We start from the raw sequence: 57671 nt of genomic DNA on the forward strand, positions 1-57671 counted from the left end.
TACCTCTTCTCAATTAATCGTAGCTATCGTCTGTGCCACTCTGCGCGATCGCTGCCGTAAATGCCAGTTGAGCAAATTCTTACATTGCCAGCTTTCTGCGCTTTCCTATCCGTCGAACTCACGTTAAGTTAAGCCTCAAGTGAGCAAAACTATGCTTGAACTCTTAAATATCAAAATTGAAGTAGAAAGGTTGTCTAATATCTTGACCAAGGCTGAAGGCTGTCTTTGACCTCCCAGAACTGAGTGCAAGAATTGAGGACTTGAATCAATTAATTTCTCAAGCTATTTTCTGGGATAATTCTGTCACTTTCTATCAGACACTTCAAGAAATTGAATACCTCAACGCTACAAAGAAAAAATATCAGCGATCGCACTTCATTCTAGAAGATATCAAGGCTGCACTAGAACTACTAGAATTATCTGCTGATGAGGAATTGTTGCAAGAGGCGCAAAGCAACCTTACCCAACTCCAGCAAGAACTCGAAATAGTAGAAATACAACAATTACTGTCCAGTCCCTGCGACGAAAAGGGTGCATTCTTGGTAATTGCGGCTGAGGTTGGAGGTATAGATGCCGAAGACTGGGCAGCTATGTTATTGCGGCTATATCATCGTTGGGCAGTAAATCATAATCATAAAGTACATCTAGTGAAATCAGAGGGTGATTTAGGAGGGGTCAAACATACCACCCTAGAAATTACAGGGCGTTATGCTTATGGCTGACTAAAATCGGAACAAGGAACTCATGCAAGAATAGAGCGAATTTCTCCTGTTCATGGCAATGGCAGACGGCATACCTGCCTAGCCAGTGTAGAAGTCAGCCCTATTTTAGATGAGTCTATTGATTTTGAGATTCCAGAGAAGCATTTAGAAATTACTTTGCCCCGGCATCGGGGGAATGTTAACCGCCCAAAAACATGGGTGCGGTTGTTTCACATTCCTACTGGGATTAGTGTATTTTGTAATCAAGAGCGCAGTCAGATGCGAAACAAAGAGAAAGCCTTAGCTATTCTCAAGAGTAAACTGTTTGCGATCGCACTAGCCCAAGGTGTCCAGCTTGACAAAATTCAACCTCGGCAGATACAACCTCTATCCAACAAGCTCATTCGTGAATATATCTTGCATCCTTACACCAGGGTGAAAGATTTACGTACCAATCTAGAAACACCTGCTGCGGTAGAGGTTTTGAACGGTAAAATTGATTTGTTTATCAAAGCCTATCTGCAACAGTTAAATCATACTACTTCAGTGACCCAAGAAGCACTTGATAATTCCAAGTAATTTTTGTAACTTATATAAGTAGTACAGAAAAAATTTGCCCAACTACAGCTAAAATCAAGAAACATAAGTAGAATAAAGAGCAATTTTCCACTACTAGCGCTCTATCTCTCATTCAGCAAGCACTATGGAAGTTTTAGAACTCAAACGCGAAATCGAAACGTTGTCTGGCCGCCTGGGTAAAACCCAGGAGTATCTTTGACGTACCTGCACTGACAGCCAAAATTCAAGACCTCGAAAAAATATCAGCACAGCCAGAATTTTGGGGTGACCAAACCCAAGCCCAACAAACTCTGCAAGAACTCAACGACCTAAAAGCCCACCTCCAGCAATACGATCGCTGGCACGCCAATCTCGAAGATACTAAGGCAGTTGTTGAGTTGTTGGAGTTAGAAACTGATGAGGCACTACTCCAAGAAGCCGAATCTACCATCACCAAGCTGAATCGTGACCTGGATCAGTGGGAATTACAACAGTTACTTTCTGGCCCCTATGATGCAGAAGGTGCTGTACTGACGATTACTGCTGGTGCTGGTGGCACAGATGCTCAAGACTGGGCATTTATGCTGATGCGGATGTACACCCGTTGGGGTGAAGCTCATGGCTATAAGGTAACTTTAGCTGAAGAGTCGGAGGGTGATGAAGCCGGAATTAAATCGGCAACCCTAGAAATTACTGGTCGCTATGCCTATGGTTACTTGCGATCGGAGATGGGTACACATCGCTTAGTGCGGATTTCACCTTTTAATGCCAACGGTAAGCGACAAACCAGTTTTGCAGGGATAGAAGTGATGCCACAGATTGACAACTCTGTGCAATTGGATATTCCAGACAAGGATTTGGAAATCACCACAACTCGCTCTGGTGGTAAAGGTGGGCAGAATGTCAACAAAGTAGAAACGGCGGTACGGATTGTTCACCTTCCCACGGGTCTTGCCGTGCGCTGTACAGAGGAGCGATCGCAGCTGCAAAATAAAGAAAAAGCCCTAAATCGCCTCAAAGCCAAGCTGTTGGTCATCGCCAAGGAGCAACGCGCCCAAGAAATTGCCGAAATTCGTGGCGATATGGTGGAAGCCTCTTGGGGAAACCAAATCCGTAACTATGTGTTTCACCCTTATCAAATGGTGAAAGATTTGCGTACAAACACGGAAACAACAGCAATTGGTGATGTGATGAATGGCGAACTTGATACATTCATTCAAGCTTATCTGCGCCAAGAAAATAAATTAGTAGAAAGCACTTTTGCATAATTTGAGATTATTTACAAGTGCTAAGTAATTATTTTTAATATTACTTAGCACTTGTTCTTTATTTTTAGTGTTTCAGATTGGTGCGACGCCGATAGCGTTCGCGTAGCGTCTCGTAGAGAAGCGTTAGCGAGTCTTGCCTACGGCACGCTGCGCGAACGAGGGTCATAGCTCGTCGTAGACATCGCATAGCATTCCCTAGACCTCTTGCATAAATCACAAAATTTGAACCCCACCCCGACAATCGTCGCTTTGTCTCCCCTCCCCAAAGCATCGGGGAGGGGATTAAGGGGTGGGGTGTTAGGGACTTTTGCAAGATATCTCCTCTGATTGGGGCGTTTTCAGATAAATTCCTTAGCAATATACAGGCGATCGCCATTCTATGCCAGACCAACTGTTACAGTTATAAAAGAGTCTGTGGACAAATAACTATGAGCAACACTCCTTCAACAGAACCTCAACCTAGCTACGTAAAACTCGCCATGCGAAACATGGTGCGGAAGGGTGGAACTTCCCTGAAGCATTTTGCGTTGACTGCCGTAGGGCTTTTATCTCTCCTTGTTGGTCTTGCTTACCTAACTCACTAGCGAAAAACCGTAAACCTCAGACTAGGAGACTGTGTGCCCCTGAGCGTTGAACTATACGTAGAGGATGATTTTTACGAGTTGTCCCCGACAACATCTGTAAAAATTGATGACACTGATCCCCGAATTACTCCTGAAACTTGGGAAAATTGGTTTAATCACTGGTTGGAAATACTTCACCCTCAAATTCCGCCAGCGCCAAGCTATGAAATCGGGCTGCGTTTGACAGATGACTTGCAAATTCAAGAACTGAATGCCCAGTATCGTCAACAAAATAAGCCTACAGACGTTTTAGCCTTTGCTGCTTTGGAGGTGGATTTTCCTCAAAGCAAAGAGATGCTTGCTTCTGTACCATTATACTTAGGTGATATCATCGTGTCTGTAGATACAGCACAACGTCAAGCTCAACGGCAGGAACATAGCTTACCAACTGAGCTAGCCTGGTTAGCTAGTCACGGTTTATTGCACCTCTTGGGCTGGGATCATCCTGATGAAGAAAGTTTGGGGCGAATGTTAGAACAGCAAGTGAGATTGCTGAACGCAATAGGTATTGCTGTTGACATGGAATAGCAAGAGTTCATGTATTCTTTAATATTAATTTTGGGTAATACTTTTATAATACTTCTGTGGAAATTTGCTTAAAGATTGCCTCAAAATTAATTCCGCTATTAAAATCAGCAAATATTCCCACTGTAGCAACTCTGTTTTTGTGTTTTTAAGTGTATGTCCCAAAAAATTTCTCCATCACCAACGCCCACCTCGTTACAAACACTGGTGTCTAACGAACGGGAATTCTCCTGGAAAGTAGCCTCTAATTTATTTGTTAGTTTTAAATATGCCTGGGCTGGAATCAGCTATAGTTTTCAAACTCAACGTAATTTTCGCATCCACGTAAGTGTTTGCGCGTTGGCGATCGCTTTAAGCGTTTTTCTACATCTGCAAGCGGTAGAAATCGCGGTAATAGGTGTAACTAGTGGTTTAGTTTTGGCATTAGAGTTACTAAATACAGCGATCGAGTCCCTTGTGGACTTAACCGTTAAGCAGACATACCATGATTTGGCAAAAATTGCTAAAGATTGTGCGGCTGGTGCAGTGCTTGTTTCTGCTTTGGTAGCGGTGCTGGTAGCTGGTACGCTCCTGCTCCCTCCTCTGGTAAAGTTAATTATATCGGCTTTGTAGACGTAATTTGCGACGCCGATAGCCAAGCGGTAGCGAGTCTTCTCCCAAGGGGAGACGATGCCGCGCAACGAGCGTCATAGCCCAACCCAGGCATCGTCAACTGAGCCGATAAAAGGATCACACTCTGTCCGATCCCCTGGAGAACACATTATAAGCAATTGAAAAGTGGGGCGATGTCTACGACGGGCTACGCCTACGTGCCAAGCATCCTGGGTAAAGGGCTACTTGGTAATCTTTAGGCGTCCACGTCAGCGTTATTTTTACACCTAGCCAACAAATAGCATGAGATATTTGTCTATGCTTTTTGCAACTGATGAGTGGTAAAAACCAGGAGTGATGAGCTTTGATTATAGTTATCGACAATTACGACAGTTTTACATATAATTTAGTGCAGTATCTGGGAGAATTGGCAGCAGAATTCCCAGTGGCAGATGATATTAAAGTTTTTCGTAACGACAAAATATCCATAGATGAAATTCGGGCATTACAGCCGGAAGCTGTGGTTATTTCTCCTGGGCCTGGTCGCCCGGAAGATGCCGGTATTTCTTTAGAATTGATTGAACAGCTAGGACAAGAGTTGCCAATCTTGGGTGTTTGTTTAGGACATCAAAGCATCGGTCAAGTGTTCGGTGGTAAAATAATTCCTGCTCCAGAGTTGATGCATGGCAAAACCTCTCAGGTGTCTCACACTGGGGTGGGGGTTTTTCAAGGATTAGAAAATCCTTTAACCGCCACCAGGTATCATAGTTTGGTGATAGAACGTGAGACTTGCCCAGATGTGTTAGAAATCACCGCTTGGGTTGAAGATAACACCATTATGGGAGTGCGACACCGGAACTATCCTCACATTCAGGGCGTCCAGTTTCACCCAGAGAGTGTCCTGACATCTTCAGGAAAACAGTTATTGCGAAATTTTCTGGAACAGTTACAGTCAAGAGCATAATTAATGAAACGACGACAGTTGATGGGCTATGCTGGGGCGGGGTTGGTCACAGCTTTGGTTACTACCTTGGGTTCTGAATCTCAAGCTGACGCACAATCTAGCGGTTTATCAGTTCAGTGGTTGGGTCATACTTGCTTTCTTTTTACTGGTGGCGGTGCGAAAATTCTTGTCAATCCATTTCGGGCGGTCGGTTGTACTGCTGGGTATCGTCCACCAAAAGTTGCAGCAGATTTAGTACTGATTAGCAGTCAATTGCTGGATGAAGGTGCTGTGGACGTACTACCGGGAAATGCAAAACTCATCTATGAACCAGGAGTTTACGAGTTTAAAGGCATTAAGTTCCAAGGAATTGCCATAGACCACGATCGCAAAGGTGGTAAGCAGTTTGGCTCAAATACCACTTGGAGTTGGAAGCAAGGCGGAATTAATATCCTACACTTAGGCGGAGCTGCTGCACCCATTTCCATTGAGCAAAAAATCCTAATGGGGCGTCCCGATGTAGCATTTATTCCAGTGGGAGGCAGTGCAAAAGCCTACAATGCTGAGGAAGCAAAGCAGGCTGTTCAAATCTTAAATCCTAAGTTCGTGATTCCAACCCATTACCGCACACAAGCGGCTGATGCTGCTACATGTGATATTTCACCACTCGATAATTTTCTGACCTTGATGCAAGGTATGACAGTGCGGCGTAGCAATGGAGATAGTATTTCCATTAGCCCCAAAGATTTGCCGGAAAATAGCGTGATTCAGGTTTTAAGTTACAAATTTTGAGTTACAAGTTTTGAGGAGCAGAGGAGTAGGGGAAGCAGTGGAAGATTTCTAACTTCTAATATTATGTCCGCATAATTAGTTATGATTCCCACAGTCATTGCACCCCACCCCGACAATCGTCGCTTTGTCTCCCCTCCTGCTTGCGGGGAGGGGATTAAGGGGTGGGGTTCTTCGGGTTTAATAAGTAATCAAGCGGACATGATATAACTCCTGTACAGACGCGATTAATCGCGTCTCTACTCCTAACTCCTGTACAGACGCGATTAATCGCGTCTGTACTCCTAACTCCAGCTTTTAGAACGTATACCACTGTGGGCCAAGCTTATCTGCGTCGCTGATGGGAGTCTCAACTGCTGTCGTCTCATTTATAGTCCAAATGTTGTCTGCACCTGCTGTCTGATCGCGCCAGTAAATGTCAGTCTTACCATCGCCGTTGAAGTCGCCAAGGGATGGTGTCAAGGATGCGCTATTAGTCGGTAAGAAAGCTTCAGTAGCAACTGTTGTACCATCCATCAACCAAGCGGTGTTCTCACCAGTTGTGCCATTGTGCCAGAAGATATCGGTCTTGCCATCGCCGTTGAAATCGCCAATTTTAGAAGTCCAGGCTGAGTCAAGTGTCCCCAAAGTGCCTTCTGTGACTAAGATACCATTCATCGTCCAAACCTTGTTCTCACCTGTTTGAGCGTTTCTCCACAGAATGTCAGTGCTTAAATCACCGTTGAAATCACCAAGGCTAGCAGTCCAGGCGGCATCTTGTGATTGCAGCGCAAATTCAGTCTTTTGCGTACCATCCATAAACCAAGCGATGTTATCGCCAGTTGTCTGATTGCGCCAGAAAATGTCACTCTTGCCATTGCCGTCAAAATCAACAATCGTAGGAGTTAGTGCTGCGTCTGTAGTGTCTAGAACAGTTGCATTCAGAACGGTGGTGCCATCCATTTCCCAAATAGCGTTCTCACCAGTTGTGCCATTATGCCAGAAGATATCGGTTTTGCGATCGCCATTAAAATCGCCAATCTGAGGAGTCCAAGCTGGGTCAACGCTGGTTAGAGAAGCCGCATTAGCAACTTTTGTGCCATCTATTAACGCAATGCTATTCTCACCTGTTGTCTTATTGCGTAATAAGAAGTCGGTTTTGCCATCAGCATTGAAGTCAGCAATTTTGTAATCATAGGCAGTTATGTCGAAATTACCTAGAGAACCCTGTTCGAGAACTTTTGTTCCATCCATTAACCGAATGATAATCTCACCGGTTGTAGAATCGACCCAAACTTTATCCGTTTTGCCATCACCGTTAAAGTCAGGAGTAATCGCCGCACTAGTTAAGTAAGGATTAGGATTGGGATTTGCTGACGTTTTAACAGGCGCAGTCACGGGTTCACTTTCTAGTGCTAGTGAGGAACTCTTATTCCCAAACCCCAAATCATAATTTAAACTCTCAAAAGAATTTGTCAAGATTTGTGATTTTGCAAAAGAATCTGATGCCCATTTAGATGTATTCAAAGCTAAGGGTGAAGAATTTGTACTTCCAAGCATGGTGTATTTTTATTATTGGTTGTCATATTTTTTTAACTTTTTTTGGCAATCTATTTCTGTAACGAAATAACATTTACCCCGCTTTCAAGATTTCTTTATAACTATTTTTTCTTTATTAATGTCATTATTTGAAGATAAATGTCTGCTTTCTTTTAAACGATTATCATGAAATTTTCAATTTGTATACAAGCAATTGTCAAAGACATTTTGTGCTTTATGTATATGATAAAATATAGATATAAATTGATTAAATAATTTATTTTGTTTAATATTTAAAATGTTCAATTAAAACATACACCTTTAAGGAATTGTTATTCGGTTACATAAAAAATTTACACTATGTAATACTGCTGTGATTACATAGTGGTTTGTATAGCAAGTCTAAATTATTGATGAATAACTAGATCCCCGGCTTCTTAAAGAAGTCCGGGATCTGAGCTTTTCAAGATAATTGATTATTCTCGAATGATTTATAACTTGAGTGGAAACAAATATTGGTTAGAATAACTTAGATTAGCAACTATTAAGAGGCATGATCTGTGCATCCTCTAGTGGTAAAAAGTGTAAAATAACACAATACTTTCATAAATACATCAGCTATGCAAGCAGAATATCGGCAGCGTCGCAAGCAGTTAATGGCAAAAATTGGTGATGGCACAGCCATTTTTCGCAGTGCGCCAATGGCAGTGATGCACAACGATGTCGAGTATGTTTATCGCCAAGACAGTGATTTTTTTTACCTGACTGGTTTTAACGAACCACAGGCTGTTGCAGTGTTAGCGCCGCATCATTCAGAACATCGATTTGTGCTGTTTGTCCAACCGAAGGATCGCGAAAAGGAAGTATGGACTGGTTGTCTTTCAGGGGTAGATGCAGCCAAAGAAATTTATGGTGCTGATGAAGCGTACCCCATTAGCGAGTTAGATGAAAAGTTGCCACAGTATTTGGAAAAAGCCAGCCGAATTTATTATCACTTAGGACGCGATCGCGCCTTCAATGACCAAATCCTAGGACATTACCAAAGTTTACTGCGGACTTATCCTAAGCGCGGTACTGGCCCGATCGCCATTGAAGATACTGGCCCTGTCCTCAACAGCATGAGACTAATCAAAAGTGAAGCTGAGTTGGAATTGATGCGTCAAGCAGCTGCGATCGCTACTGAAGCACACAATTATGCACAAGAAATCGCCGCACCCGGACGTTATGAGTACGAAATACAGGCGGAGATGGAACGCATCTTTCGAGTGCGGGGTGGAATGGGGCCAGCTTATCCTTCGATTGTGGCTTCTGGTGTTAATGCTTGCGTACTGCACTACATTGAAAATAATCGTCAAATGCAGGATGGAGAATTACTGCTAATTGATGCCGGTTGTGCTTACGGTTATTACAACTCGGATATTACACGGACATTTCCCGTAGGTGGTAAATTTACGCCAGAACAAAAGACGTTGTATGAGATTGTATTGGAGGCGCAAAAACAAGCGATCACTCAAGTGCAACCAGGTAATCCCTTCAAATTAGTTCATGATACAGCAGTGCGCGTTCTCACGGAAGGTTTAGTTGAACTTGGCATCCTCAAAGGTGAAATTGATAAGTTAATTGAAGAAGAAAAATATAAGCCATATTATATGCACCGTACCAGTCATTGGTTAGGGTTAGATGTTCATGATGTGGGCGTTTACCAGCACGGTGAAGACAAACCGCAGATTTTACAACCAGGCCAAATTTTGACAGTGGAACCGGGATTATATATTGTGCCTGACACCAAACTAGCAGAAGATCAACCAGAGACTGATCCTCGATGGATTGGCATTGGTATTCGGATTGAGGATGACGTGTTAGTTACACCTGGTGGACATGAAGTGTTAACTGCGGGAGTTCCCAAGGCAGTAGATGAAGTGGAAAGATAAAAAAGGGGATGGTGTGTCCTAGTCTGTGATGTTTCAATTTAGGACTTACGCAAAAACCCTCTCAAACTCTCATTCCTCCGTGACGCGCCAGTTGCTTCAAGTCTCTTAACCGCAAGGGCGCACTGGCTTCTCTGCGCCGCGCCAGTTGCTTCAAGTCTCTTAACCGCAAGGGCGCACTGGCTTCTCTGTGGTTCGTTTTCCGTTACCCGTGCGTAAGTCCTACAATTGATGGGTAAGCAAGTTCGTAGTAAGGACTTTAGTCCTTATTTTCTAAGCACTAAAGTGCTTACTACAAACTTTTCATTACTAGCTTAGACATTGTACTAACTATCCCCAAGCTAAAATTGAGGGCAAGCCATCAGAGTTGTTGTCAGAATTCCTAAGATTTTGTCTATTTCTTTAATAAAGTAATCGTTCTTATCGATAAAGATGGTATTTTCACAAAGTTTGAGAAATTTCCAATCTGTTCCTGTTGTAACTACACCGTAAATGTCATTGATAATATTCCCTTGTTGCTGGTTAAACAATTGAGATGCAATCATTGTCGCAATACATTGTCCTAAACCAGATTTAATACTCTCATTTTTAGCTTCCACAATAGTCACGACAGGACTAGTAATATCATATTGTTCTGGTGAACAACTGAGAATAAAATCACAGCGTCCTTCTAAGCCTTTAGCAGCATCTACATTAAACTCTGAACCAGAAAATATACTAATTTGGTATTTAAAGAAGCGTTTAACTTCAATTAAAACAGGCATAATAATTAGTTCAGAACGAGCTTTTTCTGTATTTATTGCTGTCACCAATGGTAGATGCTCAGAGAAGATCAAATTTAGATATTCACTAGGTGAAACTGCTTGCACATCTGCAAATAAATCTTGATTTTCAACAAAGATTAATTTAAAGTCTGTTTTTACTTTGCTAAGATTAAAGGCGTTGTACGGCACTGTATCACCCCTCAATCACGCTTAACTCAATAGTATCATCTTGAGAGTAAAGTGCAGCGATGCCTACGGCGGCAAACTACGCAAGTTGCGATCGCGAAGAAAGTAAGTTTGATGATATCTCAAATTAAGAACAGCCCTCAACAAATTCAACTTCTGGTAGTTTACCTGAGCGAAACTGAGTGACACGCTTACCGTCAGTCTCGAATACCACACGATAGTTTTGGTCAGCACGGTCTTTCGGGATCAATGTCAAGTAGTGTCCGCCTTGGACGTATTTATGAGGCGTGACTTTAATTTGTCCTGGATAAAGGAACTTGATCCGTGTTTCGGTGTCGCCGATTTTTGCACCTTTTAAGGTAGTAATTTTGCCATCTCTCCACACATCTACCCTAGAAATGCGACCTTCTGTGACCATAAACCCAAGATTCTTAGGTTCCCATTCCGGCTTAACGTAGTAGCAATTATTATTAAGTGCATCGCCAATTAGCTTAGTAGTAGCAGCTTTTGCCGCTTGGGAAACAGTCATCCCAACTCGAACTTGTCCGACACCATTGATGAACAATTTCGATTGATTTGTCAGTTTTGTCTGTGCTATGACTGTGCCCACAGTTAGAGAAGAAAGAGCAAGCGTTACGATGCCAAAAGTCAATAATTTAGCTTTGCTATTCATTTTCTGTAAATAAAAAAGGGTAGATATTTATATACAATAGCCATATTGTCAATTTTGGATTTTCAAGCTGTTGACTTACGAAACTCAGCTACCATTCCAATCAAGCCAAGTAAGGCAATATAAAGAATTTATGCATTAAACTCCAAATTTTTGGACTGTAAATTAAGCGATGGCTACGCCCGCAGTTCGCGTAGCGTCTCATGGAGAAGGCATCGCCTGAGCAAAAATACCAAAATTTGGTTGGAATATCATTTTTTTCATAGTACAAACGTTCACCTTGAAAGGGCTAGTTATAAAACTATAAAATTCCACCTAAAAAAATGAGGATGGTATGCGCCATCCTCATTTTATTTTTTTGTTCTTTTACTCATTTCCAGATGGTAGCCTAGAAAAGAGTCAACTATTATAGTTGTGGTACGTACTGCTGCTTCTCAGGGACTTCAGCGTACTCAGCCACAATCTGGCGGAATTCTTCGCCGTCAATGGTTTCTTTCTCGATGAGCAAATCGACTAAGCGATCGCTGACAGTGCGATGGTCACGAATAATTTTCTTCGCATTTTCATAGCATTCTTCCACGATCGCTCGCACTTGTCCATCAATGCGAGAGGCGATAGATTCGGAATACTCAGATCGGGTTGTCCAGTCACGACCCAAGAATACTTCACCCTGCTGGCTTTCCAACGACAGTGGGCCTAAGTCGGACATCCCGAAACGAGTCACCATTTGCCGTGCCATTCCCGATAACTGCTGCAAGTCTCCACCAGCGCCAGTTGTGACTTCCGCAGCCCCAAAAATCACCTCTTCAGCAGCACGACCACCCAAAGCGCCAGTAATCCTTGCTCTCAACTGAGAACGAGAAATTAATCCTTGTTCTTCGTTGGGAGTAAACCAAGTTAAACCCTGCGCTTGTCCTCTTGGAATCAAGGTAACTTTCTGCACTGGGTCATGGTCTTTTAACAAAGTTCCCACTAAGGCGTGTCCAATTTCGTGGTATGCAATTAAGCGCTTGCTCTTGCTATCTACCAAAGGAGTGCCTTCCATCCCAGCGACTACCCGATCTACCGCATCATCAATTTCGCGGATGGTGATAGCTTCTTTACGTCTTCTAGCAGTCAGAATTGCTGCTTCGTTGAGTAAGTTAGCTAAGTCAGCACCAGTGAATCCAGGAGTGCGGCGAGCGATCGCATCCAAAGATACACTAGTATCTAATTTCTTGTTCCGCGCATGGACTTGTAAGATTTCCAAACGCCCTTTGATATCGGGTGCATCGACAGTTACTTGTCTGTCAAAGCGACCGGGACGCAACAAGGCTGAGTCTAGTACGTCGGGGCGGTTGGTGGCAGCAATAATAATGATGCCTGTGTTACCTTCAAACCCGTCCATTTCGGTGAGCAATTGGTTCAGGGTTTGCTCTCTCTCGTCGTTACCGCCGCCGATACCAGCACCACGTTGGCGTCCAACTGCGTCGATTTCATCGATGAAGATGATACAGGGCGCGTTGTCTTTGGCTTTCTTGAACAAATCGCGGACGCGGGATGCACCCACACCAACGAACATTTCTACAAATTCCGAACCGGAAATACTGAAGAAAGGTACGCCAGCTTCGCCAGCGATCGCTTTTGCTAGTAAAGTTTTACCAGTTCCAGGAGGCCCAACTAACAGCACTCCCTTGGGAATCCGTGCGCCTACAGCAGTAAATCTTTCTGGCTGCTTCAGGAAGGTGACGACTTCTTGCAGTTCTTCTTTAGCTTCTTCAATCCCGGCTACGTCGTCAAATTTAACCCCGGTTTTCGCCTCCATTTGGAAACGCGCTTTGGATTTGCCGAAGTTCATCGCTTGACCTGGCCCACCGGGGAGGTTGCTAGAACGCCGGAACAAAAAGAACAGCCCGGTAATCAATAAAACTGGAAATATGAGATTGCCCAACAATCCCCAAATTGCGCCATCATTCCGCATGGGGTGAGCATCAAAACTAATGTCTTTTTCTTTGAGCTTGCTAATTAACTCAGGAGCGTTAACAGGCAAATCCACACGCCACCTTTGGACACGATTTTCGATGTCTGGATCGCGGGCTTCTATAATTGCTGTCCTACCGCCTTCGTACAGATCCACGCTGGTGACGCGATCGCCATCCAAGTATTCTAGAAACCGACCATAAGTCATGCGGGTATTGGCTGCATTCTTACTCATGTCAGTAGGAGCGCCTGCAAAGGCCCCTTGCCAGAAGAAAAAACCAATTACCAAAGCAGGCAATGTCCAGAGTACTACGACTTTCCAAGAGAATTTCATCTTAATTTGCCTCTAGATGCCTATACAACTGATCAGCCTTAGCAACCGAATGTTCATCACTCTGTCACTTTAAGCTGTTAAACGGATGTTTATAAATCCATTTTGTGTAATTTGATCTCTTATATGCACTGCCATACAGCGATTGGCTCATTATGGCGATGCCAACAAGAATCTTAATCAAAGTTAACTTAATTTTAATACAGCTTGGATTAACCAGCAGAGAATTTGTAGAGAGCCATGAGAGAGAAGTTGGCTATTTAAGCAGCCGCTTGGCGTGTAATATAAAACACCACAAAGTAAACTACCTACGAATTTCCCTGGTGAGCGAGGTTATTTTCTTACGGCGTGCAACTTTTGAATTCTGAGATATGTCATAAAAAATACATCTTGTTAATCAGGATAAAGTTTTTTATTGCAACAGTTACATACTTCGTTGCTAGTAAAAAGAAAATTAATCAATGGAACTACAAAAATGACTTCCAAAAGTCTCAAACACTTGACTTTAGCCCTGGTTCTTCCTGTTATAAGTTTAGGGATATTAACTGCCTGCGTTCAAGGTAATAGACCCGTCCGAAAATTAAATTCCCGTAAAGATAGGATATAAAATTTCATTTTTATAAATCGTAATATTTACCATATATAGCTTTTGCGGATTGTATAGAATAATAAATTGTGTTGACGCTCAAAATTTGAAAATCATACTTTTTGTCTCTAAACTATCATTAACTATCTCAAAACCTGATTGCTACGTTGAGCGAAGACATATAAGCACCCTTTAAAATCCTTTTTAAATAAAATTAATTCAGTAAATATACGGTATAAGAGGAGAGGGTTTCGTGTACCCTTGTCCTCCCTTACCCCGTTCCCTATTTAACTTCTGTAATTTTTAGAGTGTAAGGAAGATACTTGTCTTTTTCGTAGGAACCAATCCAAATTTTGTAAGTTCCAGCCAGCCATTCACCAATAATGCCAGCATTTTTGCCTTCAAAATCGTCATTGCACCAAGTACCACCGGGCCCCTTGATAATCATGGTGGTGTCTTCAGGACTTTGCACTTGCAGCTTCAGGTAGTCAAATTTACTTGTTAGCGCTAATGTGTGGTCTGGTGTTTCATCAACAAATCCGGTGCAAGGGCCAGTGGCTGTTTCACTTCTCCCACCTACTTGACTGCCAGATATTGAACCACCACTCATCCCGCGAACTGTCAGGGGGTCTGGAGAAAACTGAGGGCCAATGGTGACATCTCCAAATATCGTTGGCGCTTCCTGAGCATCAACGGCAGCATTAACTGCCGATGTGATGAACAGCGTAACTATCATGAACGATAATCTCATCCCTCTATTGAGCGCTTTTGTCGGCATTGTAATTACGTTCGCTTCTAAGTGTTTTTGAAGACATGAATTTTACACACCAAGTTCCCAACGTGAGGAGAATTGACTACCTATTTTAGATTTGAAATTGGGGATAATTCATTAGTAGTTAGTCAATAATTTCTTGTTCTTATAGTTGCTCTATTACTCGATCAATCCAAAATTTCTGGGTGAAGGCGGGGAACAGGGAATGGGGAATGGGGAAGAGGACAAGGGGCAGGGAGCAGGGAGCAAAGGGGAAAGATAAGAGGTAATTTTTTATTCTCCCCCTTGCCCCCTGCCCCCTGCCCCCTGCTTCCCCTATTTCCCACTCCCCGCCCATCTAAAAATTGTTGTAATCGCTAACTAGCTTCCGTTATTGCCCTGCTCAAGCGCGACTTATCTAAACCAATCTGATTTAGTAGTAACCAAGATTGGATCAAGTCGGGGCCATGAACATCTCCAGTTAAGGCTGCTCTGAGCGATCGCATTACTAAGCCTTTTTTGACTTTTTGCTCTTTCACTACTTGTTTAATAATCTCCTGGGCGGCGGCTTCCGACAGTTGCGGCTGATTTTCTAAAGCTGTAACAATCCCCTCAAGGACAGCAGTAGAACCTTCTTGCTTGAGTTGTGTACTACCTTCGTCGCTAAATTCAATTATGTCGCTAAAAAACAGTTGGCTTTGAGGTACTGCATCTACTAAACGAGTCAAACTCTGGCTAATTAAAGTTACTAGCTGTTCTAACCAGGGGCGATCTCTTCCACCATCAAATTTATACCCAGCCGCTTGCCAATAGGGTATGAGTAAATCTGTGAGTTTATCTACTGGCGTCTTGTGGATATACTGACTGTTCAACCAATCCAGCTTGTCCCAGTCAAACTTTGCACCTGCTTTATTTACACGCTCAAAACCAAATTCTTTTGCTGCTTCTTCTAAGGTAAATATTTCTTGTGTCGAGTCTGGTGGCGACCAACCCAGCAATGTCATGTAATTTACTAAGCCTTCAGCAGTAAAACCCATTTTCTGAAAGTCAGAAATGGAAGTGACACCATCCCGCTTAGAAAGCTTGCGTCCTTCCATGTTCAAAATTAGCGGCGTGTGGGCAAACTCTGGAATTTTTGCACCCATTGCTTCATACAGTAAAATTTGCTTGGCAGTGTTGGCGATGTGGTCTTCTCCCCGAATGACATGGGTGATTTGCATATCGATGTCATCCACTACAACTACAAAGTTGTATAAAGGTTGACCGCTTCCTTCTTCTGAGGCGCGGGCGATGACCATATCACCACCTAAATCGCTACCTCGCCAAGACATCTTTCCCCTTACTAGGTCGTTCCAGACAATTTCCCGCCCATCTTCGATTTTGAAGCGAATCACAGAGGAGCGACCTTCTGCTTCAAATGCGGCGCGTTGTTCTGGTGTGAGGTTGCGGTGACGGTTATCATAACGAGGAGCTTCGCCTCTAGCTTTCTGAGCTTCTCTTAGAGTTTCTAGTTCTTCGGAAGTGGTGTAGCAGCGATAAGCTAATCCTTGATCTAGCAGTTTTTGCACTGCTTCCTTATAAAAATCCAGGCGTTGAGATTGGAAAAATGGCCCTTCATCCCAGTTAAGCCCAAGCCAACGCAATCCTTCAAGAATATTGTCGGTGTATTCGGGACGCGATCGCTCTAAATCTGTGTCTTCTATTCGCAGGATAAATTTCCCACCGTGGTGGCGGGCAAATAACCAGTTAAATACAGCCGTTCTAGCTGTACCAATATGTAAATTTCCGGTTGGACTCGGCGCAATACGGACTCTGACAGTCACAGTTAATTCTCTCTTTCGTAAAGCATGATAAATGTAGCTTATAATGAACTACCCCGCCCATCTAAGAAGAGTACGCGTGGTTTCTGACGCTTCATCTCAGACAGTTGCTTGAACCCACCGCAGTGAGTAGAAGTAGAGCTATCCGATCAACGTTTGTTGAGGCTAGTCCCCAGCCCCATTGCCACGCCAGGTGCTTCACTTGGGGAAACCCCAAGACCGCACTGGCTTCACTTGAGCATAACTTGTGCAGCAGCTAGGTCGCGGTCACAAGTGAATCCACAGGAGCAACTGTGAATTCGCTCAGATAATTCTTTTTTCTTTTGACTTCCGCATTGAGGACAAGTTTGGCTAGGTTTAACTTTTTGGGTTGGAACTTCCACAAATATTCCCCCTGCTTCAGCCAATTTGTACTCAATTGCCGATCTCAATGCACCCATCCCGACATCAAGTATGGAGCGATTAAGTCCAGTTTTTTGAGCTTTACGCAAGAACCCAATTTTTGGCTTTCGTACAAGAGCTTTGATATTGAGTTTTTCTGTGGCAACGAGGCTATTAGAGCTTACGATCTCTGCTGCTACTTTGTGAACCCAATCCTGTCTTTGTGCGCTAACTTTGCGTTGCAGGTTTGCTACTTTTCTATTGGCTTTTTTCCATCGGCTTGATGCTTTAATCTTCTTTTTAAAGTCCGGTTTGGTTTTGCGTCTTTTAGATTTGGAAGCAATCCTTATTTTGGACTGTGTTACAGCTTTAGGGCGGGGGTTCTCCACCACAGTCCCATCCGAGCAAGCAATGTATATAGCGTACAACTGTGTCAATTAACTTGCATTCCTATAGGCACTGTGTTTATAAGATAAACTTACATATAGTGTTTGTAACCAAATACAGAAAGAAAGTTATAAATTCAGATATACTGAAGCGACTCGAAGAGATATTTTCCCATCTATGCCAAAATCAAAAATGTGAGTTGATAGAGTTTGAGGGAGAGCCAGATCATGTTCACCTACTCATAGACTTTTCTCCCGATATTGCCCCATCAAAGTTAGTGAATACTTTAAAAACAATTTCCAGTCGGATGATTAGAAAAGAATTCTCCGAACACATCAACAAGTTCTGCTCGTTGCCCGTGTTTTGGACAGGTGCCTACTGCGTCATTTCCGCAGGAGGAGCGCCATTAGAAGTAATACAGCAATATATCCAAAACCAAGACGAGCCTGAGTAGTTAGGTAGCATAGAATCTGCCCGTCCCTAAAGATAGCCCATGATTACATGGACGAGGAATGCGGGACGGAAGAATGTTCAAACCCTGAATTCTGAGTCAATCCCTTTGGGAAATTCAAAATCCAAAATCACCGAAGTTCAGTTCAGTGATTCACTACTCATAAATTTAAAACGGGACTGACGGGGCTCGAACCCGCAACTTCCGCCGTGACAGGGCGGTGCTCTAACCAATTGAACTACAGTCCCTTGTTTGGCAACTTTGCTATTATCACTATTTTTTTTCTACTTGTCAAGCGTTTTGGAGTTGGAAATTAGGAATTCTTTTTGTCCCATCTCTCCAAGGTGCGGATTTTTCGTTAAAACCCTGATAATACAACCTGTGGCTGTGATTCCAGATGCTGCAATATCCGAGATTGCATTTGTTTATACTGCTGCTTTAATAGCTGTTTGCTCAACTGGGGCACAGAAGCTGGTGGTAGACTATGAATTTGTTGCGCCCAGTTTTTCAACATTTGGCGCTGAGTTGGCTCGATGCGACTGCTGAGAACGTTGGTGCAAGAATTTGGTGCTTCCAGAGTAAAGAAAATCAAAGGATAGTGTTCATTTTCAGCCAGCAAACTTACCAGCCTAAGATTTTGGGGATTTTGCATATCTAAGTAGCAGGGTAGCCACTTAGGAGCCAATTGCCGATTGTAGAGTAGAGTCACCCACAACAACATTGGATGAGGGGATGTCATAAAGATAAACTGGTTGTAACGGGTAGAAAGGGCATAGTTTTTGATTTCTTGTTTAGGCAACATTAACCATAGGGCTGTCATAGTTCCCTGTGCGGTGTCTAGAAGCTGGGGAAAAACAATTTCTTGAATTGGTTTATTTTGAGGCCACAAAAGTTTCTGACAGCTTTGTTCTACTGTAATTGGTAAACCTGAATCTAAAGGACGGCTAAGGATGGAGCTAGAGGCTAAAGTTGTAGGTATACTGGGACAATGAGACTCTTCCAAACTGTTTAAAACTTGCAAAATTTGAGCGATATTTTGGGGGCGATCGCTTGGTTTTTTCGCAAGACAAGACATGATTAAATTATTTAGCTTCTGAGGTATTTTAAGAGTAGGTTTAACATCTGCGATCGCTTTTGGTTGCTCAAAGTGATGTGCTTTATACCAAGCGCCAAAGTAATCAGTTTCTGGTTGCCAAGGTTTTTTGCCTGTGAGCATTTCAAACATCATCACACCCAGGCTATAAATATCAGAGCGACTATCTAATTTTTCCCCATCTAGCTGTTCTGGTGAACAGTAGGGTAAAGTGCCATTAAATCCCCTACTTGTACTAACTGTTGATGCATAATTTAAAAATCTAGCAATACCAAAGTCGAGAATTTTAACTAATTCACCCAATATCGGATCAGGAATAACTAAGATATTGGCAGGTTTGATATCTCTATGAACTAACGGAGAAATTTTGCCATCAATATTAATGCCTTGATGGGCGCACTGTAAGCCCAAACAAATTTGGCGGGAGAGAGTCAAAAACATAGGCAGTGGTAGCGGAATTAAATCCTTTAAACTCTTCCCACATAGATATTCCATAACATAATATGGTTTTCCTTTCTCATTCACACCATAATCATACGCCCGCACTATATGTAAGCTCTTTTGACTCAAAGCTGCACTCATTAAAGCTTCACGAGCAAAGTCTTGTTCCATCTTGTTATCTACAACAGTTTGAGTCAAAAATTTGATAGCAACTGGTATGCCTCCTAACAAAATATCATTTGCTAAAAAAACTTCACCCATACCACCGCTACCAATTAATTGCTTGAGTTGATAACGATTGGCAAGCAAGCCCGTACTACTTGGAGATGTAAATAAGCTCTTATTCACTTTATTCACCTCTGCTGCTGAGTCTATTTAAAGTTAACAATACACACATAAAAATATCATTAGGTAATGGTAGCAAGCATTTTGATTGCAAACTTTCAAGAACGTGATAAAAGTTTTAAAAACATCTCCAAAAATTTATCCATCCAATTTTTTAACCCTTCTGTCTCAGCTTTTTGATCTGCGGCTAACTTTCGTAAGATGTCTAACTTCAGCTTTTCATAATCTGCTTTTAGAAGATTTTTGGCTTGATTAGACAGAATTAATTCATTTGAAGGCTGACTCATGTCTAAGCAATCTATAAGTTGCTGGCGCTGGTTAGCTGTAAGGCTTAAAGTTGTTACATGAGCGCAACGAGTTGGATCTTCTATGGCAAAAAATAGTAGATGATAGTAACCTACTTCTGCTAAAGTACGTGCTATATTCTGGCCTTTATTATCTTTCAAATCCAGAAAATAAGGTAGCCACTTAGTCATAGAAGGTTGGGCGTCGTATAGTACTGTTACCCACAATAGCATTGGGTAAACATTCATTTGACTTATAAATTCAGTACCATGTATTTTATCCAAAAATCTTGTAATCTCTTGTTTGGGTAACATTGCCCAAAAAGTTGGTATAGCTCTTTCAGTCGTTTGTAGTAAATGGGGAAACCCAATTGGCGCAATTGGTTTATTTTTAGGCCAATTCTTCTGCAAGCACTCTTTTTCTGATAATAAAGTTACAGGTACTAATTGAACCGGACATGAAAGTTTAATAATGTCACTGTTGTTACTAGGAATACCATCATTAATCTGAACATTAACTTTTTTGAAATCTTCTAATATTTGGTTGATATTTTGAGGGCGATCGCTTACTTCTTTAGCTAAACAACTCATCACTATTTTTTCTAACACTTGCGGAATTTTGACTTGCGGATTCACTTCCTCAAGGGTAGGTGGAATTTGAAAACGATGCGCTTGATACCAAGTACCAAAAGAGTTACTTTTTGTCTGAATCTGAAATGGATGCTTTCCTGTCAGCATCTCAAACATTAGTACTCCCAAACTGTAAATATCAGAGCGCACATCTAGCAATTTGCGTCCTTCCATGTGTTCTGGAGAACAGTAAGGTAAACTGCCAATAAAAGAATCTGTCAGAGTCATTCCACTTCGCTCTGTTAAAAACTTGGCAATACCAAAATCTAGTATTTTAACAATTTCTCGTTGTTTATTATCTTCAGTAATGAATATATTTTCTGGTTTTATATCTCTATGAACAATAGGATAAATCTCTCCTTTGAGGCTGATACCTTGGTGGGCACATTGTAAACCTAAACAAATTTTATTACAAATCTCTAAAAAATTCGATATTGTTAATGGCTGAATTTTGAGAATTTGTTTGAGATTTTTTCCTTGGAGGTATTCCATTACATAAAATGGAGTTTTATCTTCAGTAACGCCGTAACTTAAAATGCGAACAATATGTTTACTTTTGCGACCCAATTGAGCGCCAATAAAAATCTCTCTGGCAAAGCGTTGGGACATGTGCTGGTTAGCCAAATTAAATGATAAGACTTTGACTGCGATCGGCATACCACCTTTAGCAGTATCTTCTGCTAAATAAACTCTACTCATGCCCCCTTTGCCAATCAAATCTCTGATTAAGTAGCGATTATTTAAGAACTGTCCAATGTAATCGTCTAATTCTGCTTTTTGCCCTACCATATTCTCAACTTTGTTTTGTAACATAAAAATCATTTATGAAAAATATTGTTGGCAAAATACTTTGATCAGTCTAGCTAATTATTAAATTTAAATTTAGAAAGTATCATAATTTTGAGAAAATTAATCATATCCTGTAATCATGGTTAATCTATCTGAAAACTTTCCTAAACATTGTGTAACATATTTATTAAGCAATACGGTTGAGAAATTACACGGAAACTACAAATAAGCTAGATAAAGCTGCCTAGTAGATTCCGTGAATACACAGGAGAAAGTAAATGGCAGTAAAGACCCGATACCTCTGTACAGCTAACGGTTGAGATTCGGGAGTAAACGGCGTAATAATCTGATTAGTGGTGTTTCAATTTTAATTTTAAAGGCTAGTATCTGGGTGCGTTGCAGGGCGTTAAAATTGTTATCGCTGATGAGAATTAATGATTGCTGACCATCGGGTAGTTTAGGGCCAAGAGTTAAGCCTTCGATGTTGTCTAGCAGTACATCTAGGGTTCTCAAATCTAATAGCAGTTTTTTCTGAACTGGTTTAATATTCTTGGAGCCAACTGCTAAAAGGCTATTTATCTTATGAATATCATCAGCTTTTTCTAAAGAAACCTGAAACAGGGAAATAGCAAATCCTAAACCAGTAAAAGACCGTTCTAAACTTAGTAAATGCCCTTGATTATCGAGAGCAAGTAAATCAGGTAATCCACTAGCGAATTTGCCAGTCACATTCAAAAAGGGGGAAACTGGTTCTGTTTGGTAAAGAAATTCTTTTTCTGGCCGGTTATTGAGCAAGTTGTATTGCAAAATCCGGCAAGGAGTACCGATGTTAGCTTTCGCTGCGACACCATCTTGAATTAGAGCATTCTCGGTGGCTGTAAATAGATGCTTTTTATCGGGTGTGATGGTGAGGGTTTCAAAAGCCAAATTGTTGCGGATACCTTTTTGATTACTTTTATCTGGCAAAAATTTGTTTGGTATGGGAAGTGTTGCAATTTCTCTACCAGAAGATAGTGAGAATTCTTTAATAAAAGGATTAATTAATTTTGCAGCATCGCCTTCAGAAGAAATAAATACAGTTGCTTTATTAGTTAAGGCAATACCTTCTGTATCAGTTTCACCAGGGCGAAATGTTTGACCATTTTCATTTAATAATGTGGTAACATTGACAGGAACAACTCTACTCTGTTGTAGGGAACCCTTGCTTAAGTCGATTGTCAGGGTGTATAAACGGGCATTAGCTTTTTGTCCACGGTCATCGGAAATAGCATAATAAAAGTTGTTTTTGGCATTATATGTAATTCCAGACAAACCTCCAATTTGAGTTTTTTGTAAGTTTAAACGCTTTGCTAAAGTAGCTTCTCCGATAAAGTCTATGCTACTGATTTCAACAGCATTTATAGGTAAAAATTTTAATAAAAGGATGATAATTATAATCGGGATAAAGAAGTAAATAATTCGTGGAATTTTGAAGATATTTTTAATTAGCTGCATAGATTTTTGCTTGAAGTGGGAAAATTACAAATAAGATATCACGCAATACGGTTCGGTTAAGGTGCATAGTCCTTAAAGATCCCCCTTAGTCCCCCTTAAAAAGGGGGAAATAAAGCCATTATGAGCCCCCCTTTTTTAAGGGGGGTTGGGGGGATCAAGTCTTATCCGAACCGTATTGAGATATCACGCTGAAGCAAGCAGGGTTGCACATCTGTGCGCCGCTACAAATAATATGTATTCCAAGCAATTGAAAATCTTTAAAAAATACGAAATTACTTAAGCTAGCCGCAAACCATATTCATCCTGAAAAAACTTTACAAGCCAGTTTTTCACTGTGAGGGTAGCGCGACAGTCATCTTCGTTGTAGCTTTGAATAATTTCTAGTAAGCTGCGATCGCCTGTTTCTAGCCACTGATCATACCAGTAAATACATTTAGCACCACTAGCTTCTTTTTCGTGCCACTCGAATCCTAACCAACGAGCGATCGCTTTCAGGGCATAACTTTCTACAGGCAATGCTACACTTTGGGTTAATTGTTCATATACATCCACAAATCGACTCAGTACAGGACGCACTAAGGAGGAAGGAGTGTTGTAAAGCCTTGCTAACCGTTTGACTGTATCAAACTCGTAGACACAAAAATGGTAAATTGGCGCTTCGGGATATTGCCAAACCAAATCCAAAAATTGCTGCCAAACTAATTCTTCGTCTTCTGGTTTATCTGCTAAAAACGAATAAAACTGTTCTGTATTGGCAAGTCTATCAACGACCAAAACCCCCAAGAGATAATTTAAATCCAAGTCTGGCTGTGCTTCAATATCAAAGTAAAGCTCTATGGGTGCTGTAAATGTAATATCTTCTGTTGGTAGCGGGTAGGGTAGAATTAAGGGTCGTCTTTCTAATGCGGATTGAGCTTGCACTATCAGCTTGGGCGCTACTTCACTGTCAAAACCAAGCAGGTTTTCTAAGGTGCTGGGACTGGTGTTAGCGAGAGATTCTAGTGTGGTGATGGCTAGGTCTTGGAGTTGAGTGTAGCGAAGAGGTGTTACACCTGGTAATAGTGAGAGATGTTTTTCAGATTGAGCGATCGCATAACATTGACTATACCAATGGCAAAGATTGCATTTTTGCCGAGAAATAAACACTTCTGGCGGATTCGGTAACTCTAAAACTTGAATAAACTCCTCCAGAATCTGCTGCATCCGTGGTGTCCATTTGAGCAAATCCACAGGATAATTTCTATCTTTGGTACGCAATATCAGCCAAGCTGTTTCTGGTGCAAAGTCTTGTATTGCTGCCAATACCTGGGCATGAAATGCGGCAACAACTTGATATTCTTGCTTAGGGCGCTTACCCAGTTCAATACTAGCCGGAACATACATCCAATCTCCAAAGCAGGATTTTCCTGGCCGTTTGACGAGTAAATCTGGACGACTTAGCAGGGTGTATCCCTCAAAATAATTTGCTAACAGTACTCCCTTATAGATGTACTCAACCCCACGCTGCATCAATTCTAAAGTTGCTGCCTCTGCCGCTTCCCAGTTTCCATAAGAATAATCTGGTTGGTGATAAGTCACCTTTGCCAAAGTACTCAGATGATGAGCGATTTTGTCCTGTTGCAGTTTCTGCAGCAACTCATTGGGAGCATCACGCTGACTTTTGTCACCGTGGATATCTAGAAAAGTCCGACGTTTACAGCGTTGGTATTGCAGTAGGAGTTCAGCATTAATTAGCATTCTTTTAAGTTAACAAGAATTAGTACAGTCTGGGAGTAACTCAGACAACTAATAATGGAGTGGGAGAATGGAGGAGATGAGGGGGATGAGGGAGATGAGTAAAAAATAACTAACGATCAATAGACCTCTTGCATAAATCAAACAATTTGAACCCCACCCCGACAATCGTCGCTTTGTCTCCCTGCCCCTAATCCCCAGAGGGGGCCCCGAGTTCCCCGCTCTTCAAGAGGGGTTGGGGGTGGGGTGTTAGCGACTTTTGCAAGAGGTCTAATGACTTTTGACTAATCCAAAATCTACAATCTAAAATCTAAAATTGGTATGACCAGTACTTCTGCCACACAAACCAGGTTGCATAGCCATCGAGAGCAATTTCCCGCTTTGGCGAATAAGACTTATTTCAATTATGGGGGACAAGGGCCGATGCCCCAAAGGGCAATGGATGCGATCGCCCAAACTCAAGCTTATGTTCAGCAAATAGGCCCTTTTGGTAATGAGGCGTATCGCTGGATAGCGCCCCAGACTCAAGCTGCTAGAGTTGCGATCGCTTCAGAGTTACATGCACCAAGCGAAACAATTACTCTTACCCAAAATGTCACTGTTGGCTGTAATATCGCTCTATGGGGCATCGAGTGGCGTGCTGGCGACCATATACTGCTCTCAGACTGCGAACATCCAGGCGTAATTGCCACAACCCAGGAAATCGCACGGAGATTCGCGGTGGAAGTTACCACCTGTCCTCTAAAGGCAACTTTAAATGAGGGCGACCCTGTAAAAGTCATTGCCCAGCACTTACGCCCTAATACCCGTCTTGTAATATTAAGTCATGTTTTCTGGAATACTGGTCAAGTTTTACCTCTTGATAAAATTGCCGAAGTATGCAGGAATAATCATTCTTTTTTACTGATAGATGCTGCCCAATCTGCTGGTTTATTGCCTTTAAACTTGACTGAATTGGGTGTAGATTTTTATGCTTTCACTGGTCACAAATGGTTATGTGGCCCTGCGGGTGCTGGTGGTTTGTATGTCCGACCAGAAGCACGAGAAAGCCTGAAACCTACGTTTATTGGTTTGAATGGCATTGTTGTGGATAGTCAATCTCAGCCTGTAGATTGGCTTCCAGATGGGCGACGATATGAAGTGTCTACATTAGCTTATCCGTTGTATGTTGGGTTACGAGAGGCGATCGCAATCCATCAGCAATGGGGAACCTCACAGGAACGTTACGAGCAAATTTGCCAAAACAGTGACTACCTCTGGCAGCGCTTAGTGGCGTTACCTGATGTCAAATGTCTGCGAACTTCTCCACCCGAAAGCGGTATAGTCTCATTCCAACTCATAAATAATCAGCCCCAAGCTAATCTCAAGTTAGTGCAATTTTTAGACTCACAAAGAATATTAACTCGGACAATTGCCGATCCTAGCTGTATACGCGTTACCGTCCATTACTTTACTTTAGAATCGGAAATCGACCAATTGATTGAGGCGATTCAAAGTTTTTGCAAAACTAATTAAAAATTAGGAGTTATAAGTTATCAATGTGAAAATTATTAGGACTTACGCAAATTATCTCTCAAACTCTGATTTCTCCGTGCCCTCTGTGCCTCTGTGGTTCGTTATTCCGTAACTCGTGCGTAAGTTTTAATTATAATTTTCACTCTTAACTCTGCCGATTTTAGATTTTGGATTGAAGTAAAAATCTAAAATCTAAAGTCTAAAATCCAAAATTGAATGACTCCTAACTTGAAAATGGAACGCCCAATTTTATACTTAGCCATAACTAACCACGGCTTTGGTCATGCTACCCGCATTGCTTCTGTCGCTGCGACAATTCAAAAATTATGTCCAGAAGTTCTGCTAATTCTGGTAACTACTGCCCCACGCTGGTTGTTAGAGTGCTACATAGAAGGCGATTTTATCTATCGTCCCCGTGCATTTGATTTGGGTGTGGTGCAAACCGATAGTTTGACAATGGATAAAGTTGCGACTTTAGAAAAGTTGCTGGATATTAAGAAACATCAAAATTCGCTCATTGCCTCAGAAGTAAATTTTATCCGCCAAAATCGCGTTAATCTCATTTTGGCAGACATTCCCTTCCTCGCTCCTGGGTTTGCCAAAGCTGCAAATATTCCCTGCTGGATGATGAGTAACTTTGGCTGGGACTTTATCTACCGAGATTGGGGAGGTGAATTTACCGCAGTTGCAGATTGGATTAGTGATTGGTACTCAAAGTGCGATCGCTTATTTCGTCTCCCCTTCCACGAACCGATGCAAGCTTTTAACAATATCACAGATGTCGGTTTAACAGGCGGTTCTGCCCGTTACTCTGCTGATGATTTACGTTCTCTTTGGGGAATAACTGCACCAACTGAAAAAACTATTTTGTTGACCTTTGGCGGCTTAGGTTTACAGCAAATCCCATATAATAACCTGCGGCGATTTCCAGATTGGCAATTTATCGTCTTTGATCAATCTGCTCCTGATTTACCTAATTTAGTGAAAATTGATGACCGCAAATACCGCCCTGTCGATTTTATGCCTATTTGTGGACGAGTTGTTTCTAAACCTGGTTACAGCACTTTTTCGGAAGCCACAATACTAGGAGTGCCTATTGTTACTATGCCGCGTGATGACTTTGCCGAAGCAACTTTTCTAGTAGAAGGCATAACTAATTATAACCAGCATCAAATCATCACCCCATCTGAGTTTTTTCAAGGGAGTTGGGATTTTCTGCGTGAATTACCTCAATCACCCAAGCAATCTGAACTAATTGCTAAGGATGGTAATGAAGCGATCGCTCATACTGTAATTAATTATTTCGAGTCGAATAAAGCTCTTCAAAAGAATATAAATTAATAATGGAAGATCCGACAATAGACGAAGAAACGTTGGAATTAGCCGCTCAAGATGTGCGTCGAGTGCTAGAAAGGCAAAAAGAAGAGCGGCAAATTTTAATCACCCAGATGAACATCCTATTTGTCACAAACAGCGCAATGCTAAGTTTTTTAACAATATCGAAATTGATTACTATATTTAGTATCTTCAGTGCGTTAGAGATACTATTATTTTTCATCAACTTTCTGCTACTAATCTGGGCTTTGTTACCACGTAAGTTTTTTGTCAGCCCCAATCTAGAAAAACAGAAAGAAAACGAGGAAAAGAAAGAAAAACTAAACTTTCCAGAAGATTATTTGATATTTACGCCTCAAGAATACAATTTACAGATGTTAGCTGACTTCAGAGAGACTTATAATAATAACCAGAAGCAAGTAGACGATATTTCCCTAGCCTTGAAATATGCTACTGGTGTTACGGCTGGAATTGCTATGATTGCATTGTTACATCAAGTAACAGTTTATTTCATTCCTGAACTACAAAAATTATGAATACCAACCAAGACGATACAACATCTTCTAAAAAGAGTTTAGAACTGCCAGAACCAAACTTAGATAACATTACAGCTTTATCTCACAATCTGCCTAACACACCTATCATCCCCGATGTCCTCAAAGAGTTTGTAAATGCGGTGTTAAGTCTCTTTAGGAGAAGACATACTCAGTCTAACGATCAAGCAACCGCAGAACAACAACCAAATCAAGCAGACTGAACGGCTAATTAGCTTTTACTGTCATCAATAATTACTGTTTTAAATGACTCACTACCAAAAGCTACTAAAAATTTCCACCACTGGTAAATCTTTTTACAACATCACTGCGAAAATTGAAGCCACAGTTGCAGAATCAGGAGTTGAAACTGGTCTTTGTACTCTATTTTTACGCCACACTTCAGCCAGTTTAGTCATCCAAGAAAATGCCGATCCCGATGTCCTTGTGGATTTAGCTAACTTTATGGCAAAACTCGTGCCAGAATCGGGAAAATACATTCATGATGCAGAAGGCCCCGATGATATGCCGGCACACATTCGTACCGCACTCACCCACACTTCTGAACATATCCCCATTAATTGTGGTCATTTAGTACTGGGAACTTGGCAAGGAATTTATATTTGGGAACACCGCCAACGCAGTCATTTAAGAGAATTGGTTGTCCATATCTCTGGATAGCCGATTCTCAAGTTTTATTTATTTAAGGTGGAGTCCTGTAGAGTTTAAATACTCTGGTTATCCCGTTTACCCTTTGGCTATAATCTCATAAACTCGCGGTAATATACATGAAATAAATTTTGCCGCGATCGCTTTGTCATGAAAATTAATCAAATCCACACTAAATAATTAGTGTCAATTTGTGAATTCAAAAGTAAAGTTTATTTGTGATTATTTAAGAAATTCATTTTTTCGATATAAGCTAATATTTAGTGTAAGCTGTATGGGCTATTTCAATTACTATGAAACAAGAACTGACACCAACTCATACTTTCCAATTTATTGATGAAATACTTGCCCAACAGTCTATTAATCTATTATCACTTAATCCCAAGAAAACATTAATTACCAGTTTCGCAGAATTGGAAAATTTAATTACTGAAGAAAACACCGAAATTCAACTCCTCATAACCTTTCAGGAAACTCTCGAAAGCATAGTCCGTACTCAGTTGCAAAACTTCCCAGAAAACATATTCTGGGATTTTGATTTTCTGGTAAGCAGTATGCTAAGGCAGGCTCTCATAGCAGATGAGGGTGCTGTTACTTTTTTAAAGCTTTTTGGGGAAAAAATGGTTTTACTGACGGAAATGTTCGGCATTAAAACAGAAATTCGCTTCCGTTACGTTCACGATTTTATGTATGGGTTTGACTGGGCAAGATGGGTACAAAAAGAGCCACAAAAACGCGCACACATAGAGCCTTTTAGTCTGGTTTTTTTGGATTATTTGCTCGTCAAAGGGAAAGAACTTTTACAACGGATTAATCACGGTCAGGTTACATCTTATAAACTATGTGATACAGGCTACCGTAATCCCTTCACTTTTTCTCGTGAACCAGAAGATGAATATCGTCTGCTAACTTGTCTTGCTGAAGAAGAACTTATCCCAGTAGCAGTGTGGAACTGGAATGCAAGCCCTGTCTGGAACAAACCTTTCCAAGAAATGCGCCAGCAATTAGCATTAAAATTAAATATTCAACCACAGAGACACTGATTAGCAATTAAAATTAAAAATTGCTGAAGAAAATAGTTATGAAAATTGCTGACTTAATTACTTGGTTTGAAGCATGGGCAAATCCCGCTTGGTGTGAAAGTTGGGATAATTGCGGCTGGCAGATTGAACCAGGAGTGTTGCAGGAAAAAGCACGGGTTTTGGTATGTTTGACACCGACTTTGGCAGTAATGCAGGAAGCGATCGCAGAAAATGCTAACCTGATATTTACTCATCATCCCTTGATTTTTACTCCTCCCAAATCTTTACGTACTGGTGAAGCGATCGCAGAAATGCTACGGTTATCCTTTACCCACAATATTGGTATTTATACTGCCCACACGAATTTTGACCAAGTGCAGGATGGGACTGCTGACGTTTTAGCTCAAATTTTAGAACTCAAAGAAGTTACTCCTATACAACCTACACAAGGAGGGTTAGGATATGGTCGTGTTGGTTTGCTAGAGCCATTTATGACATTACAGGAATTACTCGTAGCCATTCAAACACGACTTGCTCCCCCTAATTTGATTTTTTCCCCAAGTGCTGATTTACAGCAAACAATTTCACGAGTTGCTGTTTTGGGTGGTTCGGGGGCTAGTTACATTTCATCTGTCGCCAAAACTGGTGCCCAAGCTTATCTGACTTCTGACTGTAAGTTTCATCAGTTTCAAGAAAGCCGCGATCGCAATCTCATTTTAATCGATGCCGGACATTACGCTACCGAACGTCCGGCTTGCGATCGCTTAGTGCAAAAATTCCAGTCCTTAAACTTAGACTGGGTGCAATTAAGTCAGAAGGATGAAGATTTCCGCCAGTTTTTTGCTTGATTGCTTATGTTTCACTACATTTTTAAGATACTTGCTTAAAAATTTCCCTGTCTTTTAAAATTGTTAAATTAACCTGAGTTCGGGTTAAGCCAGAAGCTAAAAAGCTTATTCTGTAAGGATTGAGCAAAACTCTAAGTGATAAAGGAAGCGATTAAAGTGTAATCATTTTGTCAATAAGGCTCACAAATAAGTCTAATATCAACAATATGCCTTATTGAGAATAGATTAAAACAGAGCTTCAGATCGAACAATGATAAATCAAGGGTTTTGAGGATTTCTTATCCCGAACTCAGGTTAAATATCATATTGTGACCCATTGATGTGATCTAAATCACTAATTAGGTGTAATGATAATCACATGATATTCATGTTCCATATCAATTAGGATTACAGGGAAATGTTCCACACTTGACATAACAATTTGTTTACTCTGTCCTAACCAAGATGATTCGCACACTCGTTGAATCTGCTTTCCAAACTGGATATCTTAGTGTTGAATCTGAGGGATTACTCCATCAAGTGCTAGTCACTAAATGCTGGAAGGAAGAGGATTTGTCAGCCCTCGCAGCCCTATACGATGCAGTTCGGGCAGGTAAAATTAAACGAGAAGCGTCCTCGTCGAACGTGCTTATGGAATTTCCGCTACCGTATAAATCTTGCTGATACTGCAAAATAAGTGGAGGGTAATTTTCTCATGTTTCCCCTCTGCCCCCCATTTCCTTAGCTATCATCAGGCAAAAACCTGCAAAACTCAAAATTATTTAGGTGTTGTTGTTGAAAATCATCAAGGTCAGCAAGAGAATGAGTTAAGATCGTATACACATGGGTAAAAGTAAAACCAAGTCCCCGGACTTCCCAGCAATGCCAATGATTAAAAGTAGGCAAGTTAAACAACCGCAATCAACGATTGGTTTTGAGTATTCTTTATTACATAATAGTAACAAGGACTCACCAGCAAATATGAGCCTGGTTAGGACAGGTTCGGAATTGTTTGACTTCGATGAAGCAGACATTGAGTAGAATGAGCCGGAGGGAGATTGAGTTCATTGCTAAAGCAAGCATTGATTTATGACCCAAAATTTTCCAATATTTGACAACTACATGCAAGTTTTGGGATTGGGTGATGAAGCGTACTTGTTCTGAACGGTGAAATTAACCTCTTAAAGGTGTAATGTAATTGGGTAGAACCCAGATTTTGACAGGTTTAACTACGTTGTTTAAAAAGGCAGAAACAGTACATGCTACACCGCAAGATTTATCAACTCTGTTGCGATGGGCGCGAGGTATGTGTTTTCTTGCGGGACCAGCAACGCTGGATTGAACGCGCCCGCATCATCGACATAGAGGGAGATTTAGTGACCCTACGCTATGAAACAGAAGAAGAGGACGAAGTTTGTTCTTGGGAAGAAATGGTTCGCCTCGAGAGCATTGGTGCTGTAACCCAAAAACTGGCTTCAGTACCACGCGGTAATGTGGAACCTTTGATGACTGAAGACTGTCCCGAAGCCGAACGCATCCACAACCGTTACACTGACTCGAATCCAGAATAATTAGTCATTAGTCATTAGTCATTAGTCATTAGTCATTAATTAAAAATGACAAAGGGCACCGGATTAATGACTATTGGCTATCATTCAAACCTTCAAAAGCAGGACAGTAACCTTCTAGAGTTACCTTAAAATTATACAATGGGGAAGCTGGATTCCAACACCGCTGCCCCCTTTGATGTCGGCAAGTACCGCAACAGTCTACATCTGTCCATGTATAGCGATCGCTATTTTGGTTGAGCAATTCTCGTTGAGACAATCCCCTCAATACTAGTTCTTCGCCTTGCCAACGAGCTTCGATTAAACCAGTATCAGCAAATTGCCGCCAACGCGGATCGGTAGTAATCACATCGGCTAAGGTGATTGTGATTACTGTTCCCACCTCTGTCAGTTCACCTTCGTAGTTAGTTTCTGGTGCTGCCGGTTGTAAAAATGTATCGCCAATAGGCAATTCTACTAAAGTGTCAGCCGCCGGGGAATGGATATGATAGCGGTTTTGCAACTCCTCTAAGCTAGTCAGGTCTGCCAAGTAGGCAGGAGAACCGTGAATAAAAATGACGTGCTGGGGTCGCAAATTATGAATTAGCTGCGTAGTACCAGGGCCATCACTATGTTGAGCCAGGAGATAAGTTTCAATAGTGGTGGGTGTTAAATATTCTTTATTAACTTTTATATCAATTTTTTCTGGTAGCAGGATCAGCCAAGGCCCAGTGTCTAGTTGGCAGTGCTTACCCAAATCATCTGTTGAGTCGGTGAGGACTATACAAGGTGACTTACCCACAGTGGGACGATGTTCTGCTTGTAAACGGCGCACGCGGGGACGTACCCGTTCATCCCAAAATAAGGGTTGATGGCGGGCGAAGTTCTGTACAGATGGGGGAAGGTGGGGTAGCAGTTCTAGGTAGGCATCACAGCCAGTAGCGACAGCACCATCTACCCAGATATCTAAATCTCGTCCGGTGAAGTGGTGATGAGAGCGTAAGAGCATTAATAATTCTTGACCCAATCCTAAAGCAGGAGTGGGAAGGATCACAGAACAATGGTCAGCGATCGCGCGATTAATTCTTTCTGCTAGTTGATTCTCTTGGTTGCGGCGGTGAGGATGACGGGATGTGCCATAACTGCCTTCAATAATTAGCACATCCAAGTCTAATCCTCGCAGTTCCTCTAAACGCAAACCTTCTACCAACCGGGAGTTTGACAGGAAAAAATCTCCTGTATACAGTAGCTTATAAGTACGATGCTTAGTGGTGTAGGTAAGGAGAATTGCCACTGCCCCTGGTAGATGCCCTGCGGGGAATAATTCTGCTACCAAACCATCTTGGAATTCCACAGGCGATCGCAACGGCAAGGCGTGACAAAATTCGGAAATTTTCTCAGGATCTTGGTCTAGCCAATTCAACGGCAGTAACTTGCTGGTTACTTCGCTACCATAAATAGGTAACTTTGGAAAAGCTTTATGTAGTGCCAGTAAGCCTCTGGCGTGGTCTGGGTGGGCGTGACTAATCAAAACGAAATCTGCTGGTGAGGGCGAACTAACTCCACGTACCGACTTAGTAACCCCCTTCGCCAGCGATGAAATATCCTCCAAACCACAATCCAATAGGATGCGGTGTGGGCCCATCTTCACCAATAAACACACGCCCTCATCGTAATGCTGGACACTATAGGGGAAACATTCTAATTCACTACCCCCTTCCGCAGCATCTACGCGAGAGGATGCCGATAGATTATCCCTCATGCTCTCCTCCCCTCAAACCTCATCATCATGGACATATCCCAAAAGCCAAAAATTACACAAATTTTGGTTTTGTGACTTAGGGGTAAGTTTTATCGTGCGCCCCTACACCCTGAGAATACAGATTTTTGATTGGGGAGGACGCCTCCACTGAACCCGCACTGGTTCAGAAAGGTGGACTAACGAGAAGCCATCAAATTACTAGCTCAAAGATGCCTCTTGTTTCTTTTCCCTTTGCAAGTTCTGAACGCTCTTAGCAAACTCACCCTACGGGAAGTCGCCCAAGCGTTTACAGATTTATCTCAATGTGCAGAGCCATTGCCGTGATAGTTATCTGAATCATAAAATCCATTTTTCGTGCCAAAAAATAAGCACGAAAGCGTAAAGATAACTGTCAATCCAGCTAGAATCAGCTTTACATCCATTTTTTTGCTGCCCCTTACTTAAAGACTTTCCTATATTAATTTAGTGCTTCCGCAATCAAATGTAATCACTAGAAAATCTTTACTATGCTTATGTGGATTGGGCAATAGGTAAATTTACCGCAATCAGTCAGATTGTAGAACCTTTCGGTTCACCTGTCCATTGATCTAGATGTAAAGCAATATGACTCCAGGAGCAATCCTCTACACCCTCTAAAAATCCTCAGTAGTTAGGATTGACCCACTGTTCAAATCAGCTTTTGAGGCTCTTTAAATACAAACGTTTAATAATTTACTAAACTTTACCAAAAATGCTCTGTTCATTCAAAACTAGTCTAAACGCCAAACCCAAGCCGTCACCTTAATATTAAAAACAGGAGCAATTATTTCCCAACCCCTCAATAAAAATACCTGTGTTGTATGAGTATCGAACGACTTCCCCAAAAACACTATCCCAAAGCTGAAATTGGGCGGCGAGGTATGGCATTGGGGCTTGATTTCCTTGGTGTCTGGTTAGTCAGTTCCCTACTGGGAGGCGGCGATATCGGGATTCAATTTGTGCAAATCCTCGTTTTTGTGATACTTTGGCTGATTTTGCGGGTGCTGGTGGTATACAACAATCAAGGGCAAAGTTTAGGGCGTTGGGCGTTCGATTTAAAGGTATTGGAAGTTGAAGATGGGGAAGTAGTGGGCAGAGTTCCAGATTTGCTCTCACTGGTGAAGCGAGAGGCGATCATCGGCTTGGGTGCGCTTTTAGTGTCAATTGCCCTGAGCAATATTAGAGCCAATCCCACTGCTATACTGCTAGTACTTCCCCTAGCAATTGATTGTGGGACTGCCTTCTCTGATACCCAGATGCGGCAGGCTTTACACGATCGCTATTGTGGAACTTTCATCGTTTCGTCGCGTCGTGGCTACTCGCTCGACATAAAAATTAAAAAATTAGTTGATAATATGCGGCGGAATGTGAGAAGATAGTCATTTGTGTTAATTCTCTTCAGGCTTCACTGTTTGTAAGATTATGGCTAAGAGTAAAGGTGCCCGCATTATTGTGACACTAGAGTGTACCGAGTGTCGGACAAATTCAGACAAGCGTTCTGCTGGTGTTTCACGTTATACCAGCACCAAGAATCGCCGCAACACCACTAACCGGCTAGAACTGAAAAAGTTCTGCACCCACTGCAACAAACATACCGTTCACAAGGAAATTAAGTAGAGATGAGTTATTTCCGTCGTCGCCTTTCTCCGATCAAGCCAGGAGAACCAATCGATTATAAAGATGTTGATTTACTGCGTAAGTTTGTCACCGAGCGGGGTAAGATATTGCCACGTCGGATTACTGGGCTTACATCTCAGCAACAGCGAGAGTTGACATTAGCAATTAAACGTTCGCGGATTGTGGCTTTGTTGCCATTTATCAATGCGGAAGGCTAAAAAGAGGAGAGACGCGATTAATCGCGTCTGTACAGGAGAGACGCGATTAATCGCGTCTGTACAGGAGTTAAGAATCAAAACTCCTAACTCCTAACTCCTAACTTAAAACTATTTAAACTGTTCACCAAATTAAAGTGCGAGAGTTGTGGAGAAGGGGACGCTAGTTGAATTTAGGGTTCAAGGCGATCGCCGTCTGGGCATCGTAGAACGTCCAGACGGAAAAACCCGCTGGTTTGTGGTAGACGAACGTGGTCAATCCCACAGCCTCGCGCCTAGACAAATAACTTATACAGTTACCGGGCAAACGTACAAGCCCTCAGAGATTGCCAATTTTCTGGAGCAGGTCAAGCCTTATTTAGATCCATCTAGCTTAGAAGTGGCTTGGGAACTACTGGTTGAAGATGGGGAAACAGTCACCCCTGACCAAATGGCAAATTTGCTATTTTCTGAATCAAGTGCGCCTCCTTGTTACGCCGCCCATTGCTTGTTATCAGACGACAAACTTTATTTCAAGCAAAAAGGAGACGCTTACGAGCCGCGAACTGCTGCTCAGGTGGCAGAACGCCAGCACCAGATGGAAGTAGAGGCACTAAAAGCTAAGGGACAGCAGGAATTTTTAACTCGTGTAGAGCAGGCGCTCAAAGGTGAAGCAGTAGAATGGGGGCGTCATGATCGCCAGCGCTTAGAAGGACTCGAAAAATACGCAGCGCTGCTTGCTGACACCGTGCGGACAGGGGTCAATTATGACTCTTTGGCTCGCGCTTATCCGCCAAGCGCTCCAGTATTAGAAACTATGACCATGCTGGGACGGCCCACAACACCTCAAGGGGCCTTTCAACTGTTGGTGGATTTGGGTTGCTGGAGTCCTTATGAAAACTTGTTCCTGCGTCGTTCTTCAATTCCAATCCAATTTCCTAATAAGGTATTAGAAGTGGCGCAACAGCGTTTGGATTTCCCGCCGATTGACTCAGATACAAACCGCCTTGATCTGACTCACCTGAAGGTGTACACCATTGATGATGAAACTACCACAGAGATCGACGATGGTCTGAGTTGGGAAGTACTCCCCGATGGCCAAGAACGCCTGTGGGTGCATATCGCCGATCCCACTCGATGGTTAGTACCGGAAGATGAATTAGATTTGGAAGCCAGAAAGCGGGGTAGTACAGTCTATTTACCTACGGGGATGATTCCCATGTTCCCAGAGGTATTAGCAACTGGGCCGATGAGTCTGATCCAGGGACGGGTTTGTTACGCCCTCAGTTTCGGAATTATTTTAGGTACAAGTGGGGTAGTAGAAGATTATAGCATTCATACCAGCTTGATTAAGCCGACTTATCGTCTCACCTACGAAGATGTAGATGAAATGCTGCAATTACGGGTACAGGCAGAACCGGAAATTGCAGCGATCGCAACTTGGGCACAGAAGCGCAAAGCTTGGCGTTATGCTCAAGGGGCAATTAGCATCACCATGCCGGAAGCGATGATCAAAGTCAAAGGTGATGAGATCAATATTGACATTTTGGACGATTCCCCATCGCGGCAAGTAGTAGCAGAAATGATGATTGTTGCCGGTGAAGTTGCGGCTCGTTATGGTAAAGCTCATAACATACCTTTGCCCTTTCGCGGTCAGCCGCAACCAGAATTACCCCCAGAAGAGGAATTGCTGTTACTTCCCGCCGGGTTTGTTCGCGCTTGCGCTATGCGTCGTTGTATGCCCAAGAGCGAAATGAGCATTACGCCTCTGCGCCATGCTGGTTTAGGTTTGGATACTTACACCCAAGCAACCTCTCCCATCCGTCGTTACAGTGACTTGCTTACCCACTTCCAACTTAAAGCCCATTTGCGCGGTGAAGTTTTACCATTTTCCGCAGATCAACTTAAAGAAGTGATGATGACTGTTACCAGCATTACCCAAGAGGTGACGATGGTAGAACGGCAAACTAATAGATATTATGCTCTAGAGTATTTACGCCGTCATCCAGAGGAAACTTGGGAGGTAACAGTGTTAATGTGGCTGCGGGAAGACAGCAACTTGGCTCTAATTTTGTTAGAAGATTTGGGCTTGCAGTTACCAATGGTTTTCAAACGTTCTGTGAAGCTGGGCGAACAGATACTGGTGAAAGTTAGCCACGCCGATCCGCAAAAAGATATGATCCAGTTTCAAGAAATAGTTTATCAAGAAGCCCAAACAGCAGCAAATTAATTCGTAATGACGCTCGAATACTCGCTAACGCTGCGCTAACGTAATTCGTAATTCGTAATTATTGGTGAAACACTGGCGCCTAATTGTCTTTCTTGGTGATCTTTAATTAGTTGAGGATTTAGGCCCCAATTGATTCAATTACGAATTATTTTAATCTTGCTCTAACCCCCGTCGGTTAGGATATAGGGTAAATGGAATGAGGTAATAGTTGTGAATATATCTTTGACCCCAGAATTGGAGCAGTTGGTTAAGGATAAGGTTAGTAGTGGGAAATATCACTCAGTTAGTGAGGTGATGGGTGAAGCATTGAGATTGCTAGAAGAACGCGATCGCATTCGAGAGCAGCGTCTAGCAGAATTGAAAGCTAAAATCCAAGAAGGAATAGAAGCCTCAGAGCGTGGTGAAGTAGTCGATGGCGAAGAGGTGTTTGCAGAAATTGAAGAAGATATCCGACGCGCCCAAGCCCAAATGCAACAAGCAGAGGCTGCTAAATAATGAGTCGGTATGTTTTAACAATTCCAGCCAAGCAAGACCTCAAGGAGATTAATCGCTATATTATCCGTTTTAATCCTGCTGCGGCTCGAAGATTCAATGAAAAATTTAAACAGCAGTGTAAATTGCTGGCTGATTTCTCTAACATGGGGCAAAGTTGCGATAATTTTATAAGCGGTTTACGGAGTTTCCCCGTAGAAGATTATTTGATATTTTATCGTCCCATTGATGACGGTGTGGAAGTTGTGCGTGTTATCAGTGGTTATCGGGATTTAGAGACAGTTTTCTTAAGTGAGGATATTCCTTAAAATTGCATTTGATCTAAGGAATTTTCCCCATCTCCTCACACCGTGCTTTTGACATCACAGCCCGGATATAATCATTTTTACCATTGGTATAAGCCTCGCGATCGCTCCGAAAAGTTGCCGCCAAATCGCGTTTTAAAGCTTCATATCGTTTCGCCTCTTCAGGATGCCTTATAAGATAGTCGCAAAATAGCTTGCGTTCCCAAAATTCGCTGTTAACCCCGACTATGTGAACATGGTGAGTACGTTGCTTTCCGTATGGTGGCATTCCTTTGACAAAAAACATCCGTCCAGGACGTGGATCTTCACGCCAATAAACGTATCCTAAAGATTCTAAAGTTGGAATAGCAGATTTTGCATTTACTAAGGAACGGACTCCTACCATGATGTCAACAACTGGCTTGGCTGCCATTCCTGGTACTGCCGTACTCCCAATATGTGCAATTTCCACAACCAAGTCATTGCCTAGTACCTGCCAAATACGCTCGGCTTCTTGTGCAAACAAAGTCTGCCAACGTGGGTCATATTCGACTATATTTACTTCATCCATCGGTGAAATTAATTTTATCTACAGAGGCCGTACTTGGTTAAATCCTTTATTTAATTTCCATTCAAGCAATTTTATTAGTATAATAATGGATCGTGTCGAATTAAAGCTAGACCATGCCTAAACTAAAGACTCGTAAAGCTGCGGCAAAGCGATTCCGTGCCACCGGCACCGGCAAAATCGTCCGTCGTAAAGCTTTCAAAAGCCACCTTTTAGAACATAAGAGTTCTGACAAAAAGCGTAGTATGCGTCAGAGTGCGCTTGTACATGAACGCGATGAACTTAACGTGCGCTTGATGCTCCCATATTTGTAAGTATTTTAGGAAATAAGTTATGACTCGGGTAAAACGCGGTAATGTAGCTCGGAAGCGCCGCAATAAAATTCTCAAACTGGCGAAAGGTTTTCGCGGTTCTCACTCAACTCTGTTTAGAACTGCCAACCAACAAGTGATGAAGGCGCTACGGAGTGCCTACCGCGATCGCAAAAAGAAAAAGCGCGATTTTCGCCGTCTCTGGATCACCCGCATCAACGCTGCTTCAAGGCAACACGGCTTGAGCTACAGCCAGTTGATCGGTAACTTGAAAAAAGCTGATATCCAACTAAATCGCAAGATGTTGGCACAATTAGCAGTCCTCGATCCAGCTAGCTTCAGTAAAGTTGCTGAATTGGCAAATCAAGCTAAAGGATAAAGGTGGCAAGGGATGTATAACAGATGTAACAGATGGCAAGTAATTACTCGGTTACATCTGGTATTATCCGCCACTATTTTTTGCATATCTTGCTTTTCCATAGTGGGGACAGGACTAACTGCATCTGCTGCCGAAATGCCAGAAATTCAGCAGCGAGGCTATCTAACTGTTGCCGTTAAAGATAACTTGCGTCCATTGGGATTTAGAGATGCCAAGGGTAATTTGCAAGGCTTAGAAATTGACTTGGCACAGCGATTGGCACTTGACTTGGTTGGTACCGAGGCTGTCAAATTGAAACCCGTAGCGAATCGCGATCGCTTGTCTGTAGTCTTAGACAAGAAAGTTGATTTTGCGATCGCTAGGGTAACAGCAACTGAATCTCGCAGCCGCATAATTAGTTTCAGTGTTCCCTACTATTTGGATAGCACTGTATTAGTTACAAAAGACGCCTCTGTGCAGAAATTGAGTGATTTGGCAAAACAAAAAATTGCTGTACTCAACAACTCCAGCACCATTGCGAAAGTGCGTTACTTTGTGTCAAACGCCGAGTTGATAGGAGTGAATTCATATCAAGAAGCGCGAGAGAAAATAGAAAGTAATGCAGCCTTTGCATTTGCCGCAGATGCTAGCGTTCTGAGCGGTTGGGTGCAACAATATCCCCAATATCGGCTACTGCCAATTAAGCTATCAACTGAACCCTTGTCTGTAGTCATGCCCAAGGGATTGCAGTACGATGAATTACGACGGAATGTGAATGAAGCGATCGCTCGTTACTTAGCAGAAGGTTGGCTCCAGCAACGTGTTCAATATTGGGGTTTACCGTAAGTTGGTCATTAGTCATTGGTCATTGGTCATTGGTCATTAGTGAATAACAAAGGGCAAATGACAACTGACAAAGGACAATAGGCTGATAATAGATTACAGAAGCAACTTTTAATATTTGTATTTGCAGCAATGGATAACAGTCTAGCCGTTGTTTATCTCTCAGTTTTGGTGGGTATACTCACAATTGCAGCCGTGGGTGTTTTTCGCCAGATTTTCAAAACTCGTAAGATTGAAGGCTCCTTTGGAAGATTGCGGAAGAAGTTAGAGAAAGAAAAAGGTACGACTCAAGAATATTATGAGTTAGCCAGTATTTATTCAGACAAAAAAATGTATTCCCAAGCGATACTGCTGTTTCAAAAAGCTATCAAAGCTGCCCAAGAAGAGGGAGAAGAAAATATTGCCCCTATTTACAACGGGCTGGGTTATATTTATTTTACCCAAGAGCAATATGACCTAGCAATTCGTCAGTATAAAGAAGCCCTAAAAGCTAAACCAGACTACGTAACAGGGTTGAATAATCTTGGTCACGCTTATGAGAAGAAAAAGTTAACTACTCAGGCGTTACAAAGTTACGAAGAAGCACTAAAATTGGCTCCAAATAACCCTATTGCTAAACGCCGTGCTGAATCTTTACGTCGGTTGGTTTCTGCTTAATTGCTAACGGATCATAATTGATCAGTTATGAAGAGAGGATTATAGCCTTGATTTTCCGTAGGGGCAATTCATGAATTGCCCCTGCATTTCGTACTTGATGCGTAAGTCCTAAATATGAAAATATATGAATATTTACTCTTAAACCTTACACATCAAAGTGATAACGGATAGCTCCAGTATTTGGATCATTGTTGACCTCAGCGTACCCTATCTTCGTTGCTTCAAGAAGCAACTCTTTCAGATGCTCTGATTCTAGCTCAGTATACATAGCCGCTTGAGCGATGGAAAGTTGCCCATTATGTTCCTTTGCAGCTTTGAGCAGCTTCTGCATTGGACTACCTGTAGATATTGGTGGCTGTATCGGTTGTAACTGTTGAAGTTGGGGAATATCACCAATGTTCAACGTAATTGATTGATTGATTGACACTAGGGCTTCCATTACCATGTAACCCACGCAGATAAATATTTCGCTTGTCAACCATACCAGGAATGAGAGCCAAATCGATTAGTTGACCAATCCCAAAAAAACCAATTGTGAAGAAATATATCAAACCACTACCAATCTGTCCGGTGTAGAATCTTTGCCCACCACAGATACCAAAGAAGCACAAACACCAAAGAATGTATGCGACACCTGAATTTGCTTGCTGCATGACAGTGTACTCCAATTTTCTATGAATACCTGTATACAGTGTTCCCAGGTTTGAATGTAAAGCTAACAATTGATTAGACTGATGGGTTTTATAATTGGGGATACTGTTAGCAAATTAATTTGGCGTTAGTTTCTTAATCTATCGGTTTCTGAGCTATTGCTTAGAAATAAATAACTATAGGTTTGTTGAAAGAATGTAAAGGGATGATTAAGCGGCTACGTTTTTTTTGGATAGCTATTACTATCACTCTCGTCATTTCTATCTCATTGGGACTCATGGAAAGATTGACGGCTCAACAGCCTTCGATTTCCCATCCTCTGACTTCGCTAACAGAGGCAGAAATTAGTACAGCTGTTTCGGTCATCAAAAGAGAGAAAAGTTTGAGCGAAATGGCAGCTTTTCCACTGATCGCTTTACAAGAACCAGATAAAAAAGAAGTTTTGAAATTTACACCTGGTAAAGCTTTTGGGCGAAAAGCTTTTTTGGTAATCTATGAGCGATGCCTGCGGCAAGGAGTCTGTACTACGCAAAATAAAACTTATGAGGGAATTGTTAACCTAACAAGCAAAACCTTAAGTTCTTGGAAAGAAATACCCTCTGTTCAACCTGCGATCGTCGCTTCAGAATATGAACTGGCAACTCAGGTAGTTAAAGCCGATCCCCGATGGCAAAAAGCGATGCAAAGGCGAGGAATTACCGATTTTGATCGAGTCACAATTAGTTGTTGGGCACCAGGAATCTTAAGTAAACAGGAAGAAGCAACAGGTAATCGTCTATGTCGAGCCTTATCTTACTATAAGGGCAAAGGCTGGAACTATTACGGTAGTCCTATTGAAGGAGTGGTGGCAACGGTAAATTTGAACGCAGGTAAAATTGTTAGTTTCGTTGACAAGGGAAACGTACCTTTCTCTAAAGAAAACTGGAACTATGATGTAAAGTCCTTGGGCAAATTACTTTCACCACTGAAAGCATTAAAGATTCTGCAACCAAATGGTGCAAGTTTCCGAATTAATAACAATGAAATTAGCTGGCAAGGTTGGAAGTTTCGGTATTTAATGCATCCCCGTAGTGGATTGGTGCTGTACCAAGTGACACACGACGACGGGGAAAATGTCAGACCAGTTTTATACCGCGCTAGCCTATCAGAGATGGTAGTTCCTTACGGCGATCCAGATCCCACTTGGTCGTTTAGGAATGCATTTGATGTTGGGGAATACAACCTTGGTTTGCTAGCAAATACAATGGAATTAGGTAAAGAAATTCCTGAAAACGGCCTTTTGTTGGATGCTGTATTTGCTAATGAGCAGGGAGAACCTTATAAGATACCAGGAGTTATCGGTATCTATGAACGCGATAACGGAATGCTGTGGAAACACTATGACTACAATACTCAGCGTAATGATGTCCGTCGCAATCGAGAATTAGTGATGTCGATGACAACGGCCGTTGATAACTATGATTACAGCATTAATTGGATATTTCACCAGGATGGGACTTTGGAAGTCCAAAATGAATTAACGGGTATCGTACTGGCGCAGGGAACGGCTGCCCAAAAGCAATCTGAGGATGATTCCTATGGTCGGCTAATTGCTAAGAATATCTTCGGAGTAAATCACCAGCACTTTTTCAACTATCGCCTAGATTTCGATGTCGATGGTCAGGCTAATTCTGTGATGGAAATGAATGTGGAAGCTTTGCCGATGGATGAGAAAAATCCTTTAGGAAATGCGATCGCAATTACAGAAACCCCACTCACAAAAGAAACGGCTGCTGTGCGCGATTTGGATATGAAAAGCAGTCGGGAATGGATGATTGTTAGTGCAGATAAGAAAAATACGCTAGGGGCTGCACCTGGATATATGCTGATGCCTGGTGGAAACTCCATATTTTTCCCTGTGGAAGGCTCAAACATCCGTCAAAAGGCAGAATTTGCAACTCACCACGTCTGGGTAACAAAATATAAACCTGCTGAACTCTATGCTGGCGGTGATTATCCCAACCAGACTCAACCAGGACAGGGTTTACCAAAATATATTGCAGACGATGAATCTTTGACGGGTGAAGATATCGTGCTGTGGTACACAATGGGCGTAACTCATATTCCGCGATCGGAAGATTGGCCTGTGATGCCTGTTCACCGAGTTGGCTTTAAGCTAGTACCTAGAGGATTCTTTAGCCGTAATCCAGCAATTAATTTACCAGAGTAAAATATTCTTTTTCTAAAGTTTCCTTAGTTCAGTCTTTTCGCAATCTGTAAACGTGTAACTTGAATGCTGATAAGCTTATCGTAGGTCAAATACTGGCAGTTTTCATTCATAGGATACCTCATGAATTTTCCAGAAATTAATATTCCCGGTGAAGGCACACTGCACGCTCGTTTAATTACTTCCTTGGGTGAAATTATAGTTCTTTTGGAGGAAGACAAAACTCCCAACACCGTCAAAAATTTTGTAGGTTTAGCAACCGGGACAATCGACTGGAAAGACCCTAAGACAGGTCAATCTCAGAAAGGGACTCCTGCCTACGATGGAGTTCGCTTTCACCGAGTCATCCCTGATTTTATGATTCAATGTGGCGATCCCCTGGCTCGTTATCCAGATATGGCCAATCGGTGGGGTACTGGTGGCCCAGGATATCAATTTGAAGATGAGTTTCATCCTGAATTGAAACACTCTAGTGCCGGTATTCTCTCAATGGCAAATGCAGGACGCGGTACTAATGGTTCGCAATGGTTCATTACAGAAGGGCCAACGCCTCATCTTGACCGCAAGCACAGTGTTTTTGGTAAAGTTGTCGAAGGTATGGATATAGTCAACCGCATCGCCAATGTTCCTACAACTAGAGATCGTCCAAATCAAGATGTAGTGTTAGAAAAAGTAGAAATTTTTCGGCAGTAATTAATACCTCTCTAGGTTAATTTCTACTCCCTCGAATGAACAAATTGCGCTAGTGTTGTTCCCCCGTTTATTCCTTGTTTAAGGAGGGTTAGGGGGATATTGATACTACAACTTGATTCTTTACAAACATCCTCTGAGAGGATGTTTGTATTTTTTGAGAAGTTGTACATAAATTTTCTAAATTTATTGGTGATAGTTAATACTATTTATTTGTAAGGCTGCGCCAAACCCTTTTAACTTCTTTCTTTCTTTCTTTCTTCCTGTCCTACCCTGCGGGAAGCCACTTCGTGTCTATGCGTGCTTTGGGGTTCGTTTTTCTTTCTTCTTTCCTGTACTTAAATATTCTTTAGCGCATCTTCATACAGAAGTGGTATAACACACCGCCCCACATTGAAAACAAATTTGCCGAAAAATTAAGATTTATTTTAAAAAAGCAACAGTAATATTGTTAAATTAAGAAGCTAGATTCCAATCAGGAACAAGGTTTGAGCGATGCCTACGCCTACACACCGCAGCTAAAATCCTTACAAGTCTTCACTTCATCAGGGATACAACTTTTGAGACAATCAGAAACGATTTAATAATAATCAAGCACTTATAGTCCACTCTTATCGGACTCCGTGTTATTTCTATTGAAAAGGGAGAACACAAACATGAAATTGGCTTACTGGATGTATGCAGGCCCAGCCCACATCGGCACTCTGCGAATCGCTAGCTCTTTTAAAAATGTGCATGCGATCATGCACGCCCCCATTGGCGATGACTACTTTAACGTCATGCGCTCCATGCTATCGCGGGAGAGGGATTTCACTCCGGTAACAACCAGTGTCGTCGATCGCAACGTTTTGGCACGCGGCTCTCAAGAGAAGGTGGTAGATAACATCACCCGCAAGGATGCCGAGGAACACCCAGATTTGATTGTGTTAACTCCCACCTGCACCTCCAGCATTTTGCAAGAAGACCTGCACAACTTTGTCGAACGGGCGCAGTTGGAAGCGAAAGGAGACGTAATGCTAGCGGATGTGAACCACTACCGCTACAACGAACTACAAGCTGCCGATCGCACTTTGGATCAAATCGTCCAATACTACATTGAAAAAGCGCGGAAGCGGGGCGAATTGGCTGAGGGCAAAACAGCAAAGCCCTCGGTTAACATCATCGGTACTACTACCCTCGGTTTCCACAATAATCACGACTGCACCGAACTGAAACGTTTGATGGCTGACTTGGGAATTGAGGTAAATACCTTAATTCCCGAAGGTGCTTCGGTGAATGACTTGAAGAAGATGCCCAAAGCCTGGTTTAACCTAGTACCTTATCGTGAACTTGGTTTAACCACAGCTCGTTACCTAGAAGAACAATTCGGCACACCTTATATAGACATTACTCCAATGGGCGTAGTGGAAACTGCCCGTTGTATTCGCAAGATTCAGCAGGTAATTAAGGCTCAAGGCGCAGAAGTTGACTACGAAGACTTCATTAACGAGCAAACCCTGCATGTATCTCAGGCTGCTTGGTTCTCCCGTTCTATTGACTGTCAAAACTTGACTGGCAAAAAAGCTGTAGTCTTTGGTGACAACACCCATGCCGCCGCCATCACCAAGATTTTGGCGCGAGAAATGGGGATTCATGTTGTTTGGGCTGGAACCTACTGCAAATATGATGCAGACTGGTTCCGCGAACAGGTTAGCGAGTATTGCGATGAAGTGTTAATTTCCGAAGATCATGGTGAAATTGGGGATGCGATCGCTCGTGTCGAACCTTCTGCCATTTTCGGCACCCAAATGGAACGCCACGTTGGTAAACGTTTGGATATTCCCTGCGGCGTAATTGCAGCACCAATCCACGTCCAAAACTTCCCCATTGGTTACAAACCATTTATGGGTTACGAAGGCACGAATCAAATTACAGATTTGATCTACAATTCCTTCACTTTGGGAATGGAAGATCACCTGTTAGAAATCTTTGGTGGTCATGATACCAAAGAAGTAATTACTAGAGGAATTTCTGCTGATTCTGATTTGAATTGGACAAAAGATGGTCAAGCAGAATTGAATAAGATTCCTGGATTTGTGCGCGGTAAAGTGAAGCGTAATACTGAGAAATTTGCCCGCGATCGCGGTTTCAAAGAAATCAATGCTGAGGTATTGTACGCCGCCAAAGAAGCTGTCGGGGCGTAGTTTTGGGATTAGCAATTAATTAAATTAAAGGGTGTCCTGCATGGATGCCCTTTTTGCTTATATATCCCTGATTTTCTCATCATGGATGTAATATGCCAATCCGTCATAATTTCGTAGCTTACGGCAATTTCGTATTTTTGATTGCTAAATTAAAAATAATAAATTGGTTAAAAATAACATAATGAAAATGCCATCAGGTTTAATAATTCAAGATGGAAAAATAACTAAATACCTACTTATTTATCAACCTCAAAGTGATAAATCAAGATATCTAGCTTTAGCAGGATATAATCTTGACAACTGGGAACTTCTTAAGAACGATATAATAAATGCTGTAGAAGGTTCTGAAATTGCAAAAGCCACCCCTAGTGATTGGGGGACTCAGTTTGAGGTTAAAAGCGAGTGGTCTGGGCCTAGTGGTCGATTAATTAAGGTAATTACTATCTGGCAACAAGATGAAGAAACAGAATTTGTTAGATTTATAACACTATATCCTGATAAATCACGGGAGAATTAAACGATGACAACAGCTAGTTTATTTCAGTGGGTAGAACTGAAGCAGGATGTTCCTAACAGCCCTGTAAAAGCTGGCGATAGAGGGGTTGTGTTGGATCATCTGCGTCCTACTAAAACTCAGCAAGAGCCAGGATATATTTTAGAAATCTTTAAAGACGGTGAAACTCTAAATGTAGTTACTGTGCCTATTTCCTGGGTTAACCCTCTACCTGAAACCTGGGGAAGTATTGAACATGATACAAGACAGACAGTTTAATACAGAAAAAATCAAACTCATGGCTGACTATGGATGCTATCCACTATGGTGGGTAAGTCCTGAGATTGGCAACATTAACCCAGAGACATTGCCATTAATTCAAGAAACTATTAAACGCTTGGACAAATGGGAAGAAATTTACAATGCAACATTAAATTGGCAAGATCCTACTAACTCGCCAGATTTGAGTGCAGAGGTTGAAGCGGCTTTTGAAGAAGAAGGAATTAGTCTGTGGAAGCAATTGCAAACAGAACTTGCACCTAATTATCAAGTTGTTTATTTCAGTGAGCTATTAGGCAAGGTTTTAACTCATCCTAGTGAATTAGAAGTTTTACGTCCTATTCAGCAATGATTTCACGTGATAGAATATAAATCTAGTGCAGTATCAATAAATTTAATTGCGATCGCGGTTTCAAAGAAATCAACGCTGAGGTACTTTATGCCGCAAAGGAAGCTGTCGGGGCTTAATGATAATTTAGTTATCAGCTAGAATACATAGAAGAGTGTTTCTTTGAAAGAATACTCTTCTGCTTATGATAAAATAAATTTTATTGTACAAACTAATTTATTAAAAATGATGTATTTATGAGCAGCAATCAATTACCCAGCAGTTCTAACGAAAATAGACTATACACCAGACTCATTACAACTCTAAAAATAGTTCAGTTTATCGGTTATTTCATTGTAGTCGTTTATTGTTTTATCATATTTTCAATGTTTGGTCAAAGTTTAATTGTTACTGGATATAGTAAAATACTTTTTGGGTATTTAATTAATGCGGTAATTGCCTGCATTATTATATATATATTTACAGCAGTATTGATAGCAATAATCGACCTTTTAAGCCGCATAGAACGGAATACAAGGTCTGGATAATAACTGAGGACTAATCATACATTATTTGGAATTACATAACTAGGTAAGTTGATAACTGTAAGAGCCTTTAAAACATACTGCCTAACCTGTGGAGCAGGATGAGTTAAGTTATCTAATAAAAGATGAATAGCTAAATCAGGAATATTTTTCAAGCTTATAGCATTAGGAAATATCCCACCATGTCCAAGCAGACAAACTTGACTGATGCTCGTAACAACCTAGCCGAACTCTGCAATCAAGTAGTTGCAGATAGAGAAGTGGTAATTATCACTCGACAAGAAGGCGAAAACGTCGCCTTAATTGCTGTTGATGAACTAGATAGTTTACTAGAAACATCTTATTTACTTCGTTCACCTAAAAATGCAGTCCGTCTGTTAACTGCTTTGGAAAGAGCAAAAGCTAGAACTTTAAAACCTCAAAATATTAACGAACTACGTCATGAGTTGGGAATTGACGAAGAAGAAGGATAAAACCCAACCCCAAGAAAATAAAGTTCGAGATGCTGTATTTCATCCAGAATTTCGGGAAGACCTCGCCTATTGGGTAGGACAAACCGGAAAACTGCGCTTCGGGCTTTTAACTTGGTTGAAGCGATTATGCGAGATCGTTTTACAGGTATTGGGAAACCTGAACCATTGAAATACTTAGATTCAAATGCTTGGTCGCGGCGACTTACTCAAGAACACCGGATTGTTTATCTAGTAAGTGATGACCGAATTGATTTTCTTCAAGCTCGATATCACTACTGAAATAGCCAATACCAGTAATGTGACTTTACAGCTACTTTTAGTTATTTTCCTTACATTGTTAAAATAGCGATGCCTACGGCGGACTGTGCCTACGCACCTCTATTTATTGCAAAAACTTAGTGCGATCGCTTGTATTTTTCTAGCAATTGCGGCAAGTAATCATAACCGTCCACGCCAATAAATTTAATGATGTTAGTTCGGTACTTTACTATTAATTGCTGTACGGTTTCATCTCCTAATTTACTCTGTAAAATTGTTAATAACCCAGCCGCTTGCCGCCATTCCATCGCAGCAATTTGCTCTAATAAATACATCCCTAGACAGCTATTGTATACAGCTTTTTCATAATTATTCAGGTTGTAGTAACTTTCCGCCAGATACAAAAAGTTCAGCCCTTGCAGATATTTATCACTAGAAAACTGCACCGCCTCACTGCCTTTTTCTAGGTATTCTACAGCAGCTTGAGGTTTTTCTAAGGCGACGTGAGCAATACCAAGACTGATGTAACAAAGGGCTTGAGTTTGGCGAGCCGCCAAGCTGATACCAAATCGTGAATCACTCAATTTTTCTGACAATTCCAAACCTCGGTGCAAGTATTCTATTGCTTGTTCATAGACATCTGGTTCTATGCGTTCCATCTGCTGTGCCGCAAACACTTCGCTATAGCCTAAAGTTGCCAAGGCGTGAGCTTCTCCTAAGCGTTCGCCTGCTTGACGAGCCAAAATTAACGCCCTCTGGCTGTAGTTAATCGCCTGAGAATAATCTTTTTGAGCAACGCAAACACGGCTATTGTGGTTGAGATTGGCAATTTCACAGGGTTGATCCCCGGCTTGGCGGGCAATTTCTAAGGCTTCCTGGTGAAATGAGTTAGCCTCTGGATATTTACCTAAAATAAACTGGGAATAGCCCAACAGCGTTAGTATCCGCGCTTTTTCTTGAGTACCTTCCACTTCTTTTAGTGGTGTATCCAAATAAGCGATCGCATCTCGCAGCGCATCCCTACCGAAAAAGGCAAAAACTCCGCCGTAAAGGGGAAAGTATTCGCGATGGGCAAAAGTTCTGAGAATTTGTAAGACGATCTGAAAACAGGCTTTCGCTAATTCTTCGCCTTTGCTGCGATCGATACTGGTAGCGATACGGAAACCATTAGATAACTCGCACCAAACTGCAGCGAAACTGAGAAAAGTGGCAATGGACGCAGATGTACCCCATTTGGAATCGTATGGTTGTCTTTCAAACCAAGTCACCAAACTTTGCTGTATTCTTTGGAGAATTACTGTCAACTCCACCCAGTCTTTCATATCTATATAAGACTGGCGGACAACTACCTCCGTTGTAGATCCGCCATCAGCCAGTGCAGAAAATAACAGTTTTGGCAAGGGACTGCTGACTTTTAGTGCCCATGAAGCCCAAGGGTCTTGCTTTGGTTGGGACTCTTTCAATCCTAATGGAGTTGCTGTTGGCTCGTAAATCCAACTGACAAGAGAACCTTCTAATTGCTGATAGGATTCTACGCCGTTAGCAATGCCGATCGCTAGTTGTTGTATTTCTTGTTTTAGGTGGAGATCCTCGTGAGAAGACACCGCTTCCTTTAACTCTTGCGCCAGTTGTTGTAATTGATTTTGGCTGAAAACTTGGTTTTGGTTGGGGTCAATAATTTGTAACAAGACTGAAAAGCGAGAAGCTTCTGAGGCTGTGAGAATTTGTTGCACAGCTGCGGTGACTGCGGCTTGATTTCGCTTTTGTTTTTGGATTCGTTCCCATTCCCCTTGAATACTTTGTAATGCTTTGAGGGTACGATTTAAACGAGCTTTCTTTAACTCAGGAGTCTCTTTTTGGAACAAACTCGCAGAATTTATCACCTTATCTAGTTCAGATTGGGTGGAATGTGAGCGATCGCTCAAACAGCGTTCAAAGATTTCACCATTACCACTGCTTACATTTTCTATTAATTGGCGATATATAAACTCTTTGGAACTGATTTTACCTTTGAGGGCGGTAGTAATAATTTCCTCGATTAACTTTTGATAGCAGTCAGAGAAGGAATTAGATGCTGCGGCTGGCGTAGGTTCTGCTGCTAGATTATTTGTTTCAGAAGTAGAGGAATCGGATATTTCTTCTTTAGTTGGCGTTACTAAAGTTTCCTCAGAAGTAGAGGAATCGGATATTTCTTCTTTAGTTGGTGTTGCTAAAGTTTCCTCAGAAGTAGAGGAATCGGATATTTCTTCTTTAGTTGGCGTTACTAAAGTTTCCTCAGAAGTAGAGGAATCGGATATTTCTTCTTTAGTTGGTGTTGCTAAAGTTTCCTCAGAATTTATAGGTGAAGCATTTGCTTTAGAATTAGATAAGTAATAATCTGCTAAAGAGCCGCAGAGAAACTCTTCACGAAAGCTGTCTATTTTGGCAACTGACTGGATTTTGCGGTAACGACGTTTCTGATACCATAAACCAGAAATGAGTAAGCCTGCGATGACTCCTATGCCAACTCCTGCCATAGCAACCTTGGCATCTTCTAAAGCTTGATTTTGTTGCCCAGATTCGACAGTCGGATTGGAAGATGCACTTTGAGCTATAGCATAGTCACTCGCTGAACTTAGCTGCACGCTAGTGGCGATCGCCGCAAACGACAGTATAAATCTAAATATTAACTTTGATTTCCACATAATCTGATAGTTTAAAAATATGTTATCAATTTCTGGGTTGCTTCTGGTTTAAGGTAGATATCAGACAAAGCAGAGTTTTTCGAGACTAACCGCCTCCCTAAGGAGTGGAGAGTCAAAAATAAAACTAACTAGATCCCTTTTTTACCAAGGAAGTTACCTTCATATAGAAAATAAACTTTGTCAACAGTAGTTTCCAGAAGATGTTCTTATTTCTTAACATTATTTGTGCATTTAGGAATCTTGACAAAGCCAGATGTTAATATCGGTTTTCAAAATATTTGTATCAGGTATTTCGTAAAATGGTTATAACTTATAGCGATCACATAATCAAACAGCATTGAGATCGATAGCCAATGGCCGCAGAAGTTGGCATAGATCCCATTAGTGCGTCACCGATAGCATTAGCGAGTCATCTCACTCGGGGAGACGCTTTAGCGCAACGAGCGTCACAGCCCGTCGTAGACATCACCTCTTGGGTTTGGAACGTAGAGCCATTAAAATGTAAACTTTAAGATACTTGCACCGAGTTTCTAGTATAGTGTGGCGGAAGTTCCCTACCTTAAGGGCTTAAGCTCCTTGCTGGTTTGAGGTGGTAGCTGGATTTATGCCAAGGTGTACGAAGATACTACCCTATAGCGATCGCTGCGGCAACCCCTGAGGCGATCGCATTCCTTAACGCAGAAATTTACTGATAAATAAAAATTAATAGCGAACAAATATCACAATACAAAATTATTACTTCGGGGATCTAAAAGGCAGAATAACCTACTAAAGTTAGAACCGATGTGTCTCCCATGACGAAGTAAAAAAAAGAATCATAAAAGCCTCGCAATCTCTCTTAGATAAAAAAAGCAGATGCATGTTAATGTTTTAATCTCATTGTCTTCCCTTTGTTCCTTTCCCTATGCATCTGCACTATTTACACCCCCAACACCTTGAAGAATTAGTCAAGAGTAGTGGTATAGACTTACACTTAGTGCAACTCAATTTTAGGTCGCTCCAAGGCGTAACTGCTTATGAGTACCTATTGATTTCTGAGCTACTCCCTCGCACCAATACAGGAATGGTGAAAGCTGGATGGTTGCAGCGTTATGCTCATATTACTGAAGGTGGTTGGTGGTGTTCCGGGCTAGACCCTTTGAATAATTGGCAAATGATGGAATGGGGATGCTTTAAGCCAAACCAACCCCGACAGAATCACAATGGTAAGTCCATCAAATACGAGCATCCCCCCAGCACACCAACGCGGGTGTTTTGTTTGCGCGTAACGCTGCAAGTGTGGCAGCAAGTCGCTAAACGTTACAATCTGGTCATGCCTGACAATATCACTATTACTGCTGATGGTGAAGCTGAAGGCTTTTGGCAATGGGTAATGCAACATAATATTCCCCTGATTCTCTGCGAGGGTGTGAAGAAAGCAGCCACACTGTTGACGCAAGGATATGCAGCTATTGCCATTCCCGGAATTACTAGTGGTTATCGGGTTGTTAAAGATGAATTTGGCAAAGTTACCCGTCGTCAGCTAATTCCTGATTTAGCAGCGTTTGCAATTACAAAGCGTAGCTTTTATATTTGCTTTGATTTTGAAACTCAACCTAAAACAATTGCTGCTGTAAATAATGCTATTTCTCGACTTGGTTCTTTATTCCAGCAAGAAAAATGCACTGTTAAAATTATCGAACTTCCAGGAATAGAAAAAGGAGTTGATGAGTTTATTGTTGCCAAAGGTGTAAGTAGTTTCGAGAAAGTTTATCGTCAAAGTGTTGATTTAGAAATTTATCTTGCTCAAACCAAACCCCACACAGAGTTAACTATTCCTGCTGCACTCACCTTGAACCGCCCTTATATAGGTGAAATCCCTTTCCCAACTTCTGGATTAATAGGAGTCAAGTCTGCAAAAGGAACAGGTAAAACTACAGCATTGCAAAACGTTGTTCAGCAAGCAAAAGTTAGAAATCAACCCGTTTTATTAATTACTCACAGAATTCTACTAGGAAGATTTTTGTGTGAAAAAATTGGTATTCAATGGGGAACACATAAAGAAGATGCGGATAAAAGGATTGATAAAACACTTACGCCCGCTCCTCCCATTCTCCGCTCACTCTCTCCTCAGCAATCTCTTGGATTGTGCGTTGATTCTATTTGGAAACTTAACCCTGAAAATTGGCGGGGAGCAATAGTAATTCTGGATGAAGTAGAGCAGTCTTTGTGGCATCTATTAAACAGTAATACTTGTAAACACAAGCGTGTAAAAATATTAAAATTATTCCAGCAACTAATTTCCACAGTTTTAACAACTGGGGGGTTAGTAATTGTCCAAGATGCTGATTTATCAGATGTGTCACTTGAATATTTACAAGGATTGGCAGGAATTAAATTAACACCTTGGGTAGTTCTCAACCAGTGGAAACCTCAGCATGGTTGGGACGTAACTTTTTATGATTCGCCGAATCCAACATCCCTAATTCACCAACTGGAATTGGATTTACTTGCTGGACGTAAATGTTATGTTACTACCGATAGTCGCGCTGGGCGTTACAGTTGTGAAACAATTGAACGCTATTTGAAAGAGCGGTTACAAAAATTACGACGGCAATTTCCTAAAACTCTGGTGGTTAGTAGTCACACTACAAACACACCTGGACACGAAGCGGTTGATTTTATCGCAGCTATTAATCAAAAAATCTCTGAATATGACGGCGTTTTTGTTACCCCTAGCCTTGGTACAGGAATTAGTATTGATGTCCAACATTTCGACCGAGTTTATGGCATTTTTCAAGGGGTAATTCCTGACTCGGAAGCAAGACAAGCATTAGCAAGAGTGCGGGATGATGTGCCGCGTGTTGTCTGGTGCGCTAAACGAGGTATTGGCTTAATTGGTAGTGGTAGTACAAATTATCGCTTGCTATCTGATTGGTATCAAGAAAATCAAAAAGAAAACTTAGCTTTGCTTAGTCCACTACATAAAATAGATGTGGATTTACCTTTAGTTCATGATCCGATTCATTTGCGAACTTGGGCCAAGTTATCTGCACGGGTAAATGCCTCTATACACCTCTACCGTCAATCGATGCAAGATGGTTTGATTGCTGATGGGCATCAAATTCAGATGCGAAGTAATGCTGTTCATAATAATATTATTCGAGATTTACGCCTTGCGTTTTTGGCAACTGACGCTGATGATTTAGCTACCCGCAGAAGATTAGTTTTAGAAATTGTCAAAGTTCAAAAAGATTGGGCGCAAAGCCGTCAAAAAGCTAAAGAAATTAAACGCAAAATTAAAGATATTAAGCAGCAAAATCAACTATCGGTAGCAACTGCTGTAACTAATGCTAAAGATATCGATTATGTAGAATATGAGCAGCTATTAGTGAAGCATTCCCTGACTGATGGGGAACGCAACCAAATCAATAAATATGTTCTCAGACAAAGGTATGGTATAGAAGTTACTCCTTGGCTGAAATTGCAGGATGACCACGCATATTATCGTCAATTGTTAATTCATTATTATCTAACTCACGAAAGCGAGTATTTTCACGTCAGGGATCAGCAAGAATGGCATCAGCAATTGTCTTGGGGTGAAGGGAAAGTTTTTCTCCCAGATTTAAAAACTTACACGCTCAAAGTTGAGGCGATGAGAGCTTTGGGAATGCTTCAGTTTCTCGAAGTAGAACGAGAATTTACCGAAAGTAATCCAGATTTGATATTGCTGAAAAATATTGTTTTTCAGCACAGTAAGCATATTAAAAGAGCGCTTGGGATTAACTTAGTTGGGGAGAAAGAGCAGGTTTCAGCAATAAAAATACTCAGCCGACTGTTAAATTTGTTGGGCTTGAAACTAAAGCGAGTAAATGAGGTTTATCAAATCGACTTAGAAACGCTTTATGATGGCAGGGAGAGAATATTTGCCGTTTGGCATCAACGGGATGAGTTAATGTTGGCTGATGTTAAGAGTGTTGGCTATGAGTTGCCTGATTATTCTTCAGATTGGAAGCTTGAAATTATCCAAACCAAGGCTTATGCCACAGTAGCCAATACCCTTGACAACTAAGACAAAGCGAAACGGCGTGTCTAAAGACACCCAAGCATTAGCCATACAATTATCCCAATTTCTAATTTGCCTTCACCCGCGCCTGCTTCACCATCGCAATTAGAGTTTGATGGGCATCTTCCGCATCTGCTAAAACATGATCAAACTGAATGCGAACTGACACAGCTTCCCCATTCACTTGCGCTGTCAAATCCATACCTTGTGTATCAATTGACAGCATTTGTGCTGCGATGTCTCCGACGGGCTACGCCTACGCATCTGTTACACCACCAAAAGCCTTAGCATAAAGAACTATGGCATCAGCATGATCATCATTCATGTGCTTGCAGATGCGCGAACTAATATCAGCAGAAAAATCCTTAGACATTGTTGAGATAGAAAGTGAGCAATACAGCAACAGCTTAAATTTTAAGCTAACAACGCGAAGGAAATTTGCTGATTTTCTTTCTTGGCACTCAAGATTCTGCATTTTACCCGATTGCCATCATAAATATATTTTATTTATGGGGTAATAATTAAATTAAAATAAAACTTATTCAGTATTTTTACCTTCTATTATGGAAACCAGACAGCTTAAACTGTAGCAGAAGTATTAGCCAAACTATTGAAGCTAAAAGACAATGAGCGAAACTAGCCCCAGACGAATTGTAATTGGGGATGTGCATGGCCACTATGAAGGTTTGATGACATTATTGGAGGCGATCGCCCCCACGTCAGACGATCAAATCTATTTTCTGGGAGACTTAATTGATCGTGGCCCTCATAGTTCACAAGTAGTTAATTTTGTCAAGCGACATAACTACTCATGTTTGTTGGGAAATCATGAGCAGATGTTATTAAACATTCTGACCAATGAAAGGACTTCCTCCCCAACGATGCAAGCATGGCTGTACAGTGGAGGGCAAGCTACCGTGGACAGTTACCACGAGGCTCCAATTCCTGATGACCATCTGGATTGGTTCAAGGCTTTGCCTACATATCTCGACTTGGGGGATATTTGGTTAACTCATGCTGGTGTTGACCCTTCCAAGTCGGTGGCAGAACAAACTGCCGATCAACTGTGCTGGATACGAGAAGAATTTCACAGCATTGAAAAACCCTACTTTCCAGATAAGCTCATTATCATCGGTCACACCATTACCTTTACTCTGCCGGGTGTTTCTCCTGGTAAACTGGCACAAGGGCAGGGATGGCTAGACATAGATACAGGCGCTTATCATCCTCGGAGTGGCTGGTTGACTGGACTAGATGTCACGAATAACTTGGTTTATCAAGTTAACATTTTTAAACACTATCTCCGCACCCTGCCCTTAGAAGATGTAGTGATCAGAGTTGATCCTGCTAAAATCAAAGTCGATCGCCGCAATAAGAATTAAGCAATATTCGAGATGAGGGGGATGAGGGAGACAAGGGGAATAACCAATGCCCAATGCTTAATACCCTCAAGACCTTACTAATGGTCGAATATTAGCTTTATAACTAGCCTTATCCAAGCCATAATTTCCCTT

General features: G+C 41.7%; 56 protein-coding genes, 1 tRNA gene and 2 pseudogenes (1 of these 59 running past the window's edge). 39 read left to right on the forward strand and 20 right to left on the reverse strand.

The features are described from left to right. The first annotated feature begins 151 nt into the window (after positions 1–151). From LC653_RS21240 to LC653_RS21270, 7 genes and pseudogenes are all read left to right on the forward strand, one after another. Positions 152–1280: pseudogene (locus tag LC653_RS21240) on the forward strand (PCRF domain-containing protein). Positions 1281–1404: 124 nt separating this feature from the next. After that, positions 1405–2527, forward strand: a protein-coding gene (gene prfB / locus LC653_RS21245) for a peptide chain release factor 2 (protein ID WP_229496774.1) whose coding sequence is annotated in 2 segments (ribosomal slippage) — positions 1405–1476 and positions 1478–2527 — 1122 coding nt in all. Because the reading frame shifts where the segments join, the coding sequence is not laid out codon by codon here. 428 nt (positions 2528–2955) lie between these two features. Then, the gene (locus LC653_RS21250; RefSeq protein ID WP_100899181.1) at positions 2956–3111 is read left to right on the forward strand and encodes a DUF3285 domain-containing protein; all 156 of its coding nucleotides are present in this window, start codon (positions 2956–2958) and stop codon (positions 3109–3111) included. Between the two features lie 39 nt (positions 3112–3150). Further along, complete coding sequence (ybeY, locus tag LC653_RS21255) at positions 3151–3678, forward strand: rRNA maturation RNase YbeY (protein ID WP_229496838.1); 528 nt, start codon at positions 3151–3153, stop codon at positions 3676–3678. Between the two features lie 153 nt (positions 3679–3831). Then, positions 3832–4287 carry a diacylglycerol kinase family protein gene (locus LC653_RS21260; protein WP_229496775.1) on the forward strand — a complete coding sequence of 152 codons (456 nt, stop codon included), beginning with the start codon at positions 3832–3834 and terminating at the stop codon, positions 4285–4287. Positions 4288–4630: 343 nt separating this feature from the next. Continuing rightward, entirely contained in the window at positions 4631–5230 is a 600-nt protein-coding gene (locus LC653_RS21265) for an anthranilate synthase component II (RefSeq protein WP_229496776.1), read from the forward strand. Positions 5231–5233: 3 nt separating this feature from the next. Continuing rightward, positions 5234–6001 (forward strand): MBL fold metallo-hydrolase, encoded by a 768-nt coding sequence (locus LC653_RS21270; RefSeq protein ID WP_229496777.1) that lies wholly within the window; start codon positions 5234–5236, stop codon positions 5999–6001. A gap of 294 nt (positions 6002–6295) precedes the next feature. Here the strand turns inward: LC653_RS21270 and LC653_RS21275 are convergent, their stop codons facing one another. Beyond that, entirely contained in the window at positions 6296–7537 is a 1242-nt protein-coding gene (locus LC653_RS21275) for an FG-GAP repeat domain-containing protein (RefSeq protein WP_229496778.1), read from the reverse strand. A 599-nt stretch (positions 7538–8136) separates the two neighbouring features. Between LC653_RS21275 and LC653_RS21280 the strand changes: the two genes are divergently transcribed. Further along, a complete protein-coding gene (locus tag LC653_RS21280; RefSeq protein ID WP_229496779.1) occupies positions 8137–9447 on the forward strand; it encodes an aminopeptidase P N-terminal domain-containing protein in 1311 nt (436 codons plus the stop codon). A 338-nt stretch (positions 9448–9785) separates the two neighbouring features. On the opposite strand, the gene LC653_RS21285 is transcribed toward LC653_RS21280, so the two are convergent. The 6 genes from LC653_RS21285 to LC653_RS21310 all read right to left on the reverse strand — a co-directional run bounded on the left by LC653_RS21285 (position 9786) and on the right by LC653_RS21310 (position 17329). Further along, positions 9786–10397 carry a hypothetical protein gene (locus tag LC653_RS21285; protein WP_229496780.1) on the reverse strand — a complete coding sequence of 204 codons (612 nt, stop codon included), beginning with the start codon at positions 10395–10397 and terminating at the stop codon, positions 9786–9788. Between the two features lie 124 nt (positions 10398–10521). Continuing rightward, positions 10522–11067 (reverse strand): hypothetical protein, encoded by a 546-nt coding sequence (locus LC653_RS21290; RefSeq protein WP_229496781.1) that lies wholly within the window; start codon positions 11065–11067, stop codon positions 10522–10524. A gap of 403 nt (positions 11068–11470) precedes the next feature. Continuing rightward, positions 11471–13357 carry an ATP-dependent zinc metalloprotease FtsH2 gene (gene ftsH2, locus LC653_RS21295; RefSeq protein ID WP_229496782.1) on the reverse strand — a complete coding sequence of 629 codons (1887 nt, stop codon included), beginning with the start codon at positions 13355–13357 and terminating at the stop codon, positions 11471–11473. A gap of 866 nt (positions 13358–14223) precedes the next feature. Further along, entirely contained in the window at positions 14224–14718 is a 495-nt protein-coding gene (locus LC653_RS21300) for a hypothetical protein (RefSeq protein ID WP_229496783.1), read from the reverse strand. Positions 14719–15068: 350 nt separating this feature from the next. Next, positions 15069–16514, reverse strand: a complete 1446-nt coding sequence (gltX, locus tag LC653_RS21305; protein WP_229496784.1) for a glutamate--tRNA ligase — start codon at positions 16512–16514, stop codon at positions 15069–15071. A 227-nt stretch (positions 16515–16741) separates the two neighbouring features. Continuing rightward, complete coding sequence (locus tag LC653_RS21310) at positions 16742–17329, reverse strand: RNA-guided endonuclease InsQ/TnpB family protein (protein WP_229496785.1); 588 nt, start codon at positions 17327–17329, stop codon at positions 16742–16744. Here LC653_RS21310 and tnpA point away from each other — a divergent pair. Next, positions 17323–17733 carry an IS200/IS605 family transposase gene (tnpA, locus tag LC653_RS21315; protein WP_308189115.1) on the forward strand — a complete coding sequence of 137 codons (411 nt, stop codon included), beginning with the start codon at positions 17323–17325 and terminating at the stop codon, positions 17731–17733. The two genes, LC653_RS21310 and tnpA, sit on opposite strands and share 7 nt — an antisense overlap. A 171-nt stretch (positions 17734–17904) precedes the next feature. Here tnpA and LC653_RS21320 read toward each other — a convergent pair. The 5 genes from LC653_RS21320 to LC653_RS21340 form a co-directional block, all read right to left on the reverse strand. Next, a tRNA-Asp gene (locus LC653_RS21320) sits at positions 17905–17978 on the reverse strand. A gap of 110 nt (positions 17979–18088) precedes the next feature. Next, the gene (locus LC653_RS21325; RefSeq protein ID WP_229496787.1) at positions 18089–19612 is read right to left on the reverse strand and encodes a serine/threonine protein kinase; all 1524 of its coding nucleotides are present in this window, start codon (positions 19610–19612) and stop codon (positions 18089–18091) included. A gap of 95 nt (positions 19613–19707) precedes the next feature. Then, on the reverse strand, positions 19708–21336 hold the full coding sequence (locus tag LC653_RS21330; protein ID WP_229496788.1) for a serine/threonine protein kinase: 1629 nt from the start codon (positions 21334–21336) through the stop codon (positions 19708–19710). A gap of 285 nt (positions 21337–21621) precedes the next feature. Continuing rightward, positions 21622–22806 (reverse strand): esterase-like activity of phytase family protein, encoded by a 1185-nt coding sequence (locus tag LC653_RS21335; protein WP_229496789.1) that lies wholly within the window; start codon positions 22804–22806, stop codon positions 21622–21624. A 276-nt stretch (positions 22807–23082) separates the two neighbouring features. Then, on the reverse strand, positions 23083–24543 hold the full coding sequence (locus LC653_RS21340) for a TM0106 family RecB-like putative nuclease (RefSeq protein WP_229496790.1): 1461 nt from the start codon (positions 24541–24543) through the stop codon (positions 23083–23085). 318 nt (positions 24544–24861) lie between these two features. Between LC653_RS21340 and LC653_RS21345 the strand changes: the two genes are divergently transcribed. From LC653_RS21345 to LC653_RS21385, 9 genes are all read left to right on the forward strand, one after another. After that, a complete protein-coding gene (locus tag LC653_RS21345) occupies positions 24862–26055 on the forward strand; it encodes an aminotransferase class V-fold PLP-dependent enzyme (protein ID WP_229496791.1) in 1194 nt (397 codons plus the stop codon). Positions 26056–26289: 234 nt separating this feature from the next. Next, positions 26290–27396, forward strand: coding sequence for a glycosyltransferase family protein (locus LC653_RS21350; RefSeq protein ID WP_229496792.1), 1107 nt, complete (start codon positions 26290–26292; stop codon positions 27394–27396). A gap of 2 nt (positions 27397–27398) precedes the next feature. Next, positions 27399–27926 carry a hypothetical protein gene (locus tag LC653_RS21355; protein WP_229496793.1) on the forward strand — a complete coding sequence of 176 codons (528 nt, stop codon included), beginning with the start codon at positions 27399–27401 and terminating at the stop codon, positions 27924–27926. After that, on the forward strand, positions 27923–28147 hold the full coding sequence (locus LC653_RS21360; protein ID WP_229496794.1) for a hypothetical protein: 225 nt from the start codon (positions 27923–27925) through the stop codon (positions 28145–28147). The genes LC653_RS21355 and LC653_RS21360 overlap by 4 nt, the downstream gene beginning before the upstream one ends. A gap of 43 nt (positions 28148–28190) precedes the next feature. Further along, positions 28191–28604 carry a secondary thiamine-phosphate synthase enzyme YjbQ gene (locus LC653_RS21365; protein ID WP_229496795.1) on the forward strand — a complete coding sequence of 138 codons (414 nt, stop codon included), beginning with the start codon at positions 28191–28193 and terminating at the stop codon, positions 28602–28604. 281 nt (positions 28605–28885) lie between these two features. Continuing rightward, complete coding sequence (locus tag LC653_RS21370) at positions 28886–29635, forward strand: hypothetical protein (RefSeq protein ID WP_229496796.1); 750 nt, start codon at positions 28886–28888, stop codon at positions 29633–29635. A 38-nt stretch (positions 29636–29673) separates the two neighbouring features. Next, positions 29674–30462, forward strand: a complete 789-nt coding sequence (locus tag LC653_RS21375) for a Nif3-like dinuclear metal center hexameric protein (protein WP_229496797.1) — start codon at positions 29674–29676, stop codon at positions 30460–30462. Positions 30463–30906: 444 nt separating this feature from the next. Then, complete coding sequence (locus LC653_RS21380; RefSeq protein ID WP_229454773.1) at positions 30907–31125, forward strand: hypothetical protein; 219 nt, start codon at positions 30907–30909, stop codon at positions 31123–31125. A 575-nt stretch (positions 31126–31700) separates the two neighbouring features. Continuing rightward, complete coding sequence (locus LC653_RS21385; RefSeq protein WP_012408115.1) at positions 31701–32012, forward strand: DUF6679 family protein; 312 nt, start codon at positions 31701–31703, stop codon at positions 32010–32012. 70 nt (positions 32013–32082) lie between these two features. Here LC653_RS21385 and LC653_RS21390 read toward each other — a convergent pair whose 3' ends face one another. Further along, positions 32083–33750, reverse strand: a complete 1668-nt coding sequence (locus LC653_RS21390) for an MBL fold metallo-hydrolase (RefSeq protein ID WP_229496798.1) — start codon at positions 33748–33750, stop codon at positions 32083–32085. Positions 33751–34049: 299 nt separating this feature from the next. Further along, entirely contained in the window at positions 34050–34172 is a 123-nt protein-coding gene (locus LC653_RS48295) for a DUF8629 family protein (protein WP_041565249.1), read from the reverse strand. 417 nt (positions 34173–34589) lie between these two features. Between LC653_RS48295 and LC653_RS21395 the strand changes: the two genes are divergently transcribed. From LC653_RS21395 to LC653_RS21420, 6 genes are all read left to right on the forward strand, one after another. Further along, a complete protein-coding gene (locus LC653_RS21395; RefSeq protein WP_229496799.1) occupies positions 34590–35147 on the forward strand; it encodes an RDD family protein in 558 nt (185 codons plus the stop codon). 43 nt (positions 35148–35190) lie between these two features. Then, the gene (gene rpmG, locus LC653_RS21400; protein WP_094333178.1) at positions 35191–35385 is read left to right on the forward strand and encodes a 50S ribosomal protein L33; all 195 of its coding nucleotides are present in this window, start codon (positions 35191–35193) and stop codon (positions 35383–35385) included. Positions 35386–35387: 2 nt separating this feature from the next. Continuing rightward, entirely contained in the window at positions 35388–35603 is a 216-nt protein-coding gene (gene rpsR / locus LC653_RS21405; RefSeq protein ID WP_012411240.1) for a 30S ribosomal protein S18, read from the forward strand. A 145-nt stretch (positions 35604–35748) separates the two neighbouring features. Then, the gene (locus LC653_RS21410) at positions 35749–37809 is read left to right on the forward strand and encodes a ribonuclease catalytic domain-containing protein (protein ID WP_229496800.1); all 2061 of its coding nucleotides are present in this window, start codon (positions 35749–35751) and stop codon (positions 37807–37809) included. Between the two features lie 210 nt (positions 37810–38019). Continuing rightward, the gene (locus LC653_RS21415) at positions 38020–38304 is read left to right on the forward strand and encodes a type II toxin-antitoxin system ParD family antitoxin (RefSeq protein WP_229496801.1); all 285 of its coding nucleotides are present in this window, start codon (positions 38020–38022) and stop codon (positions 38302–38304) included. Continuing rightward, the gene (locus LC653_RS21420) at positions 38304–38609 is read left to right on the forward strand and encodes a type II toxin-antitoxin system RelE/ParE family toxin (RefSeq protein WP_229496802.1); all 306 of its coding nucleotides are present in this window, start codon (positions 38304–38306) and stop codon (positions 38607–38609) included. The genes LC653_RS21415 and LC653_RS21420 overlap by 1 nt, the downstream gene beginning before the upstream one ends. A 13-nt stretch (positions 38610–38622) precedes the next feature. On the opposite strand, the gene LC653_RS21425 is transcribed toward LC653_RS21420, so the two are convergent. Continuing rightward, a complete protein-coding gene (locus LC653_RS21425) occupies positions 38623–39156 on the reverse strand; it encodes a GrpB family protein (protein WP_229496803.1) in 534 nt (177 codons plus the stop codon). Between the two features lie 113 nt (positions 39157–39269). On the opposite strand from LC653_RS21425, the gene rpmI reads away from it, so the two are divergent. The 4 genes from rpmI to LC653_RS21445 all read left to right on the forward strand — a co-directional run bounded on the left by rpmI (position 39270) and on the right by LC653_RS21445 (position 41322). After that, positions 39270–39467, forward strand: a complete 198-nt coding sequence (gene rpmI / locus LC653_RS21430; protein WP_109007939.1) for a 50S ribosomal protein L35 — start codon at positions 39270–39272, stop codon at positions 39465–39467. 19 nt (positions 39468–39486) lie between these two features. Continuing rightward, the gene (gene rplT / locus LC653_RS21435; RefSeq protein ID WP_229496804.1) at positions 39487–39843 is read left to right on the forward strand and encodes a 50S ribosomal protein L20; all 357 of its coding nucleotides are present in this window, start codon (positions 39487–39489) and stop codon (positions 39841–39843) included. Positions 39844–39855: 12 nt separating this feature from the next. Next, complete coding sequence (locus tag LC653_RS21440; RefSeq protein WP_229496805.1) at positions 39856–40668, forward strand: transporter substrate-binding domain-containing protein; 813 nt, start codon at positions 39856–39858, stop codon at positions 40666–40668. A 129-nt stretch (positions 40669–40797) separates the two neighbouring features. Next, the gene (locus LC653_RS21445) at positions 40798–41322 is read left to right on the forward strand and encodes a tetratricopeptide repeat protein (RefSeq protein ID WP_229496806.1); all 525 of its coding nucleotides are present in this window, start codon (positions 40798–40800) and stop codon (positions 41320–41322) included. A gap of 145 nt (positions 41323–41467) precedes the next feature. Here the strand turns inward: LC653_RS21445 and LC653_RS21450 are convergent, their stop codons facing one another. Together LC653_RS21450 and LC653_RS21455 are read right to left on the reverse strand one after the other, a co-directional pair. Beyond that, entirely contained in the window at positions 41468–41749 is a 282-nt protein-coding gene (locus LC653_RS21450; RefSeq protein ID WP_229496807.1) for a hypothetical protein, read from the reverse strand. Next, entirely contained in the window at positions 41712–41975 is a 264-nt protein-coding gene (locus LC653_RS21455; RefSeq protein ID WP_229496808.1) for an NINE protein, read from the reverse strand. The genes LC653_RS21450 and LC653_RS21455 overlap by 38 nt, the downstream gene beginning before the upstream one ends. A gap of 203 nt (positions 41976–42178) precedes the next feature. On the opposite strand from LC653_RS21455, the gene LC653_RS21460 reads away from it, so the two are divergent. From LC653_RS21460 to LC653_RS47925, 9 genes are all read left to right on the forward strand, one after another. Continuing rightward, complete coding sequence (locus LC653_RS21460; RefSeq protein WP_229496809.1) at positions 42179–44182, forward strand: primary-amine oxidase; 2004 nt, start codon at positions 42179–42181, stop codon at positions 44180–44182. A gap of 120 nt (positions 44183–44302) precedes the next feature. Beyond that, positions 44303–44872: a peptidylprolyl isomerase gene (locus tag LC653_RS21465; protein ID WP_229496810.1), complete on the forward strand. Its 570-nt coding sequence runs from the start codon at positions 44303–44305 to the stop codon at positions 44870–44872. Between the two features lie 653 nt (positions 44873–45525). After that, a complete protein-coding gene (gene bchB / locus LC653_RS21470) occupies positions 45526–47052 on the forward strand; it encodes a ferredoxin:protochlorophyllide reductase (ATP-dependent) subunit B (RefSeq protein WP_229496811.1) in 1527 nt (508 codons plus the stop codon). A gap of 181 nt (positions 47053–47233) precedes the next feature. Continuing rightward, positions 47234–47569 carry a DUF6883 domain-containing protein gene (locus tag LC653_RS21475; RefSeq protein ID WP_229496812.1) on the forward strand — a complete coding sequence of 112 codons (336 nt, stop codon included), beginning with the start codon at positions 47234–47236 and terminating at the stop codon, positions 47567–47569. A gap of 3 nt (positions 47570–47572) precedes the next feature. After that, complete coding sequence (locus tag LC653_RS21480) at positions 47573–47824, forward strand: DUF4926 domain-containing protein (protein WP_229484162.1); 252 nt, start codon at positions 47573–47575, stop codon at positions 47822–47824. Then, positions 47802–48176 carry an immunity protein CdiI family protein gene (locus tag LC653_RS21485; protein WP_229484163.1) on the forward strand — a complete coding sequence of 125 codons (375 nt, stop codon included), beginning with the start codon at positions 47802–47804 and terminating at the stop codon, positions 48174–48176. The genes LC653_RS21480 and LC653_RS21485 overlap by 23 nt, the downstream gene beginning before the upstream one ends. A 703-nt stretch (positions 48177–48879) precedes the next feature. Beyond that, the gene (locus LC653_RS21490) at positions 48880–49170 is read left to right on the forward strand and encodes a type II toxin-antitoxin system Phd/YefM family antitoxin (protein ID WP_229496813.1); all 291 of its coding nucleotides are present in this window, start codon (positions 48880–48882) and stop codon (positions 49168–49170) included. After that, a complete protein-coding gene (locus LC653_RS47920; protein WP_229496841.1) occupies positions 49151–49339 on the forward strand; it encodes a hypothetical protein in 189 nt (62 codons plus the stop codon). The genes LC653_RS21490 and LC653_RS47920 overlap by 20 nt, the downstream gene beginning before the upstream one ends. Further along, positions 49297–49449, forward strand: a complete 153-nt coding sequence (locus LC653_RS47925; protein ID WP_229496814.1) for a Txe/YoeB family addiction module toxin — start codon at positions 49297–49299, stop codon at positions 49447–49449. The genes LC653_RS47920 and LC653_RS47925 overlap by 43 nt, the downstream gene beginning before the upstream one ends. Before the next feature lie 116 nt (positions 49450–49565). On the opposite strand, the gene LC653_RS21505 is transcribed toward LC653_RS47925, so the two are convergent. After that, complete coding sequence (locus tag LC653_RS21505) at positions 49566–52112, reverse strand: tetratricopeptide repeat protein (protein WP_308189116.1); 2547 nt, start codon at positions 52110–52112, stop codon at positions 49566–49568. Positions 52113–53016: 904 nt separating this feature from the next. Between LC653_RS21505 and LC653_RS21510 the strand changes: the two genes are divergently transcribed. Further along, positions 53017–56163, forward strand: a complete 3147-nt coding sequence (locus LC653_RS21510) for a plasmid replication protein, CyRepA1 family (protein ID WP_229496815.1) — start codon at positions 53017–53019, stop codon at positions 56161–56163. Between the two features lie 61 nt (positions 56164–56224). On the opposite strand, the pseudogene LC653_RS21515 reads toward LC653_RS21510, so the two are convergent. After that, positions 56225–56632, reverse strand: a pseudogene (locus LC653_RS21515) (DUF2470 domain-containing protein). Positions 56633–56783: 151 nt separating this feature from the next. On the opposite strand from LC653_RS21515, the gene LC653_RS21520 reads away from it, so the two are divergent. Then, the gene (locus LC653_RS21520) at positions 56784–57539 is read left to right on the forward strand and encodes a metallophosphoesterase family protein (protein WP_229496816.1); all 756 of its coding nucleotides are present in this window, start codon (positions 56784–56786) and stop codon (positions 57537–57539) included. 66 nt (positions 57540–57605) lie between these two features. Here the strand turns inward: LC653_RS21520 and LC653_RS21525 are convergent, their stop codons facing one another. Beyond that, positions 57606–57671, reverse strand: the 3' portion of a protein-coding gene (locus LC653_RS21525) for a M48 family metallopeptidase (RefSeq protein ID WP_229496817.1). Its footprint extends 798 nt past the window's final position; only the last 66 of its 864 coding nucleotides appear in the window; its start codon lies beyond the right edge, outside the window; the stop codon is at positions 57606–57608.

Origin of the sequence: Nostoc mirabile CHAB5784 (genome assembly GCF_020829645.1) — a bacterium.
Lineage (GTDB): Bacteria > Cyanobacteriota > Cyanobacteriia > Cyanobacteriales > Nostocaceae > Nostoc > Nostoc mirabile.

Bases quoted from the DNA above. Each gene is read 5' to 3' on its own strand.
- LC653_RS21330 (WP_229496788.1), bottom strand. From the start codon at position 21,336: ATGTTACAAAACAAAGTTGAGAATATGGTAGGGCAAAAAGCAGAATTA.
- LC653_RS21340 (WP_229496790.1), bottom strand. From the start codon at position 24,543: ATGCTAATTAATGCTGAACTCCTACTGCAATACCAACGCTGTAAACGT.
- LC653_RS21475 (WP_229496812.1), top strand. From the start codon at position 47,234: ATGAAAATGCCATCAGGTTTAATAATTCAAGATGGAAAAATAACTAAA.
- LC653_RS21375 (WP_229496797.1), top strand. From the start codon at position 29,674: ATGAAAATTGCTGACTTAATTACTTGGTTTGAAGCATGGGCAAATCCC.
- LC653_RS21505 (WP_308189116.1), bottom strand. From the start codon at position 52,112: ATGTGGAAATCAAAGTTAATATTTAGATTTATACTGTCGTTTGCGGCG.
- rpsR (WP_012411240.1), top strand. From the start codon at position 35,388: ATGAGTTATTTCCGTCGTCGCCTTTCTCCGATCAAGCCAGGAGAACCA.
- LC653_RS21370 (WP_229496796.1), top strand. From the start codon at position 28,886: ATGAAACAAGAACTGACACCAACTCATACTTTCCAATTTATTGATGAA.
- LC653_RS21385 (WP_012408115.1), top strand. From the start codon at position 31,701: ATGCTACACCGCAAGATTTATCAACTCTGTTGCGATGGGCGCGAGGTA.
- LC653_RS21290 (WP_229496781.1), bottom strand. From the start codon at position 11,067: ATGAATAGCAAAGCTAAATTATTGACTTTTGGCATCGTAACGCTTGCT.
- LC653_RS21365 (WP_229496795.1), top strand. From the start codon at position 28,191: ATGACTCACTACCAAAAGCTACTAAAAATTTCCACCACTGGTAAATCT.
- LC653_RS21275 (WP_229496778.1), bottom strand. From the start codon at position 7,537: ATGCTTGGAAGTACAAATTCTTCACCCTTAGCTTTGAATACATCTAAA.
- LC653_RS21420 (WP_229496802.1), top strand. From the start codon at position 38,304: ATGAGTCGGTATGTTTTAACAATTCCAGCCAAGCAAGACCTCAAGGAG.
- LC653_RS21520 (WP_229496816.1), top strand. From the start codon at position 56,784: ATGAGCGAAACTAGCCCCAGACGAATTGTAATTGGGGATGTGCATGGC.
- LC653_RS21465 (WP_229496810.1), top strand. From the start codon at position 44,303: ATGAATTTTCCAGAAATTAATATTCCCGGTGAAGGCACACTGCACGCT.
- LC653_RS21425 (WP_229496803.1), bottom strand. From the start codon at position 39,156: ATGGATGAAGTAAATATAGTCGAATATGACCCACGTTGGCAGACTTTG.
- LC653_RS48295 (WP_041565249.1), bottom strand. From the start codon at position 34,172: ATGGATGTAAAGCTGATTCTAGCTGGATTGACAGTTATCTTTACGCTT.
- LC653_RS21455 (WP_229496808.1), bottom strand. From the start codon at position 41,975: ATGCAGCAAGCAAATTCAGGTGTCGCATACATTCTTTGGTGTTTGTGC.
- LC653_RS21250 (WP_100899181.1), top strand. From the start codon at position 2,956: ATGAGCAACACTCCTTCAACAGAACCTCAACCTAGCTACGTAAAACTC.
- LC653_RS21485 (WP_229484163.1), top strand. From the start codon at position 47,802: ATGATACAAGACAGACAGTTTAATACAGAAAAAATCAAACTCATGGCT.
- rpmI (WP_109007939.1), top strand. From the start codon at position 39,270: ATGCCTAAACTAAAGACTCGTAAAGCTGCGGCAAAGCGATTCCGTGCC.
- LC653_RS21440 (WP_229496805.1), top strand. From the start codon at position 39,856: ATGTATAACAGATGTAACAGATGGCAAGTAATTACTCGGTTACATCTG.
- LC653_RS21460 (WP_229496809.1), top strand. From the start codon at position 42,179: ATGATTAAGCGGCTACGTTTTTTTTGGATAGCTATTACTATCACTCTC.
- ftsH2 (WP_229496782.1), bottom strand. From the start codon at position 13,357: ATGAAATTCTCTTGGAAAGTCGTAGTACTCTGGACATTGCCTGCTTTG.
- LC653_RS21335 (WP_229496789.1), bottom strand. From the start codon at position 22,806: ATGCAGCTAATTAAAAATATCTTCAAAATTCCACGAATTATTTACTTC.
- LC653_RS21350 (WP_229496792.1), top strand. From the start codon at position 26,290: ATGGAACGCCCAATTTTATACTTAGCCATAACTAACCACGGCTTTGGT.
- LC653_RS21345 (WP_229496791.1), top strand. From the start codon at position 24,862: ATGACCAGTACTTCTGCCACACAAACCAGGTTGCATAGCCATCGAGAG.
- LC653_RS21380 (WP_229454773.1), top strand. From the start codon at position 30,907: ATGATTCGCACACTCGTTGAATCTGCTTTCCAAACTGGATATCTTAGT.
- LC653_RS21480 (WP_229484162.1), top strand. From the start codon at position 47,573: ATGACAACAGCTAGTTTATTTCAGTGGGTAGAACTGAAGCAGGATGTT.
- LC653_RS21390 (WP_229496798.1), bottom strand. From the start codon at position 33,750: ATGAGGGATAATCTATCGGCATCCTCTCGCGTAGATGCTGCGGAAGGG.
- LC653_RS47925 (WP_229496814.1), top strand. From the start codon at position 49,297: ATGCGAGATCGTTTTACAGGTATTGGGAAACCTGAACCATTGAAATAC.
- LC653_RS21510 (WP_229496815.1), top strand. From the start codon at position 53,017: ATGCATCTGCACTATTTACACCCCCAACACCTTGAAGAATTAGTCAAG.
- LC653_RS21360 (WP_229496794.1), top strand. From the start codon at position 27,923: ATGAATACCAACCAAGACGATACAACATCTTCTAAAAAGAGTTTAGAA.
- LC653_RS21355 (WP_229496793.1), top strand. From the start codon at position 27,399: ATGGAAGATCCGACAATAGACGAAGAAACGTTGGAATTAGCCGCTCAA.
- LC653_RS21260 (WP_229496775.1), top strand. From the start codon at position 3,832: ATGTCCCAAAAAATTTCTCCATCACCAACGCCCACCTCGTTACAAACA.
- rplT (WP_229496804.1), top strand. From the start codon at position 39,487: ATGACTCGGGTAAAACGCGGTAATGTAGCTCGGAAGCGCCGCAATAAA.
- LC653_RS21395 (WP_229496799.1), top strand. From the start codon at position 34,590: ATGAGTATCGAACGACTTCCCCAAAAACACTATCCCAAAGCTGAAATT.
- LC653_RS21300 (WP_229496783.1), bottom strand. From the start codon at position 14,718: ATGCCGACAAAAGCGCTCAATAGAGGGATGAGATTATCGTTCATGATA.
- bchB (WP_229496811.1), top strand. From the start codon at position 45,526: ATGAAATTGGCTTACTGGATGTATGCAGGCCCAGCCCACATCGGCACT.
- LC653_RS21445 (WP_229496806.1), top strand. From the start codon at position 40,798: ATGGATAACAGTCTAGCCGTTGTTTATCTCTCAGTTTTGGTGGGTATA.
- LC653_RS21490 (WP_229496813.1), top strand. From the start codon at position 48,880: ATGTCCAAGCAGACAAACTTGACTGATGCTCGTAACAACCTAGCCGAA.
- LC653_RS21270 (WP_229496777.1), top strand. From the start codon at position 5,234: ATGAAACGACGACAGTTGATGGGCTATGCTGGGGCGGGGTTGGTCACA.
- rpmG (WP_094333178.1), top strand. From the start codon at position 35,191: ATGGCTAAGAGTAAAGGTGCCCGCATTATTGTGACACTAGAGTGTACC.
- LC653_RS21280 (WP_229496779.1), top strand. From the start codon at position 8,137: ATGCAAGCAGAATATCGGCAGCGTCGCAAGCAGTTAATGGCAAAAATT.